Origin of the sequence: Vibrio sp. A1-1, from assembly GCF_021728175.1 — a bacterium.
In the GTDB taxonomy this organism is placed as follows: Bacteria; Pseudomonadota; Gammaproteobacteria; order Enterobacterales; family Vibrionaceae; genus Vibrio; species Vibrio diabolicus.
Genome location: NZ_JAKKCL010000024.1, coordinates 1 through 50,507, shown reverse-complemented (window position 1 = coordinate 50,507; position 50,507 = coordinate 1). Strand labels below are relative to the sequence as shown.

The 50,507-nt window shown below is 44.8% G+C and carries 47 protein-coding genes, 2 tRNA genes and 2 pseudogenes; 22 read left to right on the top strand and 29 right to left on the bottom strand.

Annotated features, from left to right (window positions below; translation table 11 throughout):
• Positions 1 to 134: 134 nt before the first annotated feature.
• Positions 135 to 467: pseudogene (locus L3V30_RS22600) on the top strand (sulfate ABC transporter permease); the annotation flags it as partial.
• 44 nt (positions 468 to 511) lie between these two features.
• Here L3V30_RS22600 and L3V30_RS22595 read toward each other — a convergent pair.
• The 5 genes from L3V30_RS22595 to L3V30_RS22575 all read right to left on the bottom strand — a co-directional run bounded on the left by L3V30_RS22595 (position 512) and on the right by L3V30_RS22575 (position 3,227).
• A complete protein-coding gene (locus L3V30_RS22595) occupies positions 512 to 1,126 on the bottom strand; it encodes a sugar O-acetyltransferase (protein ID WP_237309959.1) in 615 nt (204 codons plus the stop codon).
• 208 nt (positions 1,127 to 1,334) lie between these two features.
• Positions 1,335 to 1,646: a hypothetical protein gene (locus L3V30_RS22590; protein WP_046874879.1), complete on the bottom strand. Its 312-nt coding sequence runs from the start codon at positions 1,644 to 1,646 to the stop codon at positions 1,335 to 1,337.
• A gap of 208 nt (positions 1,647 to 1,854) precedes the next feature.
• The gene (locus L3V30_RS22585; protein ID WP_012841889.1) at positions 1,855 to 2,289 is read right to left on the bottom strand and encodes an Mpo1-like protein; all 435 of its coding nucleotides are present in this window, start codon (positions 2,287 to 2,289) and stop codon (positions 1,855 to 1,857) included.
• Positions 2,290 to 2,366: 77 nt separating this feature from the next.
• Positions 2,367 to 2,720, bottom strand: a complete 354-nt coding sequence (locus L3V30_RS22580) for an MmcQ/YjbR family DNA-binding protein (protein ID WP_005393450.1) — start codon at positions 2,718 to 2,720, stop codon at positions 2,367 to 2,369.
• A 24-nt stretch (positions 2,721 to 2,744) separates the two neighbouring features.
• On the bottom strand, positions 2,745 to 3,227 hold the full coding sequence (locus L3V30_RS22575; RefSeq protein WP_005393451.1) for a MarR family transcriptional regulator: 483 nt from the start codon (positions 3,225 to 3,227) through the stop codon (positions 2,745 to 2,747).
• Positions 3,228 to 3,337: 110 nt separating this feature from the next.
• Between L3V30_RS22575 and L3V30_RS22570 the strand changes: the two genes are divergently transcribed.
• The gene (locus tag L3V30_RS22570) at positions 3,338 to 4,225 is read left to right on the top strand and encodes a DMT family transporter (protein ID WP_005393452.1); all 888 of its coding nucleotides are present in this window, start codon (positions 3,338 to 3,340) and stop codon (positions 4,223 to 4,225) included.
• A gap of 173 nt (positions 4,226 to 4,398) precedes the next feature.
• Here L3V30_RS22570 and L3V30_RS22565 read toward each other — a convergent pair whose 3' ends face one another.
• Positions 4,399 to 5,895, bottom strand: a complete 1,497-nt coding sequence (locus tag L3V30_RS22565; protein ID WP_182018879.1) for an EAL domain-containing protein — start codon at positions 5,893 to 5,895, stop codon at positions 4,399 to 4,401.
• A gap of 388 nt (positions 5,896 to 6,283) precedes the next feature.
• On the opposite strand from L3V30_RS22565, the gene L3V30_RS22560 reads away from it, so the two are divergent.
• On the top strand, positions 6,284 to 6,730 hold the full coding sequence (locus L3V30_RS22560; protein ID WP_005393454.1) for a DUF3291 domain-containing protein: 447 nt from the start codon (positions 6,284 to 6,286) through the stop codon (positions 6,728 to 6,730).
• Between the two features lie 223 nt (positions 6,731 to 6,953).
• Positions 6,954 to 7,250: a YkgJ family cysteine cluster protein gene (locus L3V30_RS22555; protein ID WP_084742363.1), complete on the top strand. Its 297-nt coding sequence runs from the start codon at positions 6,954 to 6,956 to the stop codon at positions 7,248 to 7,250.
• Positions 7,251 to 7,388: 138 nt separating this feature from the next.
• Here L3V30_RS22555 and L3V30_RS22550 read toward each other — a convergent pair.
• The 8 genes from L3V30_RS22550 to hppD all read right to left on the bottom strand — a co-directional run bounded on the left by L3V30_RS22550 (position 7,389) and on the right by hppD (position 13,001).
• Positions 7,389 to 7,465, bottom strand: a tRNA-Val gene (locus L3V30_RS22550).
• A 32-nt stretch (positions 7,466 to 7,497) separates the two neighbouring features.
• Positions 7,498 to 7,574: transfer RNA gene (locus L3V30_RS22545), tRNA-Val, on the bottom strand.
• Between the two features lie 179 nt (positions 7,575 to 7,753).
• Positions 7,754 to 8,092 (bottom strand): hypothetical protein, encoded by a 339-nt coding sequence (locus L3V30_RS22540; protein WP_005377830.1) that lies wholly within the window; start codon positions 8,090 to 8,092, stop codon positions 7,754 to 7,756.
• Between the two features lie 120 nt (positions 8,093 to 8,212).
• Positions 8,213 to 8,872, bottom strand: a complete 660-nt coding sequence (locus L3V30_RS22535; RefSeq protein WP_237309958.1) for a DUF2726 domain-containing protein — start codon at positions 8,870 to 8,872, stop codon at positions 8,213 to 8,215.
• Between the two features lie 195 nt (positions 8,873 to 9,067).
• Positions 9,068 to 9,736 (bottom strand): maleylacetoacetate isomerase, encoded by a 669-nt coding sequence (maiA, locus tag L3V30_RS22530; RefSeq protein ID WP_237309957.1) that lies wholly within the window; start codon positions 9,734 to 9,736, stop codon positions 9,068 to 9,070.
• A 21-nt stretch (positions 9,737 to 9,757) separates the two neighbouring features.
• The gene (locus tag L3V30_RS22525) at positions 9,758 to 10,795 is read right to left on the bottom strand and encodes a fumarylacetoacetate hydrolase family protein (protein ID WP_065646799.1); all 1,038 of its coding nucleotides are present in this window, start codon (positions 10,793 to 10,795) and stop codon (positions 9,758 to 9,760) included.
• Positions 10,796 to 10,804: 9 nt separating this feature from the next.
• Positions 10,805 to 11,935, bottom strand: coding sequence for a homogentisate 1,2-dioxygenase (locus L3V30_RS22520; protein WP_237309956.1), 1,131 nt, complete (start codon positions 11,933 to 11,935; stop codon positions 10,805 to 10,807).
• Positions 11,928 to 13,001, bottom strand: a complete 1,074-nt coding sequence (hppD, locus tag L3V30_RS22515; protein ID WP_005377835.1) for a 4-hydroxyphenylpyruvate dioxygenase — start codon at positions 12,999 to 13,001, stop codon at positions 11,928 to 11,930. Before hppD ends, L3V30_RS22520 begins: the two co-directional genes overlap by 8 nt.
• A 539-nt stretch (positions 13,002 to 13,540) precedes the next feature.
• On the opposite strand from hppD, the gene L3V30_RS22510 reads away from it, so the two are divergent.
• From L3V30_RS22510 to L3V30_RS22480, 7 genes are all read left to right on the top strand, one after another.
• Entirely contained in the window at positions 13,541 to 14,647 is a 1,107-nt protein-coding gene (locus tag L3V30_RS22510; RefSeq protein ID WP_237309955.1) for a M20/M25/M40 family metallo-hydrolase, read from the top strand.
• A 261-nt stretch (positions 14,648 to 14,908) separates the two neighbouring features.
• Positions 14,909 to 16,519, top strand: a complete 1,611-nt coding sequence (locus L3V30_RS22505) for a peptide ABC transporter substrate-binding protein (RefSeq protein ID WP_237309954.1) — start codon at positions 14,909 to 14,911, stop codon at positions 16,517 to 16,519.
• A gap of 144 nt (positions 16,520 to 16,663) precedes the next feature.
• Complete coding sequence (gene oppB / locus L3V30_RS22500; protein ID WP_005377838.1) at positions 16,664 to 17,584, top strand: oligopeptide ABC transporter permease OppB; 921 nt, start codon at positions 16,664 to 16,666, stop codon at positions 17,582 to 17,584.
• Positions 17,585 to 17,593: 9 nt separating this feature from the next.
• The gene (locus L3V30_RS22495) at positions 17,594 to 18,526 is read left to right on the top strand and encodes an ABC transporter permease subunit (RefSeq protein WP_074191232.1); all 933 of its coding nucleotides are present in this window, start codon (positions 17,594 to 17,596) and stop codon (positions 18,524 to 18,526) included.
• A 10-nt stretch (positions 18,527 to 18,536) separates the two neighbouring features.
• Positions 18,537 to 19,520: an oligopeptide/dipeptide ABC transporter ATP-binding protein gene (locus L3V30_RS22490; RefSeq protein WP_025766748.1), complete on the top strand. Its 984-nt coding sequence runs from the start codon at positions 18,537 to 18,539 to the stop codon at positions 19,518 to 19,520.
• A gap of 9 nt (positions 19,521 to 19,529) precedes the next feature.
• Positions 19,530 to 20,522, top strand: coding sequence for an oligopeptide/dipeptide ABC transporter ATP-binding protein (locus L3V30_RS22485; protein ID WP_145532199.1), 993 nt, complete (start codon positions 19,530 to 19,532; stop codon positions 20,520 to 20,522).
• A complete protein-coding gene (locus tag L3V30_RS22480) occupies positions 20,522 to 22,318 on the top strand; it encodes an aminopeptidase P family protein (RefSeq protein ID WP_237309953.1) in 1,797 nt (598 codons plus the stop codon). The genes L3V30_RS22485 and L3V30_RS22480 overlap by 1 nt, the downstream gene beginning before the upstream one ends.
• Positions 22,319 to 22,478: 160 nt before the next feature.
• On the opposite strand, the gene L3V30_RS22475 is transcribed toward L3V30_RS22480, so the two are convergent.
• The gene (locus L3V30_RS22475) at positions 22,479 to 24,923 is read right to left on the bottom strand and encodes a collagenase (RefSeq protein ID WP_237309952.1); all 2,445 of its coding nucleotides are present in this window, start codon (positions 24,921 to 24,923) and stop codon (positions 22,479 to 22,481) included.
• A gap of 302 nt (positions 24,924 to 25,225) precedes the next feature.
• Between L3V30_RS22475 and L3V30_RS22470 the strand changes: the two genes are divergently transcribed.
• On the top strand, positions 25,226 to 25,660 hold the full coding sequence (locus L3V30_RS22470) for a hypothetical protein (protein ID WP_074191227.1): 435 nt from the start codon (positions 25,226 to 25,228) through the stop codon (positions 25,658 to 25,660).
• A 120-nt stretch (positions 25,661 to 25,780) separates the two neighbouring features.
• Here L3V30_RS22470 and L3V30_RS22465 read toward each other — a convergent pair whose 3' ends face one another.
• From L3V30_RS22465 to L3V30_RS22435, 7 genes are all read right to left on the bottom strand, one after another.
• The gene (locus tag L3V30_RS22465) at positions 25,781 to 26,629 is read right to left on the bottom strand and encodes an ABC transporter permease (protein WP_104974196.1); all 849 of its coding nucleotides are present in this window, start codon (positions 26,627 to 26,629) and stop codon (positions 25,781 to 25,783) included.
• Between the two features lie 2 nt (positions 26,630 to 26,631).
• On the bottom strand, positions 26,632 to 27,912 hold the full coding sequence (locus L3V30_RS22460; protein ID WP_237309951.1) for an ABC transporter permease: 1,281 nt from the start codon (positions 27,910 to 27,912) through the stop codon (positions 26,632 to 26,634).
• The gene (locus L3V30_RS22455; protein ID WP_048626301.1) at positions 27,909 to 29,030 is read right to left on the bottom strand and encodes an ABC transporter ATP-binding protein; all 1,122 of its coding nucleotides are present in this window, start codon (positions 29,028 to 29,030) and stop codon (positions 27,909 to 27,911) included. The genes L3V30_RS22460 and L3V30_RS22455 overlap by 4 nt, the downstream gene beginning before the upstream one ends.
• Before the next feature lie 73 nt (positions 29,031 to 29,103).
• The gene (locus L3V30_RS22450; RefSeq protein WP_225472836.1) at positions 29,104 to 30,018 is read right to left on the bottom strand and encodes a dihydrodipicolinate synthase family protein; all 915 of its coding nucleotides are present in this window, start codon (positions 30,016 to 30,018) and stop codon (positions 29,104 to 29,106) included.
• 56 nt (positions 30,019 to 30,074) lie between these two features.
• Positions 30,075 to 31,049 carry an ornithine cyclodeaminase family protein gene (locus tag L3V30_RS22445; RefSeq protein ID WP_237309962.1) on the bottom strand — a complete coding sequence of 325 codons (975 nt, stop codon included), beginning with the start codon at positions 31,047 to 31,049 and terminating at the stop codon, positions 30,075 to 30,077.
• An 87-nt stretch (positions 31,050 to 31,136) separates the two neighbouring features.
• Positions 31,137 to 32,210: a polyamine ABC transporter substrate-binding protein gene (locus L3V30_RS22440; RefSeq protein ID WP_237309949.1), complete on the bottom strand. Its 1,074-nt coding sequence runs from the start codon at positions 32,208 to 32,210 to the stop codon at positions 31,137 to 31,139.
• Between the two features lie 123 nt (positions 32,211 to 32,333).
• Complete coding sequence (locus L3V30_RS22435) at positions 32,334 to 33,590, bottom strand: FAD-dependent oxidoreductase (RefSeq protein ID WP_225472834.1); 1,257 nt, start codon at positions 33,588 to 33,590, stop codon at positions 32,334 to 32,336.
• Between the two features lie 109 nt (positions 33,591 to 33,699).
• On the opposite strand from L3V30_RS22435, the gene L3V30_RS22430 reads away from it, so the two are divergent.
• The 6 genes from L3V30_RS22430 to L3V30_RS22405 all read left to right on the top strand — a co-directional run bounded on the left by L3V30_RS22430 (position 33,700) and on the right by L3V30_RS22405 (position 40,225).
• A complete protein-coding gene (locus tag L3V30_RS22430) occupies positions 33,700 to 34,701 on the top strand; it encodes a 4-hydroxyproline epimerase (protein ID WP_005389764.1) in 1,002 nt (333 codons plus the stop codon).
• A 21-nt stretch (positions 34,702 to 34,722) separates the two neighbouring features.
• Positions 34,723 to 36,255, top strand: coding sequence for an aldehyde dehydrogenase (NADP(+)) (locus L3V30_RS22425; protein WP_237309960.1), 1,533 nt, complete (start codon positions 34,723 to 34,725; stop codon positions 36,253 to 36,255).
• Positions 36,256 to 36,407: 152 nt separating this feature from the next.
• Complete coding sequence (locus tag L3V30_RS22420; RefSeq protein ID WP_005377862.1) at positions 36,408 to 37,082, top strand: GntR family transcriptional regulator; 675 nt, start codon at positions 36,408 to 36,410, stop codon at positions 37,080 to 37,082.
• Between the two features lie 30 nt (positions 37,083 to 37,112).
• Complete coding sequence (locus L3V30_RS22415; RefSeq protein WP_139060185.1) at positions 37,113 to 37,877, top strand: transcriptional regulator; 765 nt, start codon at positions 37,113 to 37,115, stop codon at positions 37,875 to 37,877.
• 364 nt (positions 37,878 to 38,241) lie between these two features.
• On the top strand, positions 38,242 to 39,834 hold the full coding sequence (locus tag L3V30_RS22410) for a S41 family peptidase (RefSeq protein WP_237309947.1): 1,593 nt from the start codon (positions 38,242 to 38,244) through the stop codon (positions 39,832 to 39,834).
• Positions 39,835 to 39,904: 70 nt separating this feature from the next.
• A complete protein-coding gene (locus tag L3V30_RS22405) occupies positions 39,905 to 40,225 on the top strand; it encodes a hypothetical protein (RefSeq protein ID WP_053303157.1) in 321 nt (106 codons plus the stop codon).
• Positions 40,226 to 40,296: 71 nt separating this feature from the next.
• On the opposite strand, the gene rlmF is transcribed toward L3V30_RS22405, so the two are convergent.
• Together rlmF and L3V30_RS22395 are read right to left on the bottom strand one after the other, a co-directional pair.
• Positions 40,297 to 41,424, bottom strand: coding sequence for a 23S rRNA (adenine(1618)-N(6))-methyltransferase RlmF (rlmF, locus tag L3V30_RS22400; RefSeq protein WP_158173830.1), 1,128 nt, complete (start codon positions 41,422 to 41,424; stop codon positions 40,297 to 40,299).
• A complete protein-coding gene (locus L3V30_RS22395) occupies positions 41,411 to 41,926 on the bottom strand; it encodes a M48 family metallopeptidase (RefSeq protein WP_237309945.1) in 516 nt (171 codons plus the stop codon). Before L3V30_RS22395 ends, rlmF begins: the two co-directional genes overlap by 14 nt.
• Before the next feature lie 138 nt (positions 41,927 to 42,064).
• Between L3V30_RS22395 and L3V30_RS22390 the strand changes: the two genes are divergently transcribed.
• On the top strand, positions 42,065 to 42,295 hold the full coding sequence (locus L3V30_RS22390; RefSeq protein ID WP_213903527.1) for a glutaredoxin family protein: 231 nt from the start codon (positions 42,065 to 42,067) through the stop codon (positions 42,293 to 42,295).
• Between the two features lie 27 nt (positions 42,296 to 42,322).
• Here L3V30_RS22390 and L3V30_RS22385 read toward each other — a convergent pair whose 3' ends face one another.
• On the bottom strand, positions 42,323 to 43,192 hold the full coding sequence (locus tag L3V30_RS22385; RefSeq protein ID WP_109168432.1) for a LysR family transcriptional regulator: 870 nt from the start codon (positions 43,190 to 43,192) through the stop codon (positions 42,323 to 42,325).
• A gap of 106 nt (positions 43,193 to 43,298) precedes the next feature.
• On the opposite strand from L3V30_RS22385, the gene L3V30_RS22380 reads away from it, so the two are divergent.
• The 3 genes from L3V30_RS22380 (at position 43,299) to L3V30_RS22370 (ending at position 45,870) form a co-directional block, all read left to right on the top strand.
• Complete coding sequence (locus L3V30_RS22380) at positions 43,299 to 44,522, top strand: MFS transporter (RefSeq protein ID WP_047100700.1); 1,224 nt, start codon at positions 43,299 to 43,301, stop codon at positions 44,520 to 44,522.
• Positions 44,523 to 44,611: 89 nt separating this feature from the next.
• Positions 44,612 to 45,184: a DUF1415 domain-containing protein gene (locus L3V30_RS22375; protein ID WP_203345828.1), complete on the top strand. Its 573-nt coding sequence runs from the start codon at positions 44,612 to 44,614 to the stop codon at positions 45,182 to 45,184.
• A gap of 110 nt (positions 45,185 to 45,294) precedes the next feature.
• The gene (locus tag L3V30_RS22370) at positions 45,295 to 45,870 is read left to right on the top strand and encodes a nucleoside triphosphate pyrophosphohydrolase family protein (protein ID WP_005397767.1); all 576 of its coding nucleotides are present in this window, start codon (positions 45,295 to 45,297) and stop codon (positions 45,868 to 45,870) included.
• Between the two features lie 69 nt (positions 45,871 to 45,939).
• Here the strand turns inward: L3V30_RS22370 and btuD are convergent, their stop codons facing one another.
• From btuD to L3V30_RS22350, 4 genes and pseudogenes are all read right to left on the bottom strand, one after another.
• Complete coding sequence (btuD, locus tag L3V30_RS22365; protein ID WP_237309943.1) at positions 45,940 to 46,707, bottom strand: vitamin B12 ABC transporter ATP-binding protein BtuD; 768 nt, start codon at positions 46,705 to 46,707, stop codon at positions 45,940 to 45,942.
• Positions 46,694 to 47,689 (bottom strand): vitamin B12 ABC transporter permease BtuC, encoded by a 996-nt coding sequence (btuC, locus tag L3V30_RS22360; protein WP_237309941.1) that lies wholly within the window; start codon positions 47,687 to 47,689, stop codon positions 46,694 to 46,696. Before btuC ends, btuD begins: the two co-directional genes overlap by 14 nt.
• 82 nt (positions 47,690 to 47,771) lie before the next feature.
• A complete protein-coding gene (locus L3V30_RS22355; protein WP_006741645.1) occupies positions 47,772 to 48,800 on the bottom strand; it encodes a succinylglutamate desuccinylase in 1,029 nt (342 codons plus the stop codon).
• Positions 48,801 to 49,074: 274 nt separating this feature from the next.
• Positions 49,075 to 50,379: pseudogene (locus L3V30_RS22350) on the bottom strand (M3 family oligoendopeptidase); the annotation flags it as partial.
• Between the last annotated feature and the right edge of the window lie 128 nt (positions 50,380 to 50,507).

The window sequence follows — 50,507 nt, the reverse complement described above, 5'->3', positions numbered from 1 at the left end:
TGTCAGTGTTGAGTGAAATCATCACGGCTGTTGTGGCGAAGAGAGCGTACCCCAACGTCTTTGATCTATAGGCGGCTCTCGCCCTCCGTTAATATCAAGTCAAGTTACCTTGGTGAACGATTACGATTGACCAGTTTTCTCTAGGCGTAAGGTATGAGCTTGATAACGTTGTGATAATGGCTGAAGGACAAACCAGCAACATTTCCTCCTCTTGGTACGCAACAACGAGTTACAACGTGAATAAATTGACCCCCTACATAGTTTACGGCCAGCAGTTTAATAGCAGTGATATAAAGAATGGGGACAGCTATCTGTTTGGGGTGAGATACGACCTAGATTATAACGTGTCACTGAATGCTGAATGGCAAAAGTTTAACGCCCACAATAACGATACTGGCGCGTTTTCATCAATACCAGAAGATAACAGCGCCAATCTTTACACCCTGATGTTAAATTTCGTTTTTTAACTTTTCTATACTGACATCGTATAAACCATGGGCATTTACCTTTGTTATCGTTGATACATGTTGTGCGTGATTTGACGCTCTTTGTAATAGAATTCTTTGTCATGTTCGCCTATCTCTCGCAATACACGACACGGGTTCCCTACCGCAACAACATTACTTGGTATACCTTTCGTTACCACGCTACCAGCACCAATTACGCTGTTTTCTCCAATCTTGACGCCAGGCAATACCACTGAGTTAGCGCCGATCCATACATTATCACCAATATGAATAGGGATATTAAATTGCGCAACTTCTCTTCTGAGCTCCGGTTCAACCGGATGGCCTGCCGTTGCTAGTGTCACATTGGGACCAATCATGACACTATCGCCAATGTAGATATACGTATCATCGACTAGGGTTAAGTTAAAGTTTGCATACACGTTATCACCAACGTAGGTATGCCTCCCCCAATTCGCCCGAAGCGGCGGCTCAAAATAGCAGTTGTCACCAACAGCGCCGAGCAAACGTCGTAATATTTCTGTACGCTTTTCAGATTCAGAAGGCCGAGTTTGGTTGTAATCGTAAAGAACTTCTAAACACTGTGTTTGCTGCTCGACTAACGCTTCATCATTACAAAAATATATTTGCTGACTATGAAGCATTGATTCACTATCCATAATATCCTCCGTTCTATCTGCCCAGTAGCTTCAGGCTGCTGGAACACCTCGCAATACGAGTTCCTGTCAAGATTGGCTAACAGAATGCATGATGTCGTTTTTTGCAATAAGTTTAATGACATGCTTGCGAGGCCTAACGCAAAATACCGAATAACTTGAAAGAAATATGTGAATCAGACGAGTAAATAACACAAAGCTCGATGCAGAGTTAGCTTTGTTTATCTCGTTTCATTTTCAAGCGCTTTTCTTTACGTCGTAACGCTCGGAAAAACTTCGACTCCTCGTGATACCAGCCGATAACACTAACCGGGAAGCCCACTAGCATCATGATAAAAAGATCCGCGGGCAGCTGCTCCAAAATATCACTCAGGGAGTGCAGCTCACCAAAAATGAATAAACCAATGACTTTACCAAGCAATAGTGCGCAACAAATCATAAAAAAAGACTTCATGATGTAATGCCATTTGCCTTTTTTACGCTCTTCTCGCCAATAGGCATATTTATGTTGTCGGTCGTACATTCATCCCCCCAAGTGACAATGTCACTAGCCACAAACATTCAGGCAAAGTAACGGCTTTAGCTGCACTCTAATGATAGTGTGAATCAGAAGCGAATGCTTGTCATGGCAATGAGAAAGCGGCACATCATGCTGCGCATTTTACGACCTTATGGACGCTAGCATGATCGTGCAATACAGGGAGATATCAGCTTGTTAATTACGGAGTGAGTTAATGTTTTCGGAACACCCAAATTGGACCAATAAGAAGAAACTGCAAATCTTCGAAAAAAGACGGTTTCTTCCCTTCTATTTTGTGACCAATGAACTGCAAGATCCACAGTACACCGAATAGGAGCATCGAAATATGCAGTACGGGCAGCGCCAATACCTCCAAAGACCATATCAGGCCGATGCACGCTAATGTATACCCTAACATCATCATAAAGACGCTGAGAGACAAACGAAAATAGAAAACCCATACCGGTATGACAGCAATCCAGACCCAGTTAAACTCGAAACCCAAGATGGAGATTTGAGGAATTGACCAAATTAGACCGACCACAGATAGGTAAATACCCGGAACTGCGATTGTGTGAATCTTTTGGTTGATGGGGTTTTGATGGCTCTCCCCATATTCTTTTAGCCATTCAGATAATGCTCGCATATTATTCCTACTTTTCCGCCTACTTATTCTTATATAGCTTGAGGATGGAAAAGGTGCGAATTTTTCTGTAAGAGCTATTACTGACCAAGCAATGCTCGTTGCACTTTTGGTAGTTTGGCAACGACGAGAGTATAAGAGCGTTCACATAAATCCTGAATCAATCCATCTTCCACATCACCATTAAAATAAACCGTTATCCAGTGACGCTTATTTAGGTGATAACCAGGAGTGATGTCCGTAAACTGCGATGTTAAGACTTCTCCATCTTCTGGTTTTACTTTTACGCTGACATACTCCCGACCGTTTCTCTCTGCAATAATCGCAAACATTTTACCTTTGATTTTGTATACAAGCGCTTCTGGCCCAAATGGGAAATCACTCTCCGCACACATAAAGGTACTTAAATAACCTTCTAACTCTTTGCTTCTCATTCCGTCCCACCCTTCCTGTATCTTTTACTCAAACAAAGGCAATAGTAGTCTTAACGCCTGGTTAACCTGCGCTTTCTCATTGCCTTCTAAACCATGTAGCAGCGATTGCTGAACGTCCACATGCTCTAAGATCAACTTGTCAATTAAGGTTAAGCCCTTTTCAGTTAACTCAACGGTGACACTGCGTCTATCTTCTTTACTGTGTGTTCTGGTAATAAAGCCTTTCTTCTCGAGTTTATCTAATCGGTTCGTCATCGCGCCCGAAGTGAGCATCATCGAATCAATTAGCGCTGAGGGAGTAAGGCAATATGGTGAACCTGCTCGGCGAAGTGTCGCCAACACATCAAATTCACCCATCTTAAGATCGTACTTCTTATGTAGGTCAGCGACCCGACACTCCATGTGCTTAGCAATTCGCATTAGCCGACCCATAATTGCCATCGGTTCAGTGTCGAGCTCTGGCTTCTCCTTAGCCCACTGCTCTACCACTCTATCAATTGCGTCCATGGTTTCTCTCCAAACGTCATTTAATTTTTATTTTAACATAAAGATACTTTACAAAAAGTAACCTTACCGATATCTTTACAATTAATTATCTCAACGTAAAGATATTTAACATGAACATTTTGCTTGCAATGATCCCGGCTTTTTTTTGGGGGACAACTTATGCTGTTACTCAGTTTACGCTTCCGGACTGGCCTCCCGTTTTACTTGGTGCGCTAAGAGCATTGCCTGCGGGTCTTTTGTTGCTCGCAATAAAGCCATCTTTCCCGAAAAAGAGTGAATGGAAAGTGCTGCTTGTTTTAGGAACTATCAACATCGCTTGCTTCTTTGGTCTCATTTTTGTCATGGCGTTGACGCTTCCTTCTGCGATCTCAGGTGTAGGTATGGTATCAGTGCCCGTTTTTGCGATGCTGTTTGGCTGGGCAGTCTATAAGCGCCAGCCAAGCGCAATACAGGCAATAAGTGGAGCGACTTTGATTGCTTTGGCTTGGTTCTTATTTGATCCTAGTTCTATTTCGCTCAACCCTATGGGTTTGCTGGCGATGATCTCCGCCATCATGTGTATTGTGGTAGGCAGTAGCGTAACGAAATCACTAGGAACGAAAATGCATTGGTGGACAGTATTAACATGGCAGCTCATTTTGGGTGGTGTGATTATGTCTGTCGCAACAAGCGTGCTAGCAATAAACAATCCAGAGCCATACGTTACAGCCATTCAAAACTTATCAATGACGAACACCCTTGGGCTGCTGTGGGTGATCATTCTGAACACTGCATTAGGCTACGGCATGTATGTTTGGCTATTGCAGCGTATGTCGGTCGTTGACTTTACTTTTGGTGGCATTGCCAACCCCGTTGCGGGCATTGTGTCAGGTTTGCTGCTATTAGGTGAGACTTTCACCCCTCTCCAATACAGCTTGATGCTAGGGATGATTGTTATGTCATTGCTCCCTCAATTGATCGCTTCATTAAAAACTAAAAAAGCCGCCCTTTCTTCCTAAGTAAAATCCTAACGCCCGATGCTAAAATCGGGCGTTCATATTCTCTGTAAACTCTGTTTGAATTCTAAGACTTCAACAGGTTTTTTATGGAACAGTGAACCCAAAAAGGTTCAGCAATAAAAAAGGTGCCGAAAGACACCTTTAATAATGAATACGCCCCATTATGCCTTGCTTTAAGTCATCACAAGGTTGTTAATAGGCTCTGGTTTAGCGTAGACATACCCTTGAATAAGGTAAATAGAATGCTGAGCCAAATACGCGACTTGAGCCTCGCTCTCTACACCTTCTGCAATCATCTCACATTCCGCTTTCTTTGCTGCCGAGACAATAGAATCTAACACTTTCAATTTTTGGTCATCAGAGCCTATTGGATCGATGAACATCTTATCCACTTTTAAGCATCGGATACCCAGATCTTGCAAATAAGAAAAGCCGCCATACCCAGTCCCAAAATCGTCAATTTTGAACTTGTAGCCTTTATTCGCCAGATACAAAATCTCTTTTTTCGCTGCCTCTGTATCTTTTACAGGAATTCGCTCGGTCAACTCAAAATGCACTCTCTTCGGACATGGCCAATTCAGTTCTGACAGTAACTTAGTGAGTTCACCTGATTCTAAATGGGAAGAAACAATATTGATGCTGACCCACACATGCTCAGGTAATACACTAAGATCTTGTATGATTTTACGAATAAGCTGATTCGTCATTGGGACAATCAGACCACTTTCTTCTGCAGCGCCAATGAACATGTTTGGCGACACCATACCCTCACGACGAGACCACCGAGTCAGTGCTTCATACCCCACTGTCGCACCATCACGGCTATCGACAATCGCTTGGTAATAAGGGACAAATTCCGCATTATTAATCCCATTCTGGATCAAGCCTTTGATAGACTTTCTCAAGCTCTTACTGGACACATATACAAACGCAAAAGCCAGCCCCATAAGCACACTGACTAGGCCTCCCCATAGAAAGACTCTTTCCTGAGCATAGCTCTTCAGTTTCTCGCCACTGTGTATTTTGATGAGCATATTGGCTTGAGAATCAGCCGAGAAGAATAACTCCTTTGAAACTGCCGCTTCTTCTGCTGCAATGGCTGGTTTTCCTCGACTTATTGTTAAATCTCCAAATACAGGCTCATCATATATAAACTCGACGAACAAACAGTCTTCACAAGGCGTTTTTATCACTTCTTTAACCCAGCTATTATCGAGAACCCAGACAACTTCAACATGTTCATTTTCATAAATGACCATCCACTCAACTTGATCTTGGTGTTCCGGTAAAATAAGTGATGCAAAAAAGTTTTCGCCAAGCTGAAATCGTTGCGCATTGGATAAATGAGATACTTCACGACCAATCGTGGAGCATGTTTTACCGTCACTCGTTTCCATCGCAATAAAACGGATGTAATGGTTATAAAAACGTGGATCGCGTAATGTTCTAACATCACTATTACTGCACGTGAAATCTAACTGCGAAACCTGCTTTACAATCGCCTCATCCAAATACATGGATCGTTGGTGTAAATAATCGACATAGGTGTCTATTTTAGTCTCTTTGATATAGCTGATGTAAAAATTGGCTATTGAATTAAAAGCCACAACAAAAACAGCAATGGGAACTAGGCCAAGCAAAATGGCATTTCTTGTTATCTTTGTAATCAAAGCTCCTCCTAACGTTCAGCCAAACAACTTAAATTAATGAGTGACATGAACACTATCTCACGTTCACACACCAAAAAGTGAGGATCGAATCTCAATAAGAAGTATAGAAGCGCAAGGCTTGCCACAGAAAATGAGAGTACTGCTGCATATCCAAGATAGCAACTCTCTTGAGTGAGACTTACCGACGATAATCGCGAGAAAAGAGGGGCTTATGCTCAACATAACCAATGTATAAAACGACTTTTTTGCCATCCAATGACTCGCCACAGTCACTAACTTTCCAATTGACCTTTGAAGGCACTAGCAACACACTGCATGATAAAATAGGAAAAGCTACTTAGAGCTTTTTACCAGCATTACAGGCTTATCGACCAGGGAGGGTCATGAAATGAAATTAGCTCAATTAAATATTGCGCTTGCTAAATATCCTTTGGATGCACCAGAAATTAAAGATTTCGTAGACAATTTGGACTTAATTAATGGTATAGCTGAAGAAAGTGAAGGCTTTATCTGGCGTCTAAAAGACGACTCCGGTGATGCAACAAGCATTAAATTATTTGATGACCCGAACATGATTGTAAACATGTCTATTTGGGAAAGTACTGACTCACTTAAAAACTTTATGTTTCGTACCGGTCATAGAGATTTTATGCGCCGAAAAAGCGAATGGTTTCATCGTCTAGCGGAGGATAGCTATGTTCTGTGGTGGGTAGAAGACGGTTATATACCAACACCACAAGAAGCCTTGTTACGCCTTCAGCATTTGCGCGAAAACGGAGATACGCCATTTGCTTTCACATTTAAAACAAACTTTACAGAAGCAGATCTTGTGTAAAGTACGCGTATGACAAAGAATCGGCGTTCAAATTCACACTGATTATAAAGCTAAGTGGTGTGAATCACTGTCAGTTCTATCGACTTACTCGGGAAGAAATGCAAGTGAACGCATAAAATGCGTTCACTAGGTTTATCGTTCATAGGGTGCTCTATTTCAGAAATAAAGTTCATTCGTGCTAAATTTACGGTACCATGTACAATTGACCAAATTGTAGTTATTCATGATTATACCAACTAAGACTCCCTCTCCCCTGCCCTCTGATGTATCTTGCTCTAACTGTAAGGCTTGTTGTTGCCGTCTCGAGGTTATGATTATTTCAGATACTGGCGTACCTGAAGAGTTTATTGCGCGTGACCAGTATGGAGGCGAAACAATGATGCGGCTAAATGATGGTTGGTGTGCAGCTTTAGACAGAGACACATTAATGTGTACGATTTATGAAAATAGGCCTTGGATTTGCCGCGAATTCGAAATGGGCTCCAATGAATGTATAGATGAACGAGTTAAGTTCTTGTAAAACCACTCAAATTTACACTGATGGCAATGCAGAGTATTTGTAGAAAGTGTGCAAAGGAAAAGTAAGGTGTTTAAATCTGAGTATCAACAAATTATGGATACAAAAAAGCCCACCGTTTGGTGGGCTTTTTCTAAAATTTGGTGGGTCCGGGCGAACTCGAATCGCCGACCCCTACCATGTCAAGGTAGTACTCTAACCAACTGAGCTACGGACCCAAATTTTGTGTTCCTAACCATTCAATTCAGAATGGTGCGTCCGAGTGGACTCGAACCACCGACCCCCGCCATGTCAAGGCGATACTCTAACCAGCTGAGCTACGGACGCATTTCTCTGGAACGACGAGGATATTAGCTATAAGCGAACGACGGTGCAAGCACAAATTTACCTACTTTGAACCGTTTGGCGAAAATGTAAACTCAACACGCGTTTTCAGATGATTTTATCAGCAAAGCTGAATCCTTCATGGATTAAAAGTGTGATCTATATAACTTTTATTATCTCACTTAATTGTCGTAAGGCACTTCACTGAGCATCCAAATCTGTAAGGTTTGCGATACCTTAGGGCAAGTGCCGAACAAAATCTGATATTTAGGTTTAAATGGTTCGCCGATATAGGTTGTACGGATCAACTCTCCTGTTTTGACATCCACTTGAGTGCTCACCCTGCCTTTGAAGTTTTGAAATATGACAAACTGCTCACTGTGGTAAACCATTTGCTCTCGGTAAAACAAGAAATGATCTTGGGGTGTCTCTGTCAATTCACACTCCAGTGGTTTCAAATTAGGTATCGCACTAACATTCGATGCGATGAACAACGCCGATAAAATCCATCCGTATCGCATATGGCTGCCCTATTCTGCTCTCTTTTTCAAAGTATAGGCCTTGCCTTGATGACTGATACAAAAAAGGCTTTGATTGTCTCGAATCAAAGCCTCATCCGTTTTGCTGTTCAACTGTCGTCTTTAGTCGTCCGACTCAAACACCACATTGTAATTCTCGGTGTAAGTACAATTTGGTTGGCGGCTGCAAGTAAAGAAGCGTCGACCTTTGAATTCACCTTGGCTTGCGGTTTTAATGATCATCGGACTGCCGCATTTTTTGCAAAAACGCACTTCTTTATCAGGCTCAATCAAATCTATATGTGCCGCAAGCAAACGACGTAATCGCCCAACTTGATAACTGTGCTTTATCGAAGCGCCGATTAAAGGTAGGTTTGCCGTCTTACAAACATGGAGCAGTAACTTTTGTCTTTCTACCTTGCCCTTGCTTAACTCTTGCCCGTTATCCAATTCAACGATCACACGCGGCTCTAGCGTCCTAGGATCACAAATAACGTAATCAAAATAACTTCGAGATATGCGATTGTTCGCGACAAAAAACTGCTTCTTATTTTTGATTTCTTTTGGCGTAACCAAACTGGACATGTTTACTTTCGCGAATACTACGGCATGCTCCCCTACCGCCGCTCTTAACGCATTATAGAACGCACCCTCTTGACCTCTGAGCAGAGGACCTTTCGAGCGATAAGGATAATCACGCGTGTCGTCGTGCTTAATCACGTACTTTTGAATAACAAAGAAGAATAAAACCAGAAGAACAACAATGATAAAAATGTTGGTCATAAATAAAGTGCATCCAAAACAACTCGTTGCTCAAAGCGTAAATGGAAATGCTATGCAGAGCAACAAAACCTCGCAATTTTGAGGAGCCACTACTATAGCGTGATACAGAAAATTTGACTCCCCAATAAAAACGAGCCAATCACACACTTGGATTGGCTCGTTTAAATTTTTGTTAATACATTATGATGCTAAGAATCAACTATTAGCGTCTGGCTGATTCTCTGGCATCGCATCAATAAAAGCAGGCATTTGATTGCATGACTGCACAACCGCGTTAATGGTTGGATAAAGAGAAGTATCTACACCAAAGCGTTGTGCGTTATAAAATTGTGGTACCAGACAAATATCGACAATAGATGGCGAGCTTGTCAGGCTAAACTTACAATCACCATTTAGTTTACGATGCTTCTGAAGTTTCTCTTCTAATGCTGCAAAACCTTTGTGGATCCAGTGATGAATCCAAGCGACTTTGCGCTCTGGCTCGCAAGCTAACTCCCCCTCTAAATACTGTAGAACTCTTAAGTTATTCAGAGGATGAATCTCCATTGCAATATCCTGAGCCAAAGCCAGTGCTTGATATCGAAGTGGTGTTTGCTCGGGGATCACAGTGACATCCGGATAGTGTTCTTCTAAGTATTGAATGATGGCCAGTGACTGGGTTAACTGAACCTCCCCATCCACCAGCACAGGAATCAGTTCAGAAGCGTTTAACTCATGGTACTCGTCACTGTGTTGTTCACCACCATTGCGCACCAAGTGTACCGATTTTGAATCATACGATAACTCTTTAAGATTCAAACAAATACGCACACGATACGCCGCCGATGATCGCCAGTATCCGTACAAAACCATGCTATCGCTCATATCGTCTCCCAACTGGCGCTCTTAATGCTTGAGATATTGGCTAACTTGTTGGTCAATCGAACCAAAGATGTTGTTGCCATCCGCATCGAACATTTCCAGTTTGATTGAGTCGCCAAACGACATGAAGTTAGTCGACGGTTTACCATCACGAATGGTTTCAATCATACGAACTTCCGCGATACATGAATAGCCAACGCCACCCTCCTCAATCGAAGTGCCATGTTCGGTGCCTTGCTTATTAGATACCGTGCCAGAACCAATAATCGCCCCAGCAGATAGCGGGCGCGTTTTAGTCGCATGAACAATTAAGTCTGCAAAATCAAACGTCATATCGATACCCGCATTTGGGCGACCAAACGGCTTGTGGTTGTATGTCGAGACCAGTGGTAAATGCACTTTGTTTTCGTACCACGCATCGCCTAGTTCGTCAGGTGTTACTGCCACAGGAGAAAACGCAGAAGAAGGTTTAGATTGGAAAAAACCAAACCCTTTAGCTAACTCTGCAGGAATTAGGCCACGCAGCGACACATCATTCACCAGCATGATCAAACGAATCGACTCCTGAGCCTCTGCAACACTTGCGCCCATTGGTACGTCACCAGTTACCACAGCAACTTCACCTTCGAAATCAATACCCCATTCATCACTGGCAAACTCGATATTGTCACAAGGTCCAATAAAGGCATCAGAGCCTCCTTGGTACATCAACGGATCCGTCCAAAAACTCTCTGGCATTTCAGCGCCGCGAGCTTTTCGAACCAACTCAACGTGGTTTACGTAAGCACTGCCATCAGCCCACTGATAAGCGCGAGGAAGCGGCGACTCGCAGTAATGCGCTTCAAACTCTTCATACCCTGCGACCGTACCGTTGTTCAGTGCAACGTATAGCTCTTCCAGTTGTGGTGCTAGCGTATCCCAGTTATCAAGCGCCACCTGCATCGTCGGTGCTAAGTTCATAGGGTGGAAAATTTCTGTCGCAGGTACGCAGCGCGTTAAGTCTTTGCTCACGACCATCAACAAACCGTCACGAGTGCCATTTTTCTTGGTTGCTAATTTCATCCTTGCCTCTTACTTCTCTTGCCAGCTATAGACGTATTCTTTGTTTTCTACTTTTTCCAGCTCATCCGAAAACTGAAGTGCGTGACGCGTATCGATCATGACCGCGACTTCGTCGGTAAAAGTCTTCTTATGCTCTCGCCCTACTTTGAAAGCTTTCGGGTGAGGACCATGTGTAAAACCTGCAGGGTGGAATGTCACCATACCCGCTTCAATGTTGTCACGACTAAAGAAGTCGCCTGCATGGTAGAACAAGACTTCGTCATAATCCTCATTGTTGTGGTAGAACGGTACTTTGAGCGCTCCAGGATCACTTTCAATTGGACGAGGAACGAAGGTACACACCACAAATCCTGCTCCTACAAATGTAGTATGTGCAGAAGGCGGTAAGTGGTAACGATGTGACATAAGTGGACGAATATCACGCCAATTCACTTTTACCACCGCCAAATCACCATGCCAGCCAATCGCATCTAACGGGTTGAATGGGTAAGTGATAACACTGACTTTATCGTGGCGTTTCACCTGAACCTGTGTTTGATTCTCAGAATATTGAGCACGGAACTGATCGTTGATCGACGGCGTTTCCAAAACCGCTGGATCAAACACCGCATGGTTTCCAACCATGCCTTTTTCAGGCAATGTATAGGCCGCATCGGTGTTTTCGATCATCAAAATGAACATCGGCTCGCTTGGCTCTAAACGCCAGCTCGTTGAGCGCGGGATCATGACATAATCCCCTTCACTCACTTTCAAATGACCATAATCACAATACAGATCTGCCGTTCCTTGGTGGATGAACAGCAGTTCGTCGCCATCCGCGTTTCTTACCAAGAAGTCCATTTTTTCATCCATACGCCAGACACGAACTTTACAATTCGCGTTGTGTAATAGATGCGGGACTGCCCAAGGGGTAATATGGCTGGCTTTCTCGACTAGATTAAAATCGAACGCTCGTGGACGTAGCTCGCCCTCCCACTCAGACCATCCCGTTGGGGCATGTTGATGATGAAAATGTGTTGCGGGGCCAAAAAAACCACTTCGACCTGCCTCACGTTCATAAATTGCCTCTTCCGGGAAGTCAGCATGCGCTTGTTTAGAGCACACTCCCTCCCGGTGAGGGAATGTGATCCATTTATGCATCGCTCAATACTCCTCGGCGAATTTGGTCTTCTTCTATCGATTCAAACAACGCTTTGAAGTTACCCTCGCCAAAGCCTTCATTGCCTTTACGTTGGATGATTTCGAAGAACACAGGGCCGATAACGGTTTGAGTAAAGATTTGTAGCAAGATGCCATCTTTCGTTGGCGCACCATCAATAAGAATCTGCAAATCACGAAGCTTGCTTACATCTTCACCATGGCCTTCAACACGCTGATCGACTTTCTCGTAATAAGTATCTGGCGTTGGCATAAAGTCCATGCCTCGCTCACGCAATGTTTTGACCGTTTCGTAGATGTCGTCTGTGGTCAATGCGATATGTTGAATGCCTTCGCCATTGTATTCACGGATAAACTCTTCAATCTGTGATTTATCATCTGACGACTCATTGATAGGAATTCGAATTTTGCCGCAAGGTGCGGTCATCGCACGGCTGACAAGACCTGTCAGCTTACCTTCGATATCGAAATAACGAATTTCGCGGAAGTTACCAATACGCTCATAGAAACCAGACCAGACATCCATGTTGCCTTGCTTAACGTTGTGCGTTAAGTGGTCGATTTCGTAAAGACCAACATTCGCTTTTGATAAACGCTCATCAGCATCATCATAAAAACGAAAATCGACATCATAAATACTCTGCTTTCCATAACGATCCACAAAATAAAGCAAGCTTTCACCGATGCCATAAATAGCAGGAATGCTTAGCTCCATCGGCCCAATTTCCGTTTTATATTCTTTACCGCCATTCTCTAATGCATGCGCCAGAGCAACGGTGGCGTCTTTCACACGAAATGCCATGCCACAAACCGACGGACCGTGAACTTTGGCGAATCCCTCAGCTTGGCTATGCGGCTGCGCATTCACAATAAAGCTAATGTCACCTTGTCGATATAACCACGCTTCTTTTGAGCGATGCTTTGCAATTTCCGCAAAACCTAACGATATAAACAGATCTTTAAGCTGTTGAATGCCTTTGTTGTCAGCAGCGGTATATTCAACAAACTCAAATCCGTCTGTTCCTAGTGGGTTATATGCATCAACCATGACTTTCTCCTTGTCTCTGTAGCTTTTGTTTGGACTTATTTTTCTAACTTGGCGCAGGTCTTGAGAAATTGGAATACGTGGGGAGAAATCTTTACCTTGGCGATTTTTACGCATAATTGTAAAATATATGTTACACACAGGAAACGCATCGAACCCACTTTCGTGAACATCAAACAAACTGCTTATTTTCAATATATTAGATTGATATTTTCGGCTTTACGCCAATACACAAAATGTAAACAAGTTGTTACCTTGGCATTTTATCTTGGCAACGTAGCTCAAAAAGTAAAAGGGGATGGAAAGTCTATTGCACCCTATCTCTATCCGATTTATTCATTTGATCCTGCAAAACATCAAAAGTAATGTTTCGTGACGCTTCATACAGTTCGAAAGACTCATCGGTCAGAATCGTGTCATGGATACCCCTTTATTGATTCACCTCAGTTTTATTCAAAAGTAACTGTGCCATAAGTGGTGCTCTGTTCCCTATCGAGCCCTAGCCACAGTGCTTCACGCTCGATCAGAAAAAGAGACATCTAATGACACACATCAATCAAGAACGCCTAGTTGAACACTTTTGCCAACTAGTACGTATCGACAGCGAATCAAAAAACGAAAAACAAATTGCAGAAACACTGGCAGAACAGCTAGGCGAGCTAGGCTTTACCGTGCACAAGCTTCCAGTGCCTGAGCACATTTCTAACGGTTTTAACTTGTACGCCCGTTTAGACGGCAAAAAAGACGGCTCTATCCTAATGAGCTGTCATATGGATACGGTCACTCCAGGTATTGGCATTGAGCCAATCATCGAAGACGGCATTATCCGTTCAAAAGGCAATACGATTCTTGGTGGCGATGATAAATCTGGTATTGCTGCAATCATGGAAGCCGTTCGTTGTATTCAAGCGGAAAACCGTGAGCACAAAACGTTAGAACTTGCTTTCACCGTGTATGAAGAAGGCGGTTTATTCGGTTCACAATACTTCGATATGTCACACGTCACTTCAACGGAAGCAATCGTGTTAGATACGGGTGGTCCTATTGGCACTATTGTGACCGCAGCCCCAGGCCAGCAAAAAATCGTGGCAACAATCAAAGGTCGACCAGCACATGCAGGGCTTGCGCCAGAAGAAGGCATCAGTGCGATCATGGTGGCGGCAGATGCCATCAACCAAATGAAGCTGCTTCGCATCGACGAAGAAACGACAGCCAACATCGGTATGGTTAACGGCGGTCAGGCCACAAACATTGTTATGCCTGAATTAAGAATCGTGGCGGAAGCACGCTCCCTGAATGGCGATAAACTAGATGCTCAGGTCAATCATATGATCTCAACATTAGAGTCTGTCTGTGAAAAACACAGTGCAGAAGTCGACATTGAATCTAGCCGAGCCTACGATGCATTTGTTATTGAAGAAAACCACCCACACGTTAGCGCTATAAAAGCGGCGTTTGCAGAGTTGGGAATTGAGGCTTTCACAAAAGGCACTGGCGGCGGTAGCGATGCTAACAACTTTAACAAGAAAGGTCTCACAACGGTCAATCTTTCAACTGGCATGGCAAAAGTACACACGACAGAAGAGTTTATCGCGGTAAGTGATATGGTCAAAATCACTGAGTTCGTAAAACATTTCCTAGTCAGTTAACGTCGTACCTTTTGAAGAGCAGACGAACTACCCTCCCCTTTTAGCGCGCGCTTGAAGGGGATTTTTTATTTGCGCGAAACAAAGCCTACCCCGTAATGCAGACTTAGCACCAGCTCCATATCAATCCCCCCAGCTCACTTTTTGATACCAAATAGCCCAACATTTGGCACCCTGTTACAACATTGTTAAAACTCGATTGTGTGGACAATTTATACAATATACATTTCTAGCATCTTTCAGGATGAAAAGAGTGAGACAAGGATGAAATTACCTAAGTTGCTTCTGTTAGCATCGATGATGAGCCCAATACTGGCAACATCAAGCTATGCCGCGCCGTATCCCGCAGGTGTGACCCTCGATGAGACACAAGAAATTACGCTAAACAATGGGGCTGAAGTTACTTCTATTGACCCAGCCAAGCAAGCCGCAGAGCCCGCTTTTAATCTCGGTCGAGACCTATTTGAAGGCCTGGTAATTCAAGATAAGCAAGGTAAAACCATTCCTGGTGTTGCTGAGTCTTGGTCAGTCAATGACAACAATACGGTTTATACCTTCCACTTACGTGATGCAAAATGGTCAAATGGCGAAACGGTCACTGCGCAAGATTTTGTCTACAGCTGGCAACGCTTACTGAATCCGAGCACTGCTTCACCGTACGCTTGGTTTGCGGCCATTCCAAATATCGCAAACTCACAAGCCATTATGAAGGGCGAAGCAGAACCCGAGTCTTTGGGCGTGAAGGCGCTGGATGAAACAACGTTCCAGGTAACACTCGAAGAGCCGATTCCCTTCTTTACGAAACTATTAAGTCATCCAGTGCTTGCACCCGTTCATAAAGCGACCGTTGAAAAACATGGCAACCGTTGGACCCAGCCTGAGCATATCGTTACAAATGGGGCGTTTACTGTCTCTGAATGGAAAGTTAACGAAAAACTAGTGATGGTTAAAAACCCACATTATTGGGACGCAAGCAATGTAGTGCTGGAAAAAGTCACCTGGCTACCAATTGGTGATGCAAATGTAGTGCTAAACCGCTACCTAGCCGGTGAGATAGACCAAGCAGTTTCCATTCCTGCCGCTCAGAAGAAAAAGTTAATTCAACAACGCCCACAAGAAGTGGCAAGCACCAGTGCGTCTCTTGGTTCCACATTCTATTACCTCAACACTCAACAAGGACCAACAAAAGACGTGCGGGTCCGTAAAGCCCTCTCATATGCCATTGACCGTCAACTGTTAACGAGTGCTATCTTGAGAAACGGTGGGGTTCCAATGTATACCCTTGTGCCCCCTCAAACAGATGGTTTTAAATCTCACACTCCTGAGTTCGCAACTTGGAACCGCCATAAACGTATCGAAAAAGCGCAGCAATTACTGTCAGAAGCTGGATACGATAAAAGCAATCCGCTTAAGTTAACGTTTACCGTACCAACTTTCTCGATGGACGTAAAAATGGCAACAACCATGGCAGGCATGTGGAAAAGCCGATTGGGTGCGCAAGTCACGATAAAACAGCTAGAACCGAAAGTGTTCTACGCACTTAAAGAGCCAACCGACATTACTCGCGGCGGCTGGACGGCCGACTACAATGAAGCCTCTACATGGTTGGATATCTTCGTTTCTAGTGGCGAGTACAACGATTCTCGTTATAACAACCCGCAATACGACGAGTTAATGGCTCGCTCAAAGACCATGAGCAACCCATCAGAACTGTATCTACAAGCAGAAAGCATGCTGATTGAAGACATGGCCATTATTCCTATTTATCGTCCGGGTAACGATCAATACCTCATCAAGCCTTACGTAGGCGGCTACGAACTGACAAACCCTGAGTCGTCGTACTACCGCAAGAATGTCTATGTAAAAGCCCACTAAAAGCATGTTTTCGGTCTGAGTCGGCAAGTTCAATGTTTATTTGCCGTTCCTCATATCTCTCGGTGGAGAAGGCAACCTGAGCTCAGACCATTTTTTATTCATAACCGTTCGAAGTGATTTCGGATGACCAAAGGATGATGGATCATGATTTGGTACATTGTTAAGCGATTAGCTATCGCTATCCCCACGCTTCTATTCATCGCACTCGTATCATTTTGGCTGATGCACATTGCACCAGGGGGGCCATTTGATATGGAACGGCCTATGCCAGAGGTGGTACGTGCGAATATCGAAGCAAAATTCCATTTGGACCAGCCCTTCCTTACTCAGTTTTGGATTTACATTGGTAATTTCATACAAGGAGATCTCGGTCCGAGCTTCGTTTATCAAGACTTCAGTGTTACACAGCTCGTCGCACAATCATGGCCAGTTTCAGCAGTATTAGGCGTACTCTCCTTTTGTATTTCCGTTCCACTTGGCATGTTGCTTGGCACCATTGCGGCATTGAACCGAAATAGCCGCCTAGATTACGGCCTGATGACACTTTCGATGACTGGAGTTGTGGTTCCGGCTTTCGTGCTTGCTCCAGTTTTAGTCATGATCTTCGCTATTCAGCTCGGCTGGTTCCCTGCTGGTGGTTGGGAAGGAGGAAAGCTGGCTTTTCTTGTTCTTCCCGTGCTCAGCCTGGCGATTGGCTCCATTGCGAGTATTGCACGCGTCATGCGTGGCGCAATGATTGAAACGCTCAACCAACCATACATTCGAACGGCAAAAGCCAAAGGTTTGTCCACAACCTACATTTTATTCCATCACGCTTTGCGACCATCCTTGATTCCCGTCGTTGCGATGCTCGGCCCTGCGTTTGTGTCTGTCGTGACAGGCTCGGTGATTATCGACATCTTCTTTGGTACAGGTGGCATGGGACAACACTTTGTATCTGGGGCTCTCAACCGCGACTACGGCCTAGTAATGGGCATTACTCTGATTGTCGCTTCACTCACTATCTTCTTTAACCTTGTGGTCGACTTGCTATATACGATTATCGACCCTCGTATACGCGTTTAGGAGTCCGGCATGTTAACGATCAAAAAACTGGATACACAAGCTCTTCAAGATCAAGTCGTCGACAATATTGAAGCCGTCGAAGGTCGCAGTCTTTGGCAGGATGCATGGACTCGATTTCGTAAAAACAGAGCCGCGATGACATCAGTGTATGTTTTGGCGTTCATTACCTTATGCATCACCTTCGGCCCCTCTCTTGCCGCTTTTGGCCATGATGAAATTGACTGGGAAGTGCTCATCGATCCATACGAGCTAGGGAGACCTTCACTGAGCAGTGGCCATTACTTTGGTACTGATGACCTCGGGCAAGATGTCTTTGCTCGCACGATGCAAGGCGGCAGGCTCTCTATTTTGGTGGGTTTTGTTGGGGCCTTAGTCGCCGTTGTTATTGGTACGATTTGGGGAAGTATTTCCGGCTATCTTGGTGGCGTTGTCGACAGCGTAATGATGCGCATTATTGAGGTGCTCGATTCGGTACCATTTATGTTTATGGTTATCCTGTTCGTTACCCTTTTTGGCAATAACATCTATCTGATTTTTATCGTGATCGGAATGGTATCTTGGTTGGGCATTGCTCGTGTTGTACGTGGTGTCACCTTCGGTCTCAAAAAGCGAGAGTTCATCGAAGCCGCGCACTCTATTGGGGTTTCTAAATTGACAATTGTCCGACGCCATGTTCTGCCTAATGTGCTTGGGATCGTGATGGTTTATTCCTCCTTAATGGTACCAGGATTCATTATGTTCGAATCGTTTTTAAGCTTCTTAGGGCTTGGTGTTCAACCACCCGACACGAGCTGGGGAATCCTAATTTCCGAAGGCGCAAAAACGATTGACGTTGCATTGTGGATGCTGCTTTTTCCATCTCTGTTTTTAGTTGCCACCCTCTTTTGTTTTAACTTCATCGGCGATGGCTTACGTGATGCTCTTGACCCGAAAGACCGATAAGGACAAACCCATGCTATCTATTGAAAACATGAACGTGCGCTTCGATACGCCAGATGGGCAAGTGCAAGCGGTCAGTAATCTCTCCTACTCGATTAAAGCGGGCGAAACTCTTGGGATTGTTGGGGAATCAGGTTCGGGAAAAAGCCAGTCTGTTTTCGCATTAATGGGGTTAACCGCGGACAACGGCGCCGTGTCTGGAAGCGCAATGTTCCACGGTGATGATTTACTCGCGATGTCGAAAAAGCAGCTCAACCGCATCCGTGCAGAGAAAATCGGAATGATCTTTCAAGATCCGATGACGTCACTTAATCCATTCATGAAAATTGGCAAGCAGCTTTGTGAAGTTCTCATGATTCATAAAGGAATGAGCCGAAAACAAGCAAAAATTGAATCGATTCACATGTTGGATGCGGTGCGTATTCCCTCTCCCGAAACTAGGATGAATCAATACCCTCACGAATTATCTGGCGGAATGCGTCAGCGAATCATGATAGCGATGGCATTGTTGTGTAAGCCCGAGTTGTTAATTGCAGACGAACCAACCACCGCGTTAGATGTAACCGTTCAGGCTCAAATTTTGACGCTATTACGAGACTTACAACAAGAGTTCAACACGGCAATTTTACTGATCACTCACGATATGGGCGTCGTCGCCGAGATGTGTGATCGCGTATTGGTCATGTATGGTGGTCAAAAAATGGAGCAATCCGATACCGAGACATTGTTCGCTCAACCTGCTCACCCCTATACTCAAGGCCTGCTAAAGGCTATTCCTTCTATCACTGAAGATATGCCGCGTTTACCAACCATCCCAGGTAACCCACCAAGTGCGTTGATTAACCATCAAGGGTGTCCGTTTAGAGAGCGGTGCGAGCATCGAGAGACGCGTTGCCAATACGAAACCCCACGGTTTTCTCCATTAAACACGAGCCAGTCCATTGCCTGTCACGTTAAAGCACCCAGTGTTATCACTCCTATTCAAATAAAAGCTTAAGGAGGCGTTATGAATAAAAAAGAAGTCCTCATGTCTGCTCGTGATTTAAACGTCCACTTTCCTGTTTCGCGTCACCTTATTCCAAGTCAACGTAAAATCGTGAAAGCGGTCAATGGTATCGACTTAGATGTTTATCGAGGCGAAACACTTGGCATTGTGGGGGAATCAGGATGCGGAAAATCAACGCTTGCACGCGCGTTACTTCGCTTAATTGAACCCACACATGGCGAGTTGACTTGGAAAGGTCAAGACATGCTCGGGTTTAGTAAAAAAGAGCTTTCCTCTCGACGTAGAGAATTTCAGATGGTGTTTCAAGACCCATCCGCTTGTTTGAATCCGAGATTAACCATCTCAGAATGCATCGCCGAACCACTGCTCACCCACGAGCCACAACTTAAACGGGCAGAGGTAGAAAAGCGTGTCATCGCTATGATGGATAAAGTGGGTCTCTTGGCGAGCCAGCGAAACCGCTATCCACATGAATTTTCCGGAGGTCAATGCCAGCGTGTGGGCATTGCCAGAGCGTTAATTCTCAATCCAGATTTGGTCGTGTGTGATGAACCTGTTAGTGCGCTAGATGTCTCCATACAAGCTCAGGTCATCAATCTTCTAGACGATCTTAAACAAGAAATGGGGTTAACACTGGTGATGATTGCGCACGACTTAAGCGTGGTGCGCCACATCAGCGACCGCGTTATGGTGATGTATCTTGGTAAACCTATGGAAGTAGGACGTTACGATCAAGTATTTGATGATGCTCAACACCCCTACACCAAAGCACTGTTATCCGCCGTCCCGATAGCTAATCCGCAATTAGCACGTGACCGTGAAATACAACTACTGCCCGGCGACCTCCCTTCTCCACTTAACCCACCGAGCGGTTGCGTTTTTCGTACTCGATGTCCAGAAGCCACAGAAGTATGCGGGCAACAGAACCCAATAAAAACAGGCTCGGAGCAGCATCATATCTATTGCTCAAATATGACTTTAGGAACCATTTAATGAACGATACTAACTCAGTAAACCAACGCCTTACGTTATTGCGTGAGGCAATGTCCTTTCACAACGTGTCTGCATATATCGTGACCAACAATGACCCGCATAACAGCGAATACTCAGCGGATCATTGGTTAGCGCGAAGCTGGATTTCAGGTTTTACCGGCTCAGCAGGCGATGTCGTCATTACCCAACAAGGTGGTGGCCTGTGGACTGATGGTCGTTACTATATTCAAGCTGAAGAACAGTTACACGGCACAGGGCTTGAACTGTTTAAAGCCAAACAACCAGAAACACCGACAATTGCCAAATGGCTGGCTACCACGCTCCCAGAAAGCAGTATTGTCGCAGTTGACGGACGTGCCATCAGTTACGCTTTTTATCAAGGCCTCAAACAAGCCTTTGAAGCGAAAAACATTAAGATCATTCTCGACCTGGATTTACTCACACCGATTTGGCTTGAAAGATCACCTCGCCCAAGTGCACCCGTATTCGAGCATCCCACCGCTTTTGCTGGCGTTGATACAGAAAATAAGTTAGCGAGAATCCGTTCTTGGTTAACCGAGAACCAAGTAGATAGCTTATTAGTGTCAACGCTAGATGATGTCATGTGGACAATGAATATTCGAGGTGGTGATACGAATTATTGCCCAGTTTCTGAAGCTTATCTAATCGTAGAGCAATCACTTGCGACACTGTTTATTGATAAAGCCAAACTGCCTCAAGACGTTGAAAAGTCGTTGACCGAGCAGAGTGTACACATTCGCCATTATAACTACGTAAGTCAGTATTTGAATCAGCAATGTGAGGGATTATCGCTCGCTTTTAGCCCGACCCACACAGACAGCTTATTGGTAAGTTCGATTGAACGGAATGTGAATCTAAAGCCAATGGCTTGCCCTGTAACGGCAATGAAGGCCATAAAAAATGCGACCGAGCTAACTAGCCTAGAACAGGCATTAACAGACGATGGTGTGGCAATAGTAAGGTTTATGAACTGGCTCGAAGAGCAAGTTCCAAGCGGACTCGTTACAGAATTGTCTGCTGAGGCACAACTGAATCACTATCGCCGTCAAACCCGACATTATGTGAGTGACAGTTTCCGCACTATCGCAGGCTTCGCAGCTCACGGGGCAAAAATGCATTATGCCGCCGATGAAGAAAGCAATGCGGCAGTCAATGAAAGCAACTTCTTTCTCGTAGATTCTGGTGGCCAATACCTTGGCGGGACAACAGACATCACCCGTACTTTCCACTTCGGGTCACCGACCATTAAGCAACGCAAAGATTATACCTTGGTGCTCAAAGCGGTCATCCGACTGACTCAGACTCGATTCATGAAAGGCTCTACGGGTGCCAATCTTGATATCATGGCGCGTGGCGTCTTATGGCAACATGGTATTGATTACAAGTGCGGCACTGGACACGGCGTAGGCATTTGCTTGAATGTTCACGAAGGCCCACAAAATTTCTCGCAAAGCCACCACGAGGTTGAGCTAAAACCGGGTATGGTCATTACTAATGAACCAGGCGTTTATCGCGAAGGTGAGTACGGGGTAAGAATAGAGAACATTCTTAAAGTTGTAGAAGTAGAACAAAATGAGTTCGGCACGTTCTACGGTTTTGAGACCATCACTCTTGCTCCAATTGCGACCAACGCCCTTGATTTATCAATGCTAGATCAAGCAGAGCTAGACTGGCTTAATCATTACCATTCACGTGTCTATCAGGCGCTTAGCCCTTTTCTTGATGCGCAAGATAAAAACTGGCTGCAAAGCACAACCCAACTTATTGAGAAATAGGATATCAGCAAGTTTTATAACGTTTTCATTTTCATCTCAAACTCCTTGTTTGCCAGCCTTCGGGCTGGTTTTTTTTATAGAGATAACGGCGTAAAAACAAAAACGCCCCGCGATGTTAGCGAGGCGCTCCACTTAGTTTAAATGACGTAGTTAAATTGCCCTACTGACGACACTTCTGAGCATCAAAATCAACGACGATGGCGGCATTCTCAAAGTCACCAGAGACTTTAACGTAGCCCCAGTAGTTACTCTGATTTGACAACGTAATACACTCTCCATTACCAATATTATCTGACCACCCGTGAAGATTAGTACCATCCGGCCAACCAGAGTTACTGTATTCAAGCTTTAGGTTGCCCGTACCGTTCCCCGTCGTTATCGCCAGATTTGAGCTCTCATTCACCGCTGGCACGCTCAGCCAAATGGTTTGTTGATTTGCCAAGCAAACAGGCTCTCCTGCTGTTAGGCGTCCACCGCTTACTTTACTTTGCACCGCGCAGTCTTGTGGCAATGTGTCATTACCGCCCAACGTTGAGATAAAAACACTATGAGTGGCGGTTGCCGTCAAGCCTTCACTGTCTGTAACACTTAGACTGACCGAATACTCCCCTTCACTCCCATATTGGTGCGTCGGCTTGGTTTGTGTACTTGTCGAGCCATCACCGAAGTCCCATAAGACGCTGACGATCTTCCCGTTTGGGTCTGTACTGTTTTCACTGCTAAATGTAATGCTTTCACCGACTTTCCCCTTACTGTTTGCGGTTATGACTGCATTAGGAGCACCATTTGAGACAAGGGCTTGCTGCCACTGCTCAAACTCACTTTGATATAAATTCGCCCATTGGGTGATCGTGGCCTTGTAATTGCTCCAATTCCCTTGGCGTGTTTCCACCAGCATTTGGTTTACGTCATCTTTATGATTTTCAAACATAAAACGTACAGCTAAGTACCCCCAACGATAAATTCGATCGACATCAAACCCATCATAAGTAGTCTCGAAAATCTCACTTAAGGTATACGTCGAGCCGTCTAAAATCGTCTCAAGTGCTGCTTGGTTGTCATTTTCTTGAGCGACATACTCTGCAATGCCTTCACTCCACCACACTATTTTTTCAGTTGGATGACTAAACCCTCCATAGAGATCAAATCGACCATCTAAGTAATGCACGTATTCGTGCTCTAGGTTCCAGACAAAGTGATCCGCGTTCGCATAAGAGGCTTCATAAGCAATAAAGTTGGGAATATTCCCCGGCAGGGAAGGATCTCCCTCCAAGTACATACCGCCATTGTCAGTACTAATATCGAAAATTGGCCCTGCGTACTTACCATAATCGGTGCTTGAATCGAAGATATTGACTTGGAGCTGAGTGTTGTAGTCATCTTTTACTGGCTGTTCACCAGTTTCTAATGACTGATGAAAGTAACCCTCTTCGTAGCCCATTTTAGAACATGCGGCCGCGTGTTGCTCTTGCGTCATATTCTGAGACAAAATTCGGATTGTCGGGCTACAAGTATAAGTTTGCGATAGCACCAAGCCTTTTAGCTCAGTTTCGAAATTACAAATTCCGAACTCACTACAATCTGCGTAATATGAGGCGGTGTCTGCCGCCGCAAGCCAAACCGCGTCACCCCGACCATACATTTCATACTGTTCAAAGATTCGACTCAGCTGACTCTTCACAACAGAACTCGCGTTACCCGTATACTTGGTCAGACGCCCGAGCTCTCGCCCTGCATTCGCGGCCATAAACTCATCTTCAGCACCGATTGATGACGCCCTTAGAGCAAAATCGCCTAAAGCTTTGGCAAGGTCTGTTTGGTTACCAATTACTTGCACAAATTGCTCGTTCCACTGCCCACCAAACAAAATAGTGAAAACACCGTTAACTGCATTGCGCATATACCAGTGCTGGGCGTATTGATCATTCCAACGTGTAAGCCACTGGGTCACTTGCGGTAAGTACGCGTGCTGCAAGCCGGCACTATCCATAGTGATGATGACCTCACTAAGCACTTTGCCGTGACGGTCGCTGTTCTCGTAGAAGTTTGCGTTATTAACAAACGCATCCACTGATTCTTTCACCGCTGGTGTGACCCATTCAATAAATGAGATGTTGTCATTGTAAAACTCGGCGTAATAACCCGCGCGTAAGTATAAGAACAACGTTTCGAGTTCATCGCTCCCGCCACCCGTATACCCCTTCGCCAATGTCGTAGTGTGCTTAGCGATGTTGTACATATGATCGGAGCTAAATACCGACTCTTGAATCCGACTTTCAGCAGAGAATAACTGGTTCACACACGTCGCGCCCTGACTTAAAATTTCGCTGATCAATTGGTTACTGCTTTCGGTAACCAATGCCTCCAAATCACAAGCTGTGCTCGACTCATCAAGGCTTTCGAGTGACTGTACTCGAGTTACCTTGGAGGGCTGAATAGGGAGAGTTGCGGTTGGTTGGTATTCAACTCGATTGGATTCAACACCGTGTGTATGAGCCGAATGTGCATGTTGCTCTGTAACTTGAGAAACTGGCTCGCTTAACGCAAATACGCCAGTGCTGGTTAACGTTGTCGCAATCGCGACACTCAAAATCTTCAGTTCCATCTAATTTCTTCTATATTGAGTTTTCCTTAGATGCATTACGTCTTTTGCATCGCCACTGCCCTTATTACTGCAAGAGCATCTCCATATAATCTACTCGCAAGACAAGAAGAAACATTTTGTTAACAACCGAATGTGGCGGTATCAGTTTTTGGTACTCGAGTTGCCGTTGCACGAGCTTGCCAGAAATCGATTTGCTTTAGTAATATTGATCAACTAGTTGTTTATCTTTCCATTCAAATATCTTTTATTGCTCCTCACAAAAGCGATAAAATGGTTTCTTTTCTTTTTGCTAAACAACTCCTATGACCGACGCTGATATCGAGCTACAACACCTTTGGTTAGAAGTCCAAGCCGAACGCTGGCAAAACCTGCCACGCTTTTTATTCAGTTACTACTGCTACAAGCACAACCTTGTCAGTAAAACCAACAAAGTTTGCTGGGAGACGGCACGTGCAAACCTACCCGCTTCAACATCAATAAAAGAGCGAAAAAAGGCGGTGGTTGAACCGTTAGTCTCTGAGGAAACCGTCGTTGGGTTATTGAAAACCATCAGCAAAGATGGGGAAATGACGTTTGACGTGATGGTAACCACACTTAATACGTTTTTGCACTATGTTGTGATTAGCAAGGAAGAAAAAGCGCAACTTAAATCAAACATGCCAGCTAGTTGGTATCAGCAATCGAACAAGTCGCCTTTGGCACGTTTCGAGCAAGCTGGCATTAAGCTACAAGAGTGATATGTCAGTCATCGCTGACGACAAACACAAAAGAAAAGCGCCTACAATAAGGCGCACTTGGTCAAAAATTGAGGTGCCCCTAAATAAAAGTGCATAGTGACCAACAAAGAAAAAGTCTGGTTATTCTTGAATGCCCCGAATGCGTATATTACGTCTACGCAAAACTTCTAATGTCACGAGCAAACACACCGACATAAAAATCAACAACGTAGCGACCGCCAATATGGTCGGACTAATTTGCTCTCGAATTCCTGACCACATCTGCCTCGGAACGGTTTTTTGTTCTGCCCCAGTCAGGAATAACGCCACCACAACCTCGTCGAACGATGTGCCAAAGGCAAACAAGCCGCCAGAAATCATCCCCGGACGAATCAGCGGAAAGGTAATGTGTCTGAAAGTATAAACAGGGTTTGCTCCTAAGCTAGCCGCCGCTTTTACCAGGCTATGATCAAAGCCGCTTAAGGTCGCAGTAACGGTAATGACGACAAAAGGCGTACCTAACGCAGCGTGTGCCAAAATGACGCCTAGATAAGTTTGTGATAAGCCAAGGCGTGTGTAGAAAAAGTACATCGCAGCAGCAGAGATAATGACTGGTACGATCATGGGTGAGATCAACAGCGCCATAATGGTATTGCGAAAAGGCAAATTACTACTGGCTAAACCCAACGCCGCCAGAGTTCCTAGCCCTGTTGCAACGAGTGTCGCCATAAAAGCAATGAACGTGCTGTTTTTCAGCGCCAACAGCCACTGATCACTAGTAAACATTTCTTGATACCAGCGAGTAGAATACGCTGCCGAATCAAGGTTTAGCATCCCCTCGGTAAAAGTAAAGTAAGGCGTTGCATTAAACGATAACGGGATGATGGTCAGAATTGGAGCGATTAAAAAGAACAGCACCAACCCACAAAAAACTAAGTAGCCTGCGTAAGCGACTCGCTCTACTTTTGATGCATAGTTTGGTAATGCCATGGTTATCCTCCTACCTTAAGGTTATTCATGCCAACCACACGGTTGAATATATAAAACAGAACCAGTACAACGAACAAAAGCAGTCCACCCAATGCGCCAGCCATCCCCCAGTTCAGTGATGTCTGCATATGATAGGCAATCATATTGGATATCATCTGTCCGCTTCTTCCACCAACCAAAGCGGGCGTAATGTAGAAACCAATAGAAAGAATGAAAGTGAGCAAGGCCCCCGCACCTATCCCCGGTAACGTAAGCGGCATATAAACTTTGATGAACGCAATGAAAGGCGTCGCGCCTAGAGAACGAGCGGCACGGAAATAAGTTGGGCTAATTCCTTTCATTACGCTGTACAGAGGCAGGATCATAAACGGCAGCAGAATGTGAACCATAGACACCACCGTTCCGAAGGTATTGTGAATCATCTGAATTCGTTCGGAAGTAAAACCCGACCAAATAAGGAGATCATTAATGACCCCTTGGTTTTGCAGCAGAACAATCCAAGACGTGGTTCTGACTAATAATGACGTCCAAAATGGCAGCAGCACAATGATTAAAAGTAAGTTCGCGCGCTTATCAGGTAAATTGGCAAGCAGGTAAGCAACGGGGTACGCCATCACCAAACAAATTAAGGTGATTGAAATAGACATCCAAAAAGTTTTAAAGAAAAGGTCGACGTATATTTGGCGTTTTTCTGGTTGGGGCTCAATGTCTCCAAACTCATTCACTTGCAAGTCTAGAGCTGCAAGATAATGACTGAATGTTAATGCGCCACTAAGATTCTTAAACGCCGCCCAATATTTAGGATTAGTCCATCGCTTATCAAGCTTGGCCAGCTGTGTCACCGAGCTCGGCAGCGACGCCAAACGAGACAACTTTCTACCTGTTTTCATCAATAAGCTGCGCATACCAGACACTTCAATATTCATTCGGCTGGCTATTTTCGGTAGCTCTTTGCTTTGATAAAGCGCAAGTACTTCAACAGAGAATGCCTCAATGACTTCTTGATGAGGCTGACCTTGATAATCCCAACTTTCTAAGGCTTGAATAGTTTGTGGTAGTGACTGGGATATTTCTCGGTTATCCACGCTTCGATAAAGCATGTCGAGGATAGGAAAAGCAAACGTAAGCAGAATAAAACACACCAATGGCGTTGTGAGCATAATGGAGCGAAGCTTTTTTCGGCGCTCTGCCTTTTGCAACTGCGCTTTCAGATTGGTTTCTTGTTGATGAACTTGACGTTCGATCTCCAATACAGAATCTAATGCGGTTAGCTCTCGACTCATGCTGCTACCTCGCTACTTTGAGTTTGTGTCCCATCAAGAGCATGGCAATCGTCACTTTGCCAACCAATACGACAAATTGAGCCAGGCGTTAACTGCAAGTGTTTACGATTATCGTTAGGTACTTTAACGATGAAGTGACCAACGCTCTCTACTTCGACGACCAAACGATAATGATCACCGTGATAAATCAATTCTCGTAGGACGCCTGAGACTTGGTTCTCACAAGACGCTTTCTCTGGTTGAATAACAATCTTTTCTGGTCGAATGGAAAGTGTTGTCCTCTGCCCTTGCTCAGATACTCTGACAGGTTTCGCAGTAAATAACTCTTTCCCAACGAGCACTTGGCAATACTTTCCGTTCCACTCTTTGACTAAACCTGAGAGTTGGTTGTTTTCTCCAATAAACTGCGCAACAAACGTATTACTCGGAGATTCATAAAGCTCGGTAGGTGTCGCGAGTTGTTGCACTTCGCCGTGATTAAAAACCGCAATACGGTCGGACATAGTGAGAGCTTCGTCTTGATCGTGCGTCACATACAAAATGGTGATGCCAAGCTTTTCATGCAAATGTTTAATCTCCATCTGCATTTGCTCACGCAGCTGCTTATCTAATGCGCCTAGCGGCTCATCCATCAACACGAGTTTAGGTTCAAACACTAATGCTCGCGCTAGCGCAACACGCTGTTGTTGACCACCTGATAACTGCTTTGGGTATCGAGTCGCAACATGCTCAAGCTCGACCATTTCTAATACACTCTGAACTTTGCTTTGAATCGTGTCACTGTCGAGTTTTCGCACCTTCAAAGGAAACGCAAGATTCTCAGCAATAGTCATATGTGGAAACAACGCATAGTTTTGAAACACCATACCAATATCGCGCTTGTGCGGCGCGAGATGATTAACGGGAACGCCATCGATATAAATGTCTCCACCGGTCGCGGTTTCAAAGCCCGCTAGCATCATTAAGCAAGTAGTCTTTCCCGATCCTGACGGCCCCAACATAGTAACGAACTCTCCAGGAGCAATATCTAAGTTGAAGTCTTTCACCACCAAATTCGTACCATCGTAGGTTTTCTTAACGTGTTGAAAGCTGACATAGTCCTTGTTTTCCGTGCTCATGACTTCCCTCTTCTCATTTTTTGAATATTACGAATGAGTAGAGCGTCAGTTAACGCTCTACTAAACAGCACAACTACAGATTGTATTTGGATAGGTCTAAGCGGGTTTCTAACGCATGTTCAACCATTTGAATGACTTGTTGACGCTCTTCACCTTGTAAAAGTTGGCGTGGCGCACGAACTTGTTCAGATCCACGTCCGCAGACCTGCTCGGCCAGTTTAATGCACTGAACCAACGTAGGAATGGTGTCTAAACGCAGCAGCGGTAAGAACCAACGGTAGATTTCTAACGCTTCAGCATAACGACCTTGGCTTGCCAGTTTATAAATCGCGACGGACTCTTCTGGGAATGCGTTGGTTAAACCAGAAATCCAGCCAGTCGCACCTAGCATCAATGATTCAAGAGCGATGTCATCAACACCACTGAACACGGTAAATCGGTCATCAAATTTATTGTAAAGCTCAGTGATACGACGAGTATCAGTGGTCGACTCTTTGATAGCTACAATGCTTTCAAACTCAGCCAGTTTCGCCATGATATCGAGGTTTACATCGACACCATAAGCAACCGGGTTGTTGTAAATCATGATTGGCATTTCTGGCGTTGCTTCTGCTAGCGTGCGGTAATATTCGAACGTTTCGTTCTCAGACGTGCGGTAAACCATGGCAGGCATCACCATACAACCATCGATACCAATTTTGTACGCATCCTGCATGTAATCAACAGCTGCTGTGGTAATAGACTCTGCTGTACCAGCAATCAAAGGCACACGGCCATTTACGACTTCTTTTGCCGCTTGCAAGACCTGGCGTTTCTCCTCCGGGTACAACGCGCAGTTCTCACCGACGGTACCCAAGCAGATAATGCCATTCACACCATCTTTAATTTGGTTATCTATAACAGTTTGCGTTGCGTCTAAGTCGATTGACTGATCTTGACGAAATTGCGTACTGACCGCCGGATAAACACCTTTCCAATCAATTTTCATGAACTACTTTCCTTATATGTATATTGTATGCAATTTAAATAAACGAGCAAAAATGCTCAGGCATGGCTATCTATGCCATTTTCTAACAACACCGCCTTTACAGCGGCCAAATCAGCCAAAGCACTGCCAACTGATTTGTATAAAGTAATGACCTCATCGTTTTGACGTCCTGAGATTTGTTGGGCGCAAAGCTGCGGTAATTCCCCTTTGATATCGTCTGACGTGAACACGCCCTCTTGAATTGGAATGAGAAGATCGCCCGCTTCGGCTAATACGTTAATGCGGCTATCAACATACACCTGTGCTCGTTGCACTGCTTCGGAGTCGCATTCACGCTTATCCAAATCATGATTACCGACCAAATCAATATGGGTGCCCGGATGCACGTCCGCGCCATTAAACAAAGGCTCAGCTGATGCGGTAATACAGCTGATGATGTCAACGTGTTTGATAACGTGGTCCACATTTTCAACGACTGAAACGCGAAACCGACGCTCATCAGGAATCGACTGATACTCTGAAGATGACACAATGGCATCTACCGTCGCCTCGGCTTTGTCTGGGTTGCGCCCCCAAATGTAAACCTGCTTAAGTGGGCGAACCGCAGCGTATGCCCACGCAAAATAAGGCGCAAGATTGCCCGTTCCGCAGATCAACAGACGATCAGCATTGGGGCGCGCTAAATAGTCCGCTGCCAACGCAGAAGCTGCGGCGGTGCGCCAAAACGTTAAAACTTTACCGTCCACGAGTGCGATCGGCTCACCATCGTTTCGTTTGAAAACAAGCAGCTTAGATGCAAGCGTATCTTTTCCTTGCTCGGGGTTATGCGGGAAATACGTAAAGGCTTTCACCGCAATCAACTCCTGGTTCCAAGCTGGAAGTAGCGCAAACGCCTCGTATTCTCCCTCTTCTAAGGGCATAACTCGGCGTTGAGGTATTGTCGCTGGCCGCGAGTACATTTCACGCATCGTTTCAATAAGAGACTTCATTGTTAAACATTGCGCGACTTGCTGTGCTTCGATGACTTTCATCATTTCTCCGAAAACATAAATACAGTTGAGGAAAAGTACGGAACCTCGCTTATAGATGAAAACTCGGCCCCATACACAAATTAACGCCTAATTAAGCAGCCAAGTATTAAACTCTTCATTGAGTTCATCCGCGTAGTCTGACCACCATTCATCGTTAATCAGGAAGGCGGTTTGGAAGTTTTGAGGTGCGGTAGGAAGGTTCGCTAAAATGTCTGGGTTCACCTCCGCCGAAGATGACTTACGTGTAGGCCCATAAGCAACGTACTTAGCTTGATCAGCTAATGGCTTTGTTCCTGAAGAAAAAGCGATGAAGTCCAATGCAAGCTTTGTGTTCTCACTACCCTTAGGTATCGCCCATCCATTCATGTAACCCATTTGACGGTCCCATATAATCCGAAATGGTTGACCTTCATCTTTACGGGCATTGTGAATTCGACCGTTAAACGCCGAGGCGATCACCACTTCTTTGTCAGCAAGCATTTGAGGTGGCTGGGCACCGGTTGTCCACCACAGCACTTCTGATTTGATCGTATCCAACTTAGCAAAAGCACGCTCACGCCCCGCTTCGGTTTCGAGCAGGCTGTAGACCTCTTCTGGCTTTACACCATCAGCCAATAGTGCCCACTCAAGATTGCCCTGAGGTTGTTTTTGCAATGCACGTCGACCTGGAAAAGTTTTTAGGTCAAAGAGATCGGTCAACTTGCTAGGCAAAGCCTTACCTTTAAACGCGTCTTCGTTCACCGCTAATACTGTGGACACAACGATGGTATTGATTGCGCACTCGTGAATCGCACCATCAATGAAATCCTCTTGTGCTGGTGTTCCATCTGCGCCCGGAGGCAAAATACTTGGGTTCACTGGTTCTAATAACCCTTCGGTACAACCACGAACAATGTCCGGCTTGTCGAGAGAAACCAAATCCCAGCGCACGTTGTTCGCTTCCACCTGCGCTTTAATTTCGGCTAATCCGCCGCTGAAATCCTCGGATACGATCTCAACACCTGTTTTTTTAATGAAAGGCTTATGATATGCCTCCACTTGGCTCTTGGTGAATGCACCACCCCAAGATACGACCGTCAATTTGTCTTTAGCATAAGCAGAGGTCCCCAACAGCATTCCTGAAATCAACAGCGCCAATGGTGCTTTGGTCATTCGTGACATGTTTTACTCCTTTTGGTTGCTTTTCTGGAGGCATCCGAGTACGGCTGTTGGACACCAGTTTTGTTAAAATTAAGTTAACATTAGCATTCAATATATTTTATACAATATTTAATATTAAATTTTTCAGGCAAATCGTTGTAGTGAAAAAGGTGAAAGATCAATCGATGTCGGCTTTCCTTCGATAAGCTCTAAAAGGAGATCTGCCGTAATCGCCGCTTGAGTTAATCCAAGGTGTTGGTGGCCAAATGCCAGTAATACATTTCCATCCCAAATGCTATCAATAACCGGTAACGAGTCGACTGTTGAAGGCCGATTCCCCATCCACTTTTCTCCTTGCTTGAGTGGATGTAACCCCGATTCAAACATCTCATCACCTAACTGAAAAAGCATTTCTGAACGTTTCATATTGGGTGGTGACTCTACATCGGCATACTCAACAGTGCCTGCCAAGCGTAACCCACCAGACATCGGAGTCATGATGAATTTTCTATCGGCAGAGCTAATAGGAAATGGCAATACATCACGCTTGTCATCCACCATTAGGTGATAACCACGCTCGGCTTGAATAGGCACTTTGACTCCGGTTAGCTGCCGTATCAAAGGCTTAGAATGTACACCAGCGGCAACAATGATTCGGTCAAATGAATACGTTTGAGACTCAACCAGCACCTCGCCATTTTTCGCCAACGCAGATACACCTTTTTGTAAAACCTTACCGCCAAGAGCTTCAAAAGCTTCACTTAGCTCAACACAGATCTGATAAGGGTCTAGCGTATGTCCTGTATCGGGAAAAAAGACTCCGACACGAACCTTATGGCTGAGATCAGGTATCCGCTTTCGAATCGCCTCTTGCGTCCAAACTTGATACGCCACACCGTTTTTAGCCAGTGAGTTAAGCGTACTTTGGTAGTCTTTAAACAGTTTCTCGTTTTCAAAAGTGAGCAATGAACCATTCATTTTTATTAGATGCGCTTTTCCGATTGAATCAAGCACGCCACGCCAACTTGCCACTGACCGCTCGTTAAGAGTTTTAATCGCGTTTTTTGCCTGCTCCGCGGCTGATGGCTTTGTTTGTAATAGAAAACGAATCATCCACCCGATAGTGCTTGGAATATCTTGCCAACGGATCGAAACCGGACTTTTGGGATCTAGCAGCATTTTAGGTAATTGTGGAAGCAGCGCTGGCGTTGCAAGAGGGAAGATTTGCTCAGTCGCGATATGACCTGCATTTCCCTTAGAGCATCCATTCCCCACGCCATTGGGATCAAAAATCGTGACTTGATAACCTTGCTGCTGCAACTTCAATCCAATTGATAAGCCAATAATCCCCGCACCTATCACGGCGATCTTTTCCTTTTTGGTTTCATCCTTGACCAACATAAATATGCTCCGAGTCACACTTGAAAACGTAGATTGTATACAATATATTTTACATTACGTTAACATCACTATTGTTTAATTCAACCATTTTTTCAGCAAGGAGCGAAAAATGAGACAAGGAACTTTTTTCTGTATTGATGCCCACACCTGCGGCAACCCAGTTAGGCTGGTAGCAGGCGGTGTGCCTCCACTCGAAGGCAATACCATGAGCGAAAAGCGCCAATACTTTCTTGAGCATTATGATTGGATTCGTCAGGCACTCATGTTTGAGCCTCGCGGACACTCAATGATGTCGGGGTCAGTTGTCTTGCCTCCTTGCAGCGATAACGCAGACGCTTCAATTCTGTTTATTGAAACCAGTGGCTGCTTACCAATGTGTGGCCACGGCACCATCGGAACCGTCACTACCGCTATCGAGAATCGCCTTATCACTCCCAAAAAAGAAGGTCGTTTGATACTTGATGTCCCAGCAGGACAAATCGAAGTGCACTACCAAACAAAAGGTGACAAGGTCACGTCGGTAAAGATATTTAACGTACCGGCTTACCTTGCCCACCAAGACGTAACCGTGGACATAGAGGGCTTAGGTGAGCTCACTGTCGATGTTGCTTATGGCGGAAACTATTACGTAATCGTCGACCCTCAAGAAAACTACGCCGGACTTGAACACTACTCTCCAGATGAAATTTTGATGCTTTCTCCAAAAGTTCGCGAAGCGGTATCTCGAGCGGTTGAGTGCGTACATCCAGAAGATCCAACAGTATGCGGTGTTTCTCATGTGCTATGGACCGGAGAGCCCACTCAAGAAAACGCCACCGCTCGAAATGCTGTGTTTTACGGCGACAAAGCGTTGGATCGTTCGCCATGTGGTACGGGAACAAGTGCACGTATGGCGCAATGGCATGCAAGAGGCAAACTCAATCAAGGGGAAGACTTTGTTCACGAAAGTATCATCGGCAGCCTATTTCAAGGACGTATAGAAGGCATTACCGAAGTGAATGGCAAAGCCGCTATTTTGCCAAGTATTGAAGGATGGGCACAAGTATACGGTCACAACACGATATGGGTAGACGATGAAGACCCATATGCGTACGGATTTGAAGTAAAGTAATAAGGATAGTAAGGAAGAATGATGAACCCACAAGAACCAACCACTTTTTACGCAGTCAACGCCTTTACTGGTGAGCCTCTACCCACAGAGTTTCCGGTGCATGGGGAGCAAGAAGTTAATCAAGCAGCCTCAGCCGCCCAAAGCGTTGCGCGTGAGTTTCGCCAACTAAGCAATGCAAAGCGAGCGAGCTTACTTTGCTCTATCGCCTCTGAATTGGAAAAGAAGAGTGAAGAAATCGTTGCTCGTGCTCATTTAGAAACTGCCCTTCCCGAAGCACGTTTAAGCGGTGAAATAGGACGTACCGCCAACCAATTACGACTATTTGCCGAGGTTGTGAGCTCGGGTAATCACCATCAAGCAATTTTCGATACGCCAAACCCAGACCGTCAACCACTGCCGAAACCAGATATTCGTCGTCAGCAAATCGCAATTGGCCCTGTCGCCGTGTTTGGTGCGTCTAATTTTCCGCTCGCATTTTCTACTGCAGGTGGTGATACGGCTTCGGCGCTGGCAGCTGGCTGTCCTGTGATTGTAAAAGGCCATACCGCCCACCCTGGCACCAGTCAACTTGTTGCTGAGTGTATTGAGGCTGCACTTGAGAAAGAGTGCTTACCACAAGCCATCTTCACGCTATTGCAAGGTAACAAACGTGCACTTGGCCAAGCACTCGTTACCCATCCAAAAATTAAAGGGGTTGGTTTTACAGGCTCAGTCGGTGGTGGCCGTGCGCTGTTTAACCTAGCTCAGCAAAGACCAGAGCCAATCCCTTTCTATGGCGAACTAGGGGCGATTAACCCAACATTTATTCTCCCTTCAGCCATACGAGAAAACGCATCATTGGCTGAAGAGTTTGTGGCTTCTATGACTTTGGGCTGTGGACAATTTTGTACAAGACCAGGCGTTGTATTTGTCTTGAATAGCCCAGAAACGAAAGCCTTTATCGAAACTGCTCAAGGGTTAATTCGACAACAATCAACGGCCACTTTGCTAACGCAAGGAATCCGAGAAACGTATGAATCAGAAGTTAACAAGCGAGCTTCCGAAACGGGCATTAATGTAACTCGCTCTGAACAAGCAGAAGTGACCAATGTCTCACCAGCACTGTTCGTGACGGACAGTAAAAACTGGCGTGAAAACCCGCAATGGGAGGAAGAAATATTTGGTCCTCAATCGTTAATCGTAATCTGTGAAGATTTCGATGACATGTTGAAACTGAGTGATTCACTGACTGGCTCGCTCACCGCAACCCTTCACGCTACCGCTGAAGACGAAGAACAAGCCAAGCAACTGCTTCCAAGTTTGGAAGAAATCGCCGGACGAATTGTATTCAACGGCTGGCCAACTGGCGTCGAGGTTGGTTACGCAATGGTTCATGGTGGACCATATCCGGCTTCAACCAATTCTGCCTCAACATCTGTCGGGGCAGAGGCTATTCATCGTTGGTTGCGTCCCGTCGCTTATCAAGCTTTACCAGAATCTTTATTGCCGGATTCATTAAAAGCGTCGAACCCACTGGGTATTCAACGCGCCATAGATGGCAGTGTGTCCCAATAAGATCACCAAATGGCTCAAAAAGGCATCAACTGATGCCTTTTATTTCACTCTACTTCTCAAAACCTTCTTTCCTAGTTGGTTTGTGCCAGAAAAACAATAAACTACTAAAGTAAAATGGATTGGATACAATATTAATTTCACGGGAGACTTCAATGTCACAGAAACCTGTTTTTAAAACGCGCACTCAGCTCGTTGAGGAAGCAATTCGAACTCAGATCTTGAAGGGCGAGTTAAAAACTGGTCAACCTTTACGTCAAGATGCGTTAGCAAAAGAGTTTAATGTTAGCCGAATTCCTGTGCGTGAAGCGTTAGTTCAATTGGAAGCACAAGGACTCGTTAGCTTTGAACCTCACAAAGGTGCGACGGTCACTGAGCTATCTCCAGAGAAAATCAATGAGCTATTTGAACTGCGCGCTGTCGTGGAATGCCACATTTTAGAGCGTGCGATTCAAAATATGACAGACGCTGACCTTGAACGCGCGCGAGAAGTTCGCGAACGTTTCGAGTCAGTAGTGAACAGTGGCGACGAAGTAGAAGAATGGAGCAACTACAACTACGAGTTCCACAAAGCCCTATATGCGCCAGCCAACATGCCTGAAACTATGGACGTCATTTACAACTTGAACACAAAGTGTGACCGATACATACGTATGCAGCTATTGTTCACAACAGGCATTAAAAAGGCAGAAGAAGAGCACTTAAGCTTGTTTGAAATGTGCCAAAATCGCGATATAGAAGGCGCCAAGTATCTGCTGAAAAAACACATTCTAGAAGCAGGCACAGCGATTCGAAACCTGCTGCTTGAAAGGCAAAATATCAGCCAGTAAACGGAATAACGAATAAGGTGATATTCAAGGATGAATGTTGGACCAAAGTTTTTACTCGCAGCGCTACGACAAAAGATTAAAGAAGAAGGGCTTTGCTACAATTCCTTGTCAGAGAAAAGTGGCATCCCTCTATCTAGTATTAAACGCCACCTACATAATCCTGCTTTAGGTTTGGATAAAGTACTTGTTTATCTGAACTACCTGAATACCGATCTCATCGAACTCGCAACCTTAGCCAACGAGCTTCAGCACCAAAACGAGCAAATGCTAACAGATGAAGAGAGCGCCCTTTTCGTTGAGCATCCTTATTTACTTGATTTTATTTATATGCTGACTTCTCGTGATATTAAACCGCAAGAGATAGCCCATACTTACGGACTTTCTGATACAAGCTTACGATTCTATTTGCGTATCGCGGAAATTCTAGGATATGTCGAAAACTTCGGAGACGGCTTGTTTTACCGTTCTGGTCGTCGATTTATTATGGAAGAAGGTACCGCATTGGACACCTTATTCAAAGAGCGATTTCAACAAGAGTCGCTTTCTCATAACATCAACCCAGGTGTGTGTGTGGGTCGTATTAGGCTCACCGAAGAGCAAAAAGTGCAAATAGAGGACGAGCTTTGTAATAAATTAGCGAAACTTAACGCAGTTAACACTTCCAACAACGAAGGTGAACTAACAAATATATTAATGCGCTGTACTCCTGGCGCTCAGATATTTTTCGCAGATGACTTACCGGATATTGATGGAAGCCTGTTAAAGCACGTCGCCCAATTGACTAAAATAAATTAAAACATCAGATTAAAGATTCACTCCAAACCTAGAACGCATCATTTATTCCTGCTAAATCTCTAATAAATAGAATTTCCCGACCCAAAACTTACTTTCTATTTAGCAAACAACAATTAGTCGACAAAGAGAACCCTCCATTTCACCTTTGTTTTTTTCCTTATTATTACGTTGAAACTGCTAAGGAACTTAAGGAATAACTAATGGATTTTTAAGAATAAAAGATAACCATTTTTACGTTATTTACCTCACACTCTTTAAATATAAATTTGCAGACGAACGAATTAAATTAATACATTCACCTAGCTAATAAAAACAAAAGCAAAACAGATAATTATAATTCTATTATTTATAAGGACATAGAAAAGTGAAATTTAAGTATTCTTTAGCAACGGCAGTCACTCTCGCATTATTACAAGGTTGTGGCGGTGGCGGCGGTGATGATTCATCTACTCCATCAACTAGCAGCGCAACCGGGCCAACATGGAAAGCCGGTGATTTTAGCCAACCATCAAGCTCGTTTGTCAACCAATGTGAAACCCCACGAGTGGGTCGAGACCCATATAACAATTATGCCGCCTATCCAGATAAATTAGGTTCTGCTTTACACGAAAAACTCTTTTTAAGAGCTTTTACTAACGAAACTTACCTTTGGTATGACGAAGTTCCTGATAATAATCCAGCAAACTACAAAACCGTGACGGATTACTTCAACACATTGGTCACCTCTGCTACTACCACGACTGGTAAACCGAAAGATCGCTTCCACTTTACCGTCCCTTATGAAGATGAGATGAAATCATCGCAATCTGGTTTAGTCGCTGGATTTGGTTTTAACTGGGCATTCCTACGCGGCGTACAACCTAGAGACGTTCGTATCTCCTATACTGAAGAAGCTTCTCCAGCTGATAGAAACGGCATTGCTCGCGGTGATAAGCTTCTAAAAATCAATAATATTGATGTGGTTAACACCGGTAGTCAGTCCGACATTGATTTTATTAATAAAACTCTATTTAACCCTGACATCAATCAAGATTACACCTTCACATTTGAGAGTGTTGACGGCCTAGAGAAAACCGTGACGCTTACCGCCTCTGATGTCATGACTTCTCCAGTTAAAAATGCCAAAGTGATCGCACACAATGGTATGCAGATCGGCTATCTACAATACAACTCCTTTGAACCAAGCGCTCAAGCCCCACTTATTGAGGCGTTCAGTACGCTCTCGGCAGAGAATGTTGACGAGATCGTCGTTGATTTACGTTACAACGGCGGTGGCTTAGTACTTCAGTCCTCGCAAGTAGGCTACATGCTAAGCGGTGCTGGTCAGAACCGAGTCTTCAGTGAGTTGATTCACAATGACAAAGTGATGCGTACCATTAAAGATGGGGATAACATCTATCGCTTTACAAATCTAGCAATAGACTGGGCAGCACAGAAATATTCGGACCAAGTGCTTCCGACACTGAACAAAAAGCGCGTATATGTGCTGACTTCAGGAGGCACGGCTTCCTCAAGTGAACTGCTAATCAACGCTTTGCGCGGCATTGATGTGGAGGTTATCCAAATAGGCTCAACAACCACAGGTAAACCGTATGGGTTCTCACCAGAACAAAACTGCGGCACTATGTACTACACTATTCAGTTCAAGTCGGCGAACGAGAAAAAATTTGGCGACTTCGCTGATGGTTTTATTCCTACTCCAAAGAGCCAAATCAATACCGAGCTAGGCTTAAACAATAGAGTGGAAGGTTGCTGGGTCAATGACGACCTAACAAAACCATTAGGCGATCCGTCTGAAGGTATGCTTTCTGCGGCGCTAAACTACATGGAAACTGGAACCTGTCCGCCAGTATCCCCTTCAAGTTTCAACGCCATGCCGCGTAACATTTCATCTCCGGAGTTAAGCGATCTTCGCTCTCCGCTACGAACAGAGGCAATTCATGTTGAGATCAACTAACTTTTTACGAATGCTGATTCGGGTTGCGCTTTTCTTAGGCACTTCGATTTCTTTGATAGGATGCCAAGCTATGTCACAAGAACCCGTTGAAGCATTGAGTAAAAAGAACTCTCCGGAAACAGTCATAGAGATTCAAAACGCGATCGCAGAAATCCAAGGGACACCAGCACCTAGAGTCGCAAATAACGTATTTGAATCCTCACCGCATTTGTTGATTGAAAAAGGACGAGTAAAAGGGAACAACAATCAACTGTTGGATGGCAGCTATACGGTTCTTCCAGACCAATATACGTTGCAGATAAGAGGTGAAACCTGTGGCTTGTACTATGCCAAAACAGATACTTTTGTCTCTCTCAGTTCACTAGATTGTGAGCCCATCATTAAGTTTTAGATCTCCCAAAATAGAAGCCCGCTGATATCAGCGGGCTTCCTACTTTATTGTTCAGTGTGAAACGGTCAACGTTACTTTAGTTCAATCCATGCTTTGCGCTGTTGCTTATCCATGTATGACCAAGCTACAAAGCGGCTCACTTTCTGCCCTTGACTCATTTCAACCACACGAATGGCTTTCACACCCAATTTTTCAAGCTGCTTGCGCATCGGGCGAACGTTGTCTTTTTTGGATATAAGTGTTGTAAACCACAAGACCTGTGCGGCAAAAGCTTGGCTTTCATTCGCCATTTTTCGGATAAACGCCGCTTCTCCGCCTTCACACCACAATTCAGCGTTTTGACCGCCAAAATTCAACGCAGGCTTACTTGTCTTTACTGGTGCGGTTTGAGGTTTTAGCCCTTTCTTGCGCTGGTTTGCTTTTAGATTATCGATTTTACGCTGGCTGCCCATAGCGGCATCTTCCGCCGAACGGTGGAATGGCGGATTACATGTCGTCACATCATAACGATCATTCGGTTGAATGATACCTCGATAAATATTGGCATCATTGTATTGCTGTACCAGTGCAATTTTTCCCTTCAAAACACGATTGTGCTCTACGATCGTTTGAGCCGATTGGATGGATTTTGGATCGACATCGCTGCCCGTATAGTGCCAACCGTATTTTGTTACACCAACAATCGGATAAATACAGTTTGCTCCCACGCCAATGTCCAACGCTTTCACTTTTTGGTGCGCGTACTGACCTTTTACTTCACTATCAAGTAGTTCTGCCACTCGGTGAATGTAATCAGCGCGGCCCGGAATCGGTGGGCAAAGGTAGGTGTCGGGAATGTCCCAGAACTCGACACCATAATACGCAGCAAGCAGTGCTTTATTGAGCATTTTAACCGCGTTAGGATCAGAGAAGTTTATGGAATCTTCCCCTTTCGGATTTTTGATAACGAATGGCTTTAACTGTGGTTCACTTTCCACGAGTTTTTTAAAATCGTAACGACCTCGATGAACATTACGCTCATGCAAACCATTCTTCGCTATTTTTATGAACTCGACTTCGCTCTTTCCTGCAGGCTGCGAGGATTTGCGCGCAACTTTGTCTTTAACACGCTTCGGCTTGGCTTTATTCGCGTCTTTATTCTGACCCGCCATTGAAGTCTTTGGCTTTGCTTGCTTCGCGTTGTGATTATTGTTCTTCATTCAAATTCGCTTTTAAATCGAGGTAAATCATAAACAAACGAGCATCAAATTCGAGTTGGTGATACTCAGGCTCCATATAGCAACATAGCTGATAGAACGCCTTGTCGTGGTTTTTCTCACGAGTATGCGCCAACTCATGTACCACCAGCATTCTTAATAGTGGCTCGGGCGCATCCTTAAATACATTGGCAATGCGAATCTCGTTTTTCGACTTCAGCTTACCGCCATGGTTTCTACTGATTACACTGTGCAAACCAAGCGCGTTGTTTACCGCGTGAATTTTCTTATCGTAGACGACTTTACTGATTGGCGCGGCTTTCTTCATGTAGCGGTTTTTGATTTCCATGGCGTACTCATAGAGCGCCCTTTCGCTTTTGATTTGGTGCCTATCGGGATAACGTTTTTCGAACCAAGGAACAAACTTGCCACTCGCTATCAATGAGCTCACCTGCTCTACGATGTTTTGTGGGTAGCCTTGAATGTATCGAAGTGACGGATGCATAGAGTTAACGTCTGTTATGACAAAATAAAGGCGCTCAATATACCTGAGATAAAGGACAGTTTCACCTTAGCTTTCGCCTTTCATTTATGACGAAAGGCCGTTAAACTTCGCCTCCCAATGATAATGGAGAGAAATTCAATGAAACGTGTCGTTCTTTACGTCAAAGACAAATGCCCTCACTGCAAAGATGCTCAACGTTATCTGGATTCGAAAAATATTAACTATCGTTTGTGCAATGCTAAGATGCAACGCGGTCGCAAAGAACTTGATGCGCTTGGTGCTCGTTCAGTGCCTGTTTTAAAAATTGGTGATCGGGTAATGATTGGCTGGAACCCAAAGAACTTCGAGAAGATGTACAAAAGCGACTAGTGCTCGGACGATGAATCTGCGCTGCGTTTAAACGTAGCGCTTGATAAAGTCGATAAACGTTCGATCTGCTATTGATAGGTACCCCTGCTTGCGCCAAGCAAGTGCCAGATCCAGCGTCACTGGTGGTTCAAACGGTAAGCCAACAACGCCCGACTCATGTTGAGTCACCAATTCCAGTAACGCGGTAATCGCAAACTCTTGTTTTACAATACTCAAAATCAAAGGCAGTAAGTTGGTCTCGAATGATGACTTCATGGTAAACCCATGCTCCTCACTCACCTGATCCAAAAATTCGCGGTGAAAATAGCCATGCTGAAACATAACCAAATCGTGTTCAAAGAACTCATCAAAAGTAAGAGCGTGTCGCTGGGCTAACTCATGCTCAGGTGAAACAACTGCGACCATTTGGCTAGTAAACAAATGGTCAGTTTCTAGGTCATCAGGCACGTTATCACAACTGATCACACCGATATCGAGTTGACCATTGAGCAGCATACGACGAATCGATTGAGTCCCAGCTTCGACCAAGGTCAATTTTAACTCCGGGAACTGGCTTTTAAACGCCATCACAATTCGTGGAAAGAAATAACTGCCCATCATTGATGGCGTTCCTAGTCTTACTTCGCCTTTCGCTAAGCCTTTCAACTCATCAATCGCGAGCTGCGCGTCGTGCAACTGTTGAATCACCCGCTTAGCATGTACAAGTAACGTTTCGCCCTCTTTCGTTAAGCTGATTTTTTTATCATCACGGCGAAATAGGGTAACGCCCAAAGACTGCTCAAACTTTTTGATAGAAATGCTTAATGCGGGCTGGGCAATATGCAGGGCTTTCGCCGCATGGGTAATGTTTCCATGTTCAGCGACCGCCAGAAAATGTTTAAGTTGTTTCGATTCCATTAGATCAAAAATATATGGTGTCCATATTTTTAATATATTTTTTTAATTTACAACGAACTGATAGATTGATCACAGTCTCTCCATTTGCTCACATTAGGCAGGATTCATGGTCAGTTTTGGCACACCGGAATACAAACGCATTACGCTCTCGCTAGCGCTTGGTTCCTTCTTGGTTTTTTCAAATTTATACCTACTACAGCCAATGCTGCCCACTTTTGCCCAAATTTTCACGATCTCAGAAACGCAAGTGAACTGGTTATTTGCGGCCTCAACACTCGCTCTCTCTTTTAGCCTCGTTCCAATGGCTGTGTTGTCAGAATCAGTGGGACGAAAGCCAGTCATGATGGCTGGTCTGTTTTCGATTCCTACCCTTTCCGCTTTGATGCTGTTTGGTGACTCATTTCTGTTTTTGGTGGTATGTCGAGCACTGATCGGTGTCGCGCTCGCAGCTTTTGCTGCGGTCGCCGTGGCTTACATGGCAGAAGAACTCGACAAGCACGCCTTCTCGATGGCAATTGGAACGTACATTGCGGCTAACTCATTAGGCGGCATTGCAGGGCGTATTAGCGGCGGCTTATTGGCGGACAATTTCAGTGTTGATGTCGCCATTGAAGTTATGATGGTGTTCACTCTTCTTGGTGTCATTGGCGTTCACTATTTATTGCCAACACAGCGCAACTTCACTCCGTCATCAAGCAGCTTGCGCCATCAAAATCGTGCGCTTATTGGTCATTTTAAAAACCAACGCGTGTGGTTCGCAATGCTGATAGGAGGACTCAACTTTGCTTTGTTCGTCAACCTTTATTCCGTAATGGGTTTCCGTTTGGTGAGTGAACCTCACAATGTGCCCGTCGGGTTGGCCTCACTGATCTTTATTTGTTACTTGGGAGGGACTTTCTCCTCTCGTTGCGCAGGCCACTGGAGTAAACGTTATTCATCAATCCTCGGTATGTTCTTAGGCGCGATAGTGAGCATGGCGGGGATGTGGATTGCGGCGGTTGAAAGCTTGACTGCAATGCTATTTGGGTTGTTGCTGATAAGTTTTGGTGCCTTCTTTACTCATACCCTCGCCTACGGTTGGGTCGGTCAGAACGCCACTCGCGCCAAAGCCACCGCAACAGCGCTCTACTTAGTACACTACTACGTAGGCGGTAGTTTGGGAGGATTCTTACTTCTTTATTGTTGGCAGCATGGAGGTTGGTCGAGTGTTCTTATGGGGGGAAGCGCAGTCTACCTAGCGATGTTTGCTGCGATTGCGTATTTGAAACACATTGCCGAAAGAAAGCATACTGACCAAACACCTGACGCTGCGAGTTTAAAGAGTAGCTAAGGTACGCTCATTTGCGTAATACCTCTCTGGTTACTTGGATAACCAACTCTGCTATGCTTGCGCTACTTTAATAAAAACCAGAAAGTCGTATGTCAACGCGTTCAACACAAAACACAGATATCGAAGCGATCACTCAACAGGTCGATCAATGGCTCAACGATGTAGTAATCGGTCTCAACCTTTGTCCGTTTGCTGCCAAGCCGCAACGTAATAAACAAATCAAAATCTTTGTTAGTGAAGCGACTCAAGAAGAAACGCTTCTTGAAGATATTTTATTGCAACTGATTGAGCTGAGTAACACAGAGCCCGAACAACTTGAGACCACGTTGGTTGTGGTTCCCAACATGCTACAAGATTTCTGGGACTACAACTTTTGCATAGATTGGGTTGAAGGATTAATTAAGCAGCAAAACTGGGAAGGTATTTTCCAAGTAGCGACTTTCCATCCTGATTACTGTTTTGGCGGCGCAAAGCCTGAAGACGACGAAAACCTGACCAATCGTTCTCCTTACCCGATCTTCCATTTGATTCGCGAAGAGAGTATGGAAAAGGTACTAAAACACTATCCTGATCCTGAATCCATTCCCGATACGAACATCGCTCGTGTTTCCGCCCTTTCAGAGGAAGAACGTAAAAAGCTGTTCCCTTACCTATTTCGTTAAGCACCACCATTCCCCAAAGGCAGATTTATCACCAGTTAGATGCAATGCCCTTGGGGTTCAAAGTGCGGTTTGGTATCATTGCCGCTTCAATCGATTCAATGGAAATTAGAATGCAACTGTCAAAGCTAACCCAAGAGATTTTTGATCACTTATACCGTGATATCACCGAGTTCCGTAGTACGTTCGACTTACCAGTCGCAGACGCTGCAAGCCTTGATGCACAAGCAGATACACTACACACCTCTTTGGCGATCGAAGAGCTAACAGAGCTAGCAGAAGCAGATTGTAAAACTGAGCAAGCAGATGCCATCGTAGACAGCGTGTATGTATTAATGGGCCGTCTCGTTCATCTTGGCCACAGCAAAGTAGAAGACAACCTGGCGATCAGCTACTTAATTGATCTTCTATTAAACGTTGCGGTAAACCGTGGTATCGAGTTTATTCCTTGCTGGGATGAAGTACATTCAAGCAACATGAGCAAAGTATGCCGTAACGAGCAAGAGTACTCAGAAACAGAAGCATTCTACGCAGAACAAGGCATCAAGTTGATGGCGGTGCAGAAAGGTGAATACATCATCGCGAAATGCGCCGAAGATTTCGTATCGGAAGGTAAAACCATTCGTAAAGGCAAAGTACTCAAATCTGTTTACTACCGCCCAGCAGATCTAAAACCGCTAACTCAGTAAGCGTTGAGTTTGGCTTTCTCGATTAAAAAAACGACCTCAAGTAGGTCGTTTTTTTATTGTCCCTAAATACTAATCAAAGATTAAATAAGGTTGCTCATCTACGATGACCTTTTTGACTTGAGTATTGAACACTTCCCCGAGAGCTTCTTCCGTTAGCACAGTATCGGCACTTCCTGATGAGTGCAGCACACCGTTGTTAAGCAGCAATACTTTATCTGCGTGCTTTAATGTGCGATTGAGATCGTGATTAGCAACCAATACTCCAATTCCCTGCGCCGCCATAGCGTTAATCAATTGATAGAGCAGACCCTCTTGCGCAATATCTAACGGTGCTGCTGGCTCATCCAAAATTAAAAACTGCGAAAAAGGATTAATGGTACGCCACACCTGCAAACATACACCAGCTAATCGGACACGCTGCCACTCACCACCGGATAATGTTTGAATACTGCGATGAAGCTTATCTTGCAGTTGTACCAGCTCCACCACCATATTGACGACATCACGCACTTTGATATCCGCAATCTCAGCACCACTTGGCAGAGATAAAGCGAGATACTGAAACACATCAACATTAAATGCTGGGCGTGATTGCTGACACAAATAACCTCGAACATGAGCTTGCTCTGACAACGGTAAAGTAAGCAAGTTTTTGTCGCCAACGTACACTTCACCACTCATACCCTCTCGGTAGCTTAACGTACCAGAAATCGCAGCCAATAAAGTGCTCTTACCGGAACCATTAGGCCCAACGACATGTACGATTTCGCCTGCTTTGCATTCAAAAGAAAGAGGCAATAATCGACTACCAACCGACAAATGTTTAACGTGCATCATGACTCTTCACCAGCATCCAGATGAAAATAGGTGCGCCAATCGATGTTGTCATGACACCTAAAGGTAGCTCTGCGGCGTCCAATAACAGCCTTGCGCCGATATCCGCAAATACAAGTAACGCAGCGCCAGATATTGCAGAAAGTGGCAATAAATAACGGTTTTCTGTACCAAAAGCCAAACGCAACAAGTGCGGTACCACTATGCCAACAAAGCTGATGATGCCACCCAAAGCGACTGAACTCCCCACCAAAACAGAAATGGCGAGGATCAGTTTCCAACGCATTTGATGTACATCGACTCCCAATTGGGTCGCATGAATCTCACCAAGCATCAATTTATCAAGCGACTTGCCTTTACAACATAACCAGATAAGCACTGGTAACATCACCAAGGTAACGGTATGTTGATACCAACTTGCGCCACCAATGCTGCCCATTAACCAATACATCAGTTGGCGTAGGCTAAGATCATCACTAAAGTAAAAAGCCCACGTCACAATCGCGCTCGATAAAATACCCAATGCGACCCCAACCAAAAGCAATCGAGCCGTCGTCAGGTGCATTGCCCTTGCTATCGCCACCAAAACAAACGTGAATACCATCGAGCCTGCAATCGCTGCCAACATAAAAACAATCGGGGTAGGAAGAACAGGTGACGCGAACATGATTAAGACCATTGCTAAGCTTGCACCACCTGATATACCAAGCACGCCGGGTTCAGCCAAAACGTTCCCAAGCAACACTTGTAACGTCGCGCCAGATACCGCTAACGCAGCACCAATAATTGCCGCAGACACCAACCTCGGTAAACGTAAGTCCACCAATAGCTTATGTTCAAATGCAGATAAAGATTGAAAAGGAGAAAGGAAAATTTCTCCGACCATCAAGTGGATGGCAGAGAGTACAGCGAGCACGATCGACATAACCATCAGGTTACGTTGCCAGCGTCGTTCCTTGTTCAGGATAAGTTGTTGAAAATCCATAGCGGCCGATAAAAACAAACGAGGCTTAACCTTACAGTTAAGCCTCGGTAAATTGCAATTAACTTCTCAAAGCAATGTTGGATTAATCGTAAACCAACTCACCCTCTTCAAAACGGGTTTTCACTTCACAAACCATCAGAGCTGCACGTTGACCTATCGCGACGTGGCGGTTCGGGAAGACAATCGCTTCGTTTTCATTCTTCGCCATTAATGGTTTGTCGCCATCATGACCAAACACTTCGCCGTGAACAAATGAAGTGAAGTTTTCAACATTGTCGTCGAACATAAAGTCAAAATCTTCGTTCAAGCGAACGATTGTGCGACTTACTCGATATTTAATGCATGGTTTTGGTAGGTGTTCTGGCTTCGTTTCCGCAATCAAATTACGTAAAGACAAATCAAACGCAGTCAATTTGTCGAGGTCATTTTCACCAATACGAGCCACACGTCCAAGCTCCATCGTCAGAGCCTGCGCACCAAAGTTCTCGGCACTGTACCAGCTAAACGTACTCGATGGTGAGTTTGATAAGAGCACAGCTTCAATGTGTGCACTGTCCAAGAAATCGATTAATGCCTTGCTTCGCACAGGATGACGAGTCTTAGGACTCACTGCAAACGTGTAGTGCTTCGAACCTCTAATCGCGCAGTGTAAATCAAGGTGCCAGCGTGTTGTCGGGTCGGTATCCTGATAAAAATCTCGAACAAGCAGCTTAAGCGTATCAGCGATGACAAGCTCTTTTGTCTGTTTGTGTTCTTTTTCGTCAAACAGACGGTTGAGGTTTTCTTCAAGGAATCGCGTGTGCGCCAGAGTGGATTCTGGATGAGCGATAATGAATAGACAACGGGTATCGACCGTCTGGAACCCAGATTCTATGTCTTGAATAATGGAATCCACCAGCTCCATCGGTGCCGTTTCATCTCCGTGAACCCCACAAGAGATGATGACGTTCTTCGTATCCTGAGTATAGTTCTCAGGGATCACTTCTAGTACACCACGCTGATAGAGTTTAAGTTTTACACCGTTAGAAAGCACCTGCTCCGCTGGTGCAACATCGATATGAACATCTAACGTGTCAGTTAAAAACGATTGGCGAAAGAGAGACTTCGTCATGCGTTACTCCTTAATAGCACGGCGGGTATGTTAATAAATTGTACAAAGGATTTTTGTTGCTGCGATCTCACTTATGAGTAGAAATCACTATTTCCCTCGAAAATCCGATACCTTTTCGCGCCAGGCACTCAAATCAAGCATTGAGGCGTTTAATTTTTAAACAATTACAAAGTGTTAGGGCTGTGAACTTTACCACAGCCCTGATTAAGATCATTATGATTTGATCAAATTTTTGTAGCTATAAAGCAGATTATGCATCAACACTGCGAAAAACTTAGCCGCGCTGTGCGAGCAAACGCTCAAACTCATCGACTTTTTCACGCACTAGCTCAACGCTCTGCTGCCAAAACGTTGGTTGAGTTAAATCCATCGATAGATGCTTTTCGACAACATCTTCCGCCATCATGCAGCCAGTATCGCGCAGCAAATTGATGTAATCGGTGTAAAACGCTTCGCCTTTGGTTTCTCGCTGTGCATAAATACCCTTGCTGAATAAGAAACCAAACAGGTATGGGTAGTTATAAAAACTCACACTATCGATAGAAAAGTGCAGCTTGCTTGCCCAGAAGTACGGATCCGGCTCGCTCATTACGTCGCCATACCATTCTTTCCAAGTTTCAGACATCAACTCACAGAATTCATCTGCGGTTAACTCTCCATCCTGGCGGCGTTCATAGAACGATTTCTCAAACTCATAGCGGACCGGAATGTTGATCATTAAAGCTAGCGCAGATGACAACTCTTCCCACAACATCTCTAGCTTTTCATCGACGCTCTCCGCTTTCGAAATCAAATGATCACGAACGATGTTTTCTGCAAAAATAGAGGCGGTTTCTGCTAACGTCATTGGGTAGTAAGTTTGGCAAAGTGGCAAATCACGAATAACCCAGTTATGGAACGCATGGCCAAGTTCATGTGCCAGAGTCATAAGGTCTGAGCGACTGCCACTCCAAGTCATAAACACAAGTGGTGTTCGCGTTGCTGGCAGTTTGGTGCAGTATGCGCCGAGACGCTTGTTGGTATTAGGGGCGGCATCAATCCAACCATTTTGTACCATCAAACGGACAAACTCCGACATCTCAGGATTTACTGTTTCAAATGCTTCACAAATAACATCAATCGCTTCATCAAAGTCGTAAACCTTCGCTTCACCGCTCAAAGCAGGCATAGCCGCCAAGTGATTCCAAGGTTTCATCTCATCCAGACCATGTACTTGCGCCATCAATAAACCCGCTTTCTGACCAATAGCTCGACTGTCTTTGGCTACGGTCATCATCGCATTTAAAGTTTCAGCTTGGATTCGGCTACCATGCAAACTCGGCTCGAGGAAGTGAACTTCACGCTTCGTCGAACGCTTTTTGTTTTCAGTTAAACGCCATCCTGCCAACGCATTCAAAATTGCAGCGAATGATTCTTGGTGCGTTTGCATTGCATCTTGTACGCCTCGCCACGCGGCTTCTTGACGCTCGAATTCAGAACCATAAAGAATGCTCGCCGCTTGAGAAAACCCAAGCTCTTCACTCTTACCATCTGTGTATTCAAGCTTCACTTTCAATGAGCCAGTCAGGTTATCGTATAGGTTGTCGAGTAGACGACACCTGTTACCAAGTGTCGTCCCTCTAAGAACCCAGCGTGCAACTTTCACCGCACTAAGCTCAAGCCTTCACAAAGGCACCTGATGGCACCCAGCAACTTATAAAGCAGTGA

Excerpts from the sequence above, each read along its gene's own strand:
- L3V30_RS22595 (WP_237309959.1), bottom strand. The coding sequence starts at position 1,126 with ATGGATAGTGAATCAATGCTTCATAGTCAGCAAATATATTTTTGTAAT.
- L3V30_RS22590 (WP_046874879.1), bottom strand. The coding sequence starts at position 1,646 with ATGTACGACCGACAACATAAATATGCCTATTGGCGAGAAGAGCGTAAA.
- L3V30_RS22585 (WP_012841889.1), bottom strand. The coding sequence starts at position 2,289 with ATGCGAGCATTATCTGAATGGCTAAAAGAATATGGGGAGAGCCATCAA.
- L3V30_RS22580 (WP_005393450.1), bottom strand. The coding sequence starts at position 2,720 with ATGAGAAGCAAAGAGTTAGAAGGTTATTTAAGTACCTTTATGTGTGCG.
- L3V30_RS22575 (WP_005393451.1), bottom strand. The coding sequence starts at position 3,227 with ATGGACGCAATTGATAGAGTGGTAGAGCAGTGGGCTAAGGAGAAGCCA.
- L3V30_RS22570 (WP_005393452.1), top strand. The coding sequence starts at position 3,338 with ATGAACATTTTGCTTGCAATGATCCCGGCTTTTTTTTGGGGGACAACT.
- L3V30_RS22560 (WP_005393454.1), top strand. The coding sequence starts at position 6,284 with ATGAAATTAGCTCAATTAAATATTGCGCTTGCTAAATATCCTTTGGAT.
- L3V30_RS22555 (WP_084742363.1), top strand. The coding sequence starts at position 6,954 with ATGATTATACCAACTAAGACTCCCTCTCCCCTGCCCTCTGATGTATCT.
- L3V30_RS22540 (WP_005377830.1), bottom strand. The coding sequence starts at position 8,092 with ATGCGATACGGATGGATTTTATCGGCGTTGTTCATCGCATCGAATGTT.
- L3V30_RS22535 (WP_237309958.1), bottom strand. The coding sequence starts at position 8,872 with ATGACCAACATTTTTATCATTGTTGTTCTTCTGGTTTTATTCTTCTTT.
- maiA (WP_237309957.1), bottom strand. The coding sequence starts at position 9,736 with ATGAGCGATAGCATGGTTTTGTACGGATACTGGCGATCATCGGCGGCG.
- L3V30_RS22525 (WP_065646799.1), bottom strand. The coding sequence starts at position 10,795 with ATGAAATTAGCAACCAAGAAAAATGGCACTCGTGACGGTTTGTTGATG.
- L3V30_RS22520 (WP_237309956.1), bottom strand. The coding sequence starts at position 11,935 with ATGCATAAATGGATCACATTCCCTCACCGGGAGGGAGTGTGCTCTAAA.
- hppD (WP_005377835.1), bottom strand. The coding sequence starts at position 13,001 with ATGGTTGATGCATATAACCCACTAGGAACAGACGGATTTGAGTTTGTT.
- L3V30_RS22510 (WP_237309955.1), top strand. The coding sequence starts at position 13,541 with ATGACACACATCAATCAAGAACGCCTAGTTGAACACTTTTGCCAACTA.
- L3V30_RS22505 (WP_237309954.1), top strand. The coding sequence starts at position 14,909 with ATGAAATTACCTAAGTTGCTTCTGTTAGCATCGATGATGAGCCCAATA.
- oppB (WP_005377838.1), top strand. The coding sequence starts at position 16,664 with ATGATTTGGTACATTGTTAAGCGATTAGCTATCGCTATCCCCACGCTT.
- L3V30_RS22495 (WP_074191232.1), top strand. The coding sequence starts at position 17,594 with ATGTTAACGATCAAAAAACTGGATACACAAGCTCTTCAAGATCAAGTC.
- L3V30_RS22490 (WP_025766748.1), top strand. The coding sequence starts at position 18,537 with ATGCTATCTATTGAAAACATGAACGTGCGCTTCGATACGCCAGATGGG.
- L3V30_RS22485 (WP_145532199.1), top strand. The coding sequence starts at position 19,530 with ATGAATAAAAAAGAAGTCCTCATGTCTGCTCGTGATTTAAACGTCCAC.
- L3V30_RS22480 (WP_237309953.1), top strand. The coding sequence starts at position 20,522 with ATGAACGATACTAACTCAGTAAACCAACGCCTTACGTTATTGCGTGAG.
- L3V30_RS22475 (WP_237309952.1), bottom strand. The coding sequence starts at position 24,923 with ATGGAACTGAAGATTTTGAGTGTCGCGATTGCGACAACGTTAACCAGC.
- L3V30_RS22470 (WP_074191227.1), top strand. The coding sequence starts at position 25,226 with ATGACCGACGCTGATATCGAGCTACAACACCTTTGGTTAGAAGTCCAA.
- L3V30_RS22465 (WP_104974196.1), bottom strand. The coding sequence starts at position 26,629 with ATGGCATTACCAAACTATGCATCAAAAGTAGAGCGAGTCGCTTACGCA.
- L3V30_RS22460 (WP_237309951.1), bottom strand. The coding sequence starts at position 27,912 with ATGAGTCGAGAGCTAACCGCATTAGATTCTGTATTGGAGATCGAACGT.
- L3V30_RS22455 (WP_048626301.1), bottom strand. The coding sequence starts at position 29,030 with ATGAGCACGGAAAACAAGGACTATGTCAGCTTTCAACACGTTAAGAAA.
- L3V30_RS22450 (WP_225472836.1), bottom strand. The coding sequence starts at position 30,018 with ATGAAAATTGATTGGAAAGGTGTTTATCCGGCGGTCAGTACGCAATTT.
- L3V30_RS22445 (WP_237309962.1), bottom strand. The coding sequence starts at position 31,049 with ATGAAAGTCATCGAAGCACAGCAAGTCGCGCAATGTTTAACAATGAAG.
- L3V30_RS22440 (WP_237309949.1), bottom strand. The coding sequence starts at position 32,210 with ATGTCACGAATGACCAAAGCACCATTGGCGCTGTTGATTTCAGGAATG.
- L3V30_RS22435 (WP_225472834.1), bottom strand. The coding sequence starts at position 33,590 with ATGTTGGTCAAGGATGAAACCAAAAAGGAAAAGATCGCCGTGATAGGT.
- L3V30_RS22430 (WP_005389764.1), top strand. The coding sequence starts at position 33,700 with ATGAGACAAGGAACTTTTTTCTGTATTGATGCCCACACCTGCGGCAAC.
- L3V30_RS22425 (WP_237309960.1), top strand. The coding sequence starts at position 34,723 with ATGAACCCACAAGAACCAACCACTTTTTACGCAGTCAACGCCTTTACT.
- L3V30_RS22420 (WP_005377862.1), top strand. The coding sequence starts at position 36,408 with ATGTCACAGAAACCTGTTTTTAAAACGCGCACTCAGCTCGTTGAGGAA.
- L3V30_RS22415 (WP_139060185.1), top strand. The coding sequence starts at position 37,113 with ATGAATGTTGGACCAAAGTTTTTACTCGCAGCGCTACGACAAAAGATT.
- L3V30_RS22405 (WP_053303157.1), top strand. The coding sequence starts at position 39,905 with ATGTCACAAGAACCCGTTGAAGCATTGAGTAAAAAGAACTCTCCGGAA.
- rlmF (WP_158173830.1), bottom strand. The coding sequence starts at position 41,424 with ATGAAGAACAATAATCACAACGCGAAGCAAGCAAAGCCAAAGACTTCA.
- L3V30_RS22395 (WP_237309945.1), bottom strand. The coding sequence starts at position 41,926 with ATGCATCCGTCACTTCGATACATTCAAGGCTACCCACAAAACATCGTA.
- L3V30_RS22390 (WP_213903527.1), top strand. The coding sequence starts at position 42,065 with ATGAAACGTGTCGTTCTTTACGTCAAAGACAAATGCCCTCACTGCAAA.
- L3V30_RS22385 (WP_109168432.1), bottom strand. The coding sequence starts at position 43,192 with ATGGAATCGAAACAACTTAAACATTTTCTGGCGGTCGCTGAACATGGA.
- L3V30_RS22380 (WP_047100700.1), top strand. The coding sequence starts at position 43,299 with ATGGTCAGTTTTGGCACACCGGAATACAAACGCATTACGCTCTCGCTA.
- L3V30_RS22375 (WP_203345828.1), top strand. The coding sequence starts at position 44,612 with ATGTCAACGCGTTCAACACAAAACACAGATATCGAAGCGATCACTCAA.
- L3V30_RS22370 (WP_005397767.1), top strand. The coding sequence starts at position 45,295 with ATGCAACTGTCAAAGCTAACCCAAGAGATTTTTGATCACTTATACCGT.
- btuD (WP_237309943.1), bottom strand. The coding sequence starts at position 46,707 with ATGATGCACGTTAAACATTTGTCGGTTGGTAGTCGATTATTGCCTCTT.
- btuC (WP_237309941.1), bottom strand. The coding sequence starts at position 47,689 with ATGGATTTTCAACAACTTATCCTGAACAAGGAACGACGCTGGCAACGT.
- L3V30_RS22355 (WP_006741645.1), bottom strand. The coding sequence starts at position 48,800 with ATGACGAAGTCTCTCTTTCGCCAATCGTTTTTAACTGACACGTTAGAT.